Here is a 54,581-nt window from a genome sequence, read left to right as displayed (position 1 = left end):
GTTCGGACGTAAAGCGAAGCAGTCCGAACACCCACCCCGGAGGCCCCGCCACCGGCACCCACCACAAACCGGGGCCCCACCCCATACACACCCCCACCCTCCCGCCGACAGGCGGGAAAAGAATCCACCGGCGGGGACACGGCGCCGCACCCAACAACGTGGGGCGATACCGTCGGGCCCACCGACACACGCTTAAGGGAGACCGACAGTGACAGCGACGTCGTGGGTGCGAGGCGCAGCCGGAGACCCGTTCGGGACGGCCCGACTGCGGCGTGGTGTGCTGGATGCCTGGGCCACCTCGCCGGCCCGGTTCCGGGAGGATGCCAACGCCGAGGAGGACCTCGCGCTCGGCGGCTACCGCGACCGGCTCGCCGTGGAGCTGGCGCAGAACGCGGCGGACGCGGCGGCCCGCGCCGGCGTCCCCGGCCGGCTGCGGCTGACCCTGCACGCGGCCAACGGTGACGCGCCCGCCGTACTCGTCGCGTCCAACACCGGCGCTCCGCTGGACGCCACCGGCGTCGAGTCGCTGTCGACGCTGCGGGCCTCCGCGAAGCGGGAGCCCAGTGTGGCGGCCGGCGCGGTCGGCCGCTTCGGCGTCGGCTTCGCCGCGGTGCTGTCGGTGAGTGACGAGCCGGCGCTGGTGGGCCGTACCGGCGGGGTCCGCTGGTCGCTGGCCGAGGCGCGGGCGATGGCGGAAGAGGTGGCGGCGCACAGCCCCGGTCTGGGCGGTGAGTTGCGCCGCCGGGACGGGCATGTCCCGCTGCTGCGGCTGCCGCTGCCCGCGGAGGGCGGAGCGCCCGAGGGGTATGACACGGCCGTCGTGCTGCCGCTGCGGGACGTCGCGGCGCAGGATCTCGCCGAGCGGCTGCTGAACGGGATCGATGCGGCGCTGCTGCTGACGCTGCCGGGGCTGGCCGAGGTCGTGGTCGAGACCCCGGAGGGCGTACGGGAGTTGCGGCGCAGCCAGGACGGCCCGTACGTCCTGATCGAGGACAGTGAGCGGGGCGCCACCCGGTGGCGGGTGGCGAGCGACGGCGGTCCGCTGGACCCGGCGCTGCTGGCGGACCGGCCGGTCGAGGAGCGGCTGCGGCCGGCCTGGTCGGTGACCTGGGCGGTGCCCGTGGACGGCGAGGGCGCACCGGTGCGGCCGGGGACGGCGGCGGTGGTGCATGCCCCGACGCCGACGGACGAGCCGCTGGGGCTGCCCGCGCTGCTGATCGCGTCGTTCCCGCTGGAGCCGACCCGTCGGCATGTCGCGCCGGGTCCGCTGACGGACTTCCTGGTGGGGCGGGCGGCCGCGGCGTATGCGGCGCTGCTGGGCGACTGGCAGCCGGTGTCCGTCGGCACCCTCGATCTGGTGCCGGGCCCGCTGGGCAAGGGCGGTCTGGACGGTGAGCTGCGCCGGCAGGTGCTGGAACTGCTGCCGCGGGTGCGGTTCCTGCCGAGCGCGGGCGCGCCGGCCGGCGGGCGTACGGCCGAGCCCGAGGCAGCGCCGGCGGACGAGTGGGACGAGGGCGACGGCGGTGTGGACCGGTACGTCCTGCGTCCGGTGGACGCCGAGTTGGTGGAGGGTGCGGGCGCGGCGGCCGTGGGCGTGCTGGCCGAGCTGTTCCCCAGTCTGCTGCCGGCCGGGCTCGAACGCCGTCCGGAGCTGCGGGCGTTGGGCGTGGCCCGGGTGCCGCTCGGCGAGATGATCGACCGGCTGGCGGGCGTGGAACGGTCGCCCGGCTGGTGGTGGCGGCTCTATGACGCGCTGGCCGGTACCGACCCGGACCGGCTCAGCGGGCTGCCGGTGCCGCTGGCGGGCACGGCCGGCCAGGGGCCCGGCGGCGCGACGGGCAGCGTACGGACCACGATCGGGCCGCGTCAGGTGCTGCTGCCGCTGCCCGGCGGCGGCCCTGACGAGGACGCCGCGGCGCGGCACCGTACGCTCGCCCGGCTCGGCCTGAAGGTCGCCCACCCCGACGCGGTCCACCCGCTGCTGGAGAAGCTGGGCGCCACCCCGGCCGCCCCGCGCGCCGTGCTGACCACGCCCCAGGTGCAGGCGGCGGTGGCGAACTCACTGGAGGCCGACGAGGACGCCTACGACGTCTTCGCCGACGAGCTGGGCGGCGGGCCGGGGGCCCCGCTGGGCGCGGAGGAGCTGGCGGAGACGGTGCTCGCGCTGGTCCGGGACGCCAATCTCGCGCCGGGCGACGAACCCTGGCTCGGGGCGCTCGCGCTGCCCGACGAGGACGGGGAGCTGGCGCCGGCGGGCGAGCTGGTGTACCCGGGCAGCGACTTCGAGCGTGTCATCCGTGAGGGCGAAATCGCGGCCTGTGACGCGGAGTTGGCCGAGCGGTGGGGCGAGCAGCCGCTGACGGCCGTGGGCGTGATGGCTGCCTTCGCACTGGTGCGGGCCACCGATGTGGTGCTCGACCCGGACGAAATGGATCCCCGTGAGGGCGACTTCGCCGAGCCGGACGACGTCGGACTGCTGGACGCGGTGGATGTGTGGTGCGAGGACATCCTCGACGCGCTGCCGGATACCCCCGTCCCGCCGGTGGTGACCGAACTCGTCGCGGTCCGCGACCTCGACCTGGTCGACGACGACGCCTGGCCGCAGGTGCTGGCGATGCTGTCCCAGCCGCCGCTGCGCGACGCCCTGACCGCGCCCGTACGCGTCCTGCTCCCCGACGGCACCACCGAGTCCGTCCGCCCGTACACCGCCTGGTGGCTGCGCGGACACCCGGTGCTGGACGGCCGCCGGCCCGCCGGTCTGCGCTCGGCGGGCGGCGACCCGCTGCTGGCCGGACTGTACGAGTCCGCGGACGCGGGCGACGTCGACGCCCAGGTGCTCCGTGCCCTCGGCGTCCGCACCTCGGTCGCCGCCCTCCTCGACGAGCCGGGCGGCGCGGCGGAACTGCTGTCCCGGCTCGCCGACCCTGACCTGACCGTCGGCGCCGCACAACTGCACGCGGTCTACGGCCTGCTGGCGGACCTGGACCCCGACCAGGTGACCCTGCCGGACGAGCTGCGGACCGTGCGCGACCAGGAGGTCCGGGTGGTCGACGCGGCCGACGCCGTGGTCGCCGACGCCCCGGACCTGGTGCCGCTGGCGGCCGGTCTCGCCCTGCTGCCGGTACGGCCGGCCCGCGCCGCCGAGCTGGCCGAGCTGCTGCAGGTACGGCGGCTGAGCGAGGCGGTCAGCGCCGAGGTGCGCTCCGAGGGCGTACGGCACGAGGTCCCCGAGGCCGTACGGGTCCTGCTCGGCGCCGCCACCCCCGAGGCGTACCAGGAGCACGAGGAACTCCTCGTCGGCGACGGCCCGGACGACACCGCCGAACTGGACTGGCGCTACACGCCCGACGGCACCCTGCACGCCGCCACCCTGGAGGGCGTGGCGGCGGGCCTCGCCTGGGCCGCGGGCCAGTGGCCCCGCCGCTTCGAGGTCGCCGCCCTGTTGGAGGACCCGGAGCGGGGGGATGAGTTGGCGCGGGCGCGGTGGTTCGACTGACGGCGAGGCCGTAGCGGGGAGATGATGCCGCCCATGCCTCTCGCGATCACTCCGGCCCTCCCCGCCGGAGCCCTCTCGGCCACCTCCCAGCCTTCTCTCCGTTCACCCGGCGGCGAGTTACTGTTGCGGCCCTGGGAGACAGCCGACGCCCCCGCCCTGCAAGCCGCCTACCAGGACCAGGGGATCCGGCGCTGGCACATGCACCACGTCACGTCCCCGGCAGAGGCGCGGGAGTGGATCGCGGCCTCCCACCGCTCCTGGCAGCAGGAGCGGGACGCCCAGTGGGCCGTCACCCGGGCCGACGGCGGCGAGATCCTCGGACGGGCGGGCCTGCGCCGGATGGATCTGGAGCAGGGCGAAGCAGAGTGCGCGTACTGGGTCCTGCCGCACGCCCGCGGCACCGGCGTCGCCTCGCGCGCCCTCGCCACGCTGGCCGCCTGGGCCCTGGACGAGGCCGGCTTCCACCGCCTCGAACTCGCCCACTCGACCGCCAACGAGCCCTCCTGCCGGGTGGCCACCAAGTCCGGCTTCACCCTGGAGGGCACCCGTCGCAGCGCCCATCTGCAACAGGACGGCTGGCACGATATGCACCTTCACGCCCGTGTCCAGGGCGATGTGTGAGGGGAAGCGGGCGGCCCCCGTCGCGATGGGTGTGACGGGGGCCGGTCGCGCGTGGTGGGTGGCGCGGTGGCTCAGTTGCCGAACTTGCCGCTCTTGACGGCGGTGAGGAACGACGACCAGCCGGCAGTCGGGAAGACCAGCGCGGGGCCGTGCGGATTCTTGGAGTCACGGACGGGTACGGCACCGTGGAGCCCGTCGGCGACCTCGATGCACTCGGCTCCCTGGCCGTTGCTGTAGCTGGACTTGCGCCACCTGCTCAGTGCGGACGCGTCAGGAATCGTCTTCATCCTCGTACTCTCTCAGGTAGGCGCTGAGCAGGTCGAGAGTTTCTCTCTCCGGCAGCGCCTTGGAGCGAGCGATGTCAAACATGTGCGTGAGCTCAAGAATCTTTCCCGGTGACTCCACCTGTTCCCCGGAAAAGAAGCTCTCGACGTATGCGATCGTAGCTCCGCTGCCAAGGGTGAGAAGGCTCAAACTGCCTCCCAGCATGGGGTGTTCCCCCTGGCTGAAAGGTAGTGCCTGAAGCGCGACTTGGGGGGACTCAACCGCCTTGAGTACATGCCGAATTTGCCCGCACATGCACGCTGATCCCCCGATGGGGCGCTTCAGTGCCGCTTCATCCATGATTGCCCAGTACAGCGGAGAATCCGCCTTTTCGAATACGCGCTTACGGCGCATTCGCGTGGCGACATGCTCCTCTATCCGTTCCACGGACTCGCCGGCCAGCGATGTGCGGAACAGGGCGCGTGCGTAATCCTTGGTCTGCAAAAGTCCCGGGATCAGGCTGCTGCCGAAGACCTGAATGCGAGCTGCCTTTCCCTCGCTTTCGAGGATGGCCCGTCCGTAGTCCGGAATCGACGCATCCTGCGCCATGGACAGCAGCTCGACGAAGAGTCCGTCCGTGGCGAAGTGTGCGTCCAGGGCCTCGGCCAGCGCTTCGGACGGCAGCTGCTCCCCGCGCTCCACCCGGCTGAGGTACGTGTGCGGGTAACCGACCTTGTCGGCGAGGGCCCGCTGCGAAAGGCCCGCGGCCTCCCGCAGGCGGCGTAAGCGCCGCCCCAGCACCGTGCGCGGGGTGGCCCTGTCATCGTCCTCGTTGTTCAGCTCCATTGCTCGAACACACCTTCAACTCGCTGTCCACTGGCGGACTTTGGTGACACGTACAGCGTGCACTCAGCGTATTCCGTCAGCAATGCTGAGTGATGACGAAAAGGCCCCCGCGACCGCTGCAACGGTCCGGGGGTGTGGTCATCAGCCCTTTGGAGGTCGACGACATGAATGACGCTATCGCGAAACTTTTCGGGCCGTTGCTGTGCCGGTTCTTCCCGCCCTCGGGCCGTCGCAGGGCCGCCGCTCGTGCCGACGTGGCGAGGGAGCGCCCGGAAGCCGTTCCCGCCGTGCGCCGTCCGCGCGTCGCGCGCGTAACTGTGGTCCGCGGCGAGGCGACCCGCCTCGTGCGCCCGTACCTCGTCGCGTACGAGCGCGCCCACGGGCTGGAGGCCGTGGCGTGACGGAGGAACACCCCGCCCCCGTACGGCTCCTGCCCTGGTCAAGTGCTGATGGCAACCCTTGTTATCTCCTGGGGGACGGCACGGGCTACGTCTCCCGCGTTGCCGACGACATCGAGCACCTGCAACTCGGCATGGCGGACGACCTCATCGGCCACGCGGAGGACCTGCTCGCCTGTCAGCGGGCGAGCGCCCAGGAGCTGCGCTTCCTGGCCCGTGGGCTGACCGACTCCCTGGGGGATGTGCGGCGTATCGCGGAGAGCAGGGGCGCGCGTCTGCGCTCCGCCGACCGCTCCCTGGACGGCCTCGACGGGCGCGAGGCAGAGGGCCGGTCTTCCGGCGCCGGCCCGGCCGGCAGCGGCCGTCTCAGTCCGAGCTGAACTTCCTCACCAGCGCCCAGATCACCGCGACCGCGCCGACGACCAGGATCAGCCACTCCCACCAGTCGAGGACGCCATCGCCGCCGGAGTGGTAGTGGTGGGAGCGGTGGGTGCGCGCCAGCACCTCGTAGGTGAGGTCCCCCGGGTGGAAGGTCATGGGGCGGAGAGTAGGCGGGGGCGGGGGGCGTGGCCATCCCGGGACCGGTTCTGTGACCGGGACGATACGGCGTCGGGGTGGTGGTCACCCGTTCAGGCCGGGAACCGCCGCCCCACCCACCGCCAGGTGATCTCCAGCAGGACGGCTGCCACCACCGCGAGGGCGACGGCCGCCCACGGCATCGTCGTGCCGACCAGGCGCAGGGCGAAGAAGGTCTGGAGCCCGGGTGTGACCAGGACGATGACGAAGGCCAGGCCCATCGCCAGGACCAGGCCGATCCGCCACCAGGTGTAGGGGCGGGCGATGATCGCCAGGACCCAGATCGCGGTGAGGAAGAGGGTCAGGGTCGCCGCGCTGGTCTCGGCGGGCAGGGCGTCCGGGCCGGTGTAGTAGCTCCGGGCGAGCAGGTAGGTGGCGAAGGCGGCGGCGCCGGTGATGAGGCCGGACGGGATCGCGTAGCGCATCACCCGGCGGACGAAGTGCGGGCGGGCGCGTTCCTTGTTGGGGGCCAGGGCGAGGAAGAACGCGGGGATGCCGATGGTGAGGGTGGAGAGCAGGGTCAGGTGCCGCGGCAGGTATGGGTAGGGGATCTGCCAGCAGGCCACCAGGATCGCCAGCAGGACGGAGTAGACCGTCTTGGTGAGGAAGAGGGTGGCGACGCGGGTGATGTTGCCGATGACCCGGCGGCCCTCGGCGACGACCGAAGGCAGCGTCGCGAAACTGTTGTTGAGCAGGACGATCTGGGCGACGGCGCGGGTCGCCTCGGAGCCGGAGCCCATCGCGACGCCGATGTCGGCGTCCTTGAGGGCCAGCACGTCGTTGACGCCGTCGCCGGTCATCGCGACGTTGTGGCTGCGCTTCTGCAGTGCGGCGACCATGTCCCGCTTCTGCTGCGGGGTGACCCGGCCGAACACCGCGCCTGCTTCGATCTCGGCCGCCATCGCGTCCCGTTCGCTGGGCAGTTCGCGCGCGTCCACCGGGGCGTCCGCGCCCGGCAGCCGCAGCTTGCCGGCCACCGCGCCCACCGACACCGCGTTGTCGCCGGAGAGCACCTTGGCCCGGACGCCCTGCTCCTCGAAGTAGCGCAGGGTGTCGGGGGCGTCCGGACGCAGCCGCTGTTCCAGGATGACCAGCGCGGCGGGCCGGACGCCGCGGGTGATGTCGGGGTCGTCCAGTTCCCGGTCGGCGCGGGCCAGCAGCAGGACGCGGAGGCCCTGCGCGTTGAGCGCGTCGGTCTCGGTGAGCCGCTGGTCGCCGGCCGGCAGCAGCACGTCCGGGGCGCCGAGCAGCCAGGTGCTGCTCTCGCCGTCCGGGCCGTTGAAGGACGCGCCGCTGTATTTCCGGGCGGAGGAGAACGGCAGCGACTGGATGCAGCGCCAGCCGCCGTCCGCCGGATACGCCTCGATGATCGCTTGCAGGGAGGCATTGGGCCGCGGGTCGGACTCGCCGAGGGCGCCCAGCACCTGCCGGAGGTACGCCTCGTCGCCGTCGAGCGTCCGCAGCCCGTGGACGTCCATACCGCCCTCGGTGAGCGTGCCGGTCTTGTCCAGGCAGACCACATCGACCCGGGCCAGGCCCTCGATCGCGGGCAGCTCCTGGACCAGGCACTGCTTGCGGCCGAGCCGGATGACGCCGATCGCGAAGGCGACGGAGGTGAGCAGCACCAGGCCCTCGGGGATCATCGGCACGATGCCGGCCACCATCCGGCGGATGGCCTCGTCGCCGGGCAGGCCGAGCGTGAGCAGATGGCTGAGGATCAGGCCGATCGCGGTCGGGATCATCATCCAGGTCACGTACTTGAGGATCTGGCTGATGCCGGTCCGCAGTTCGGAGTGGACCAGGGTGAACCGGCTGGCCTCCTCGGCGAGCTGGGCCGCGTACGCCTGCCGGCCGACCTTGGTCGCGGTGAAGGCGCCGCCGCCCGCGACCACGAAGCTGCCGGACATCACCTGTTCGCCGGGCTTCTTGAGGACCGGATCGGCCTCGCCGGTCAGCAGCGACTCGTCGATCTCCAGGCTGTCGCTCTCCAGCACCTCGCCGTCGACGATGACCTTGTCGCCGGGCCCGAGTTCGATGATGTCGTCGAGCACCACCGCGGAGGTGGGGATCTCCTCGGTGAGCCCGTCGCGCCGGACGGTCGGTCTGGCCTCACCGATGACCGCCAGGTTGTCCAGGGTCTTCTTGGCGCGCAGCTCCTGGACGATGCCGATGCCGGTGTTGGCGACGATCACGAAACCGAACAGGCCGTCCTGGATCGGCCCGACGATCAGGATGATCACGAAGAGCACGCCGATGATGGCGTTGAAGCGGGTGAAGACATTGGCGCGGACGATCTCGGCGGCCGAGCGGGAGGACCGTACGGGGACGTCATTGACCTCGCCCCGGGTGACCCGCTCCGCGACCTCGGCGGTGGTCAGTCCGCGGTTGACCGGTTCCCGGGCGGCCCGCCGGGCGGGCTCACCACCCGGCCCGGACTGCTCGACGTCGGTCCTCGCCCGCTCCGTCATGCCCCCGACGTTACGGGCGGAATGCGCACTTCACCCGCTGGCCGGGCGAGTGCGTCCCGGGACGGCACCCCCAAGGGGGCGGGCCGCCGGGGGAGGGGCCGCGGTGTTCAGGAGCGGTCGGCCGCCGCGGCGCGCTTGAGCGCGGCATCGCGTCCGCGGACGTACCAGATGCCCACCAGGCCCAGGCCGCCGCCGGCCAGACAGGTCCACACCCACCAGGTGTGGCCGTTGTCGGCGAACCATCCGTAGAAGGGGAGCTGGCCGAGGAAGAGCACGAACCAGATGATGGTGCCGCCGGTGATGGTGCCGACGACAGGGCCTTCGAGCGGCGCCGGGGCCTCGCGCAGTTCGGACTTCTTCCACATGGTGCTCAGCTTACGGGGAGCGGGTGAGGGCTCCGCGGGCGGCGGTGGGCACGGGTGGGTGGCCGGGAACAGGGTCTGGGGAGCGCGTGGGGCGCCTGCCACGAGACCCGTCCGCCACCAGGGTCTACGCGCGGAGATAGCGATCAGTGCATTGTTTATTCATACTGAACCTTTCTGGATACGGCTGGTTTGGCTCGTCTATTCGTCCAACCAGAACCGGTTTGTTTCTCCTTCTGTACATGTTCCGGGCCCTCGGGCCCCCGCGCCTGCCCAGGCCCGTCCGACTGAGGTCCCGCATGTCCCCCTCGGCCACCACGCCGGTCGACACCCTCAAAGACCCAGGTCCGAAGCCCCCCAAGAACGGCTTCGACCGCTTCTTCAAGATCTCCGAGCGGGGGTCGACGGTCGGCCGCGAACTGCGCGGTGGTCTGGCGACGTTCTTCGCGATGGCCTACATCATCGTGCTGAACCCGATCATTCTCGGTGCCGGAGTCGATAAGTTCGGCCATCAGCTCGACAACGCCCAGCTGGTCACCGCCACCGCGCTGATGGCCGGACTGAGCACGGTCCTGATGGGCCTCATCGGCAACGTCCCGATCGCCATCGCCGCCGGCCTCGGTATCAACGCCGTGGTGTCGCTGCAGCTCGCCCCCAAGATGAGCTGGCCGGACGCGATGGGCATGGTCGTGCTCGCCGGTCTGGTGCTGATGATCCTGGTCGCCTCGGGTCTGCGGCAGCGGGTGATGGACGCGATCCCCAACGGGCTGCGGCGGGCCATCGCCATCGGCATCGGCCTGTTCATCTCGCTGATCGGCCTGGTCGACGCGGGCTTTGTGACCCGTAACCCGGACGCCGCGCACACCACCGTCCCGATGGGCCTGGGGCAGGGCGGACAGCTCAAGGGCTGGCCGGTGCTGGTCTTCGTCATCGGCCTGGCGCTGATGTTCGTGCTGATCGTGCGCAAGATCAGGGGGGCGATCCTGATCGGCATGGTCTCGATGGCGGTCCTCGCGATCGTCATCAATGCCCTCGTCGACATCCCGGACGCGTCCTGGGGCCTGGCGGTCCCCAATGTCCCGGAGAAGATCATCGACACCCCGGACTTCGGTCTGATCGGTCAGATCAGCCTCTTCGGCGGCTTCCAGGAAGTCGGCGTACTGACCGGCTGCCTGTTCGTCTTCACCGTGCTGCTCTCCGGCTTCTTCGACGCGATGGGCACCATCATCGGCGTCGGCGAGGAGGCCGGGCTGCTGAACAACGAGACCGGCCAGCTGCCGAACATGGGCCGCATCCTGATGGTCGACGGCATCGCGGTCGCGGGCGGCGGCTTCGGCTCCGCCTCCGCCAACACCTGCTTCGTGGAGTCCACCGCCGGTGTCGGCGAGGGCGCCCGTACGGGCCTCGCGAACCTGATGACCGGCGGTCTCTTCCTGCTCGCGCTGATCTTCACGCCGCTGGCGACGGTCGTCCCCTCGCAGGCCGCGACGCCCGCGCTGGTGGTCGTCGGCTTCCTGATCATGGCCTCGAACGTGCAGGCCATCGACTGGGGCGACTTCACCCTCGGCATCCCGGCGTTCCTGACGATCATCTCGATGCCGTTCACCTACAGCATCACCAACGGCATCGGCATCGGCGTCCTGGCCTTCATCCTGCTGCGCGCGGCGACCGGCCGGGTCAAGGAGATCCCCTGGCTGCTGAACGCGGTCGGCTTCTGCTTCCTGGTCTACTTCCTGCTCGACCCGATCGAGCAGGCGCTGGGGGTCAAGTAGCCGGCCAGCGGACCCCCAGCTTCTCCGTCTCGTCGACGGAGGACTTGAACCGCTCGTCGAAATCCTCGCGAATGAGCGTCCGGACGACATAGTCCTGGACGCTCATTCCGCGTTTTGCGGCGTGCTGCCGAATGCGCTCCAGCAGCTCCCCGTCCACCCGCAGGCTGAGCACTCGCGATCCCATCCGGACACGGTCCCGTCCGTACGCGGTCAGGTGCGTCACTTTCGGCCGCGCCCTCACTCATATGGGTGACCTGCGGGATACGGCACCCCCGGCTTTCCTTAGAAAGGGTAATGAGTTACGCTAAAGACCATGCCGGAACTGTCCTCCCTTCAGCCCGACGGGCCGGAGGTGCCCCCCGACGACGCGGCCGCGGTGAACGCTCTGCGGTCCGCCGTGATGCGCCTGTCGCGCCGACTCAAGCACCAGCGGGTCGACGAATCGCTGAGCCCCACCGAGATGTCGGTGCTCGGCACCCTCGCCCGGTGCGGCCATGCCACCCCCGGCGAGCTGGCCCGCAAGGAGCATGTGCAGCCGCCGTCGATGACCCGCATCGTGGCCATGCTGGAGGCCAAGGGACTGGTCCGGCTCGAACCGCACCCCGACGACCGCCGCCAGAAGGTCGTCACGCAGACCGAGCAGGCCGAGGCGATGCTCGAAGAGAGCCGCCGTAAGCGCAACGCCTGGCTCGCCGAGCTGGCCTCCGGGCTGGACGAGGACGAGTGGGCGAAGGTGCGGGCCGCCGCGCCCGTACTGGAGAAGCTCGCACAGCTGTAGAACCCGAGGCCGAGGAGGCGAACCCACTTTGAGTACGGGATCCGGAGCACACTCCGCCCCCGCACCGAACTCCCACGAAGACACGGTTTCCGACGACGCGACCGCGACCACTCAGGGCACCGCCCCGGGTATCGCCGCTGGCCCCGCCGCCACACCGCGCAAGGGCACGTTCAGTTCTCTGCGAATACGCAACTACCGCCTCTTTGCCACCGGCCAGATGGTGTCCAACACGGGCACCTGGATGCAGCGCATCGCCCAGGACTGGCTGGTGCTGAGCCTCACCGGATCGTCCACCGCGGTCGGCATCACCACCGCGCTGCAGTTCCTGCCGATGCTGCTCTTCGGGCTCTACGGCGGCGTCATCGCCGACCGTTTCGCCAAGCGCAAGCTGCTGCTGTTCACCCAGTCCGCCATGGGCCTCACCGGCCTGGCCCTCGCCGTGCTCACGCTGAGCGGGCATGTGCAGGTCTGGCACGTCTACCTGGTCGCCTTCGTCCTCGGCCTGGTCACCGTCCTCGACAACCCCTCCCGGCAGGCCTTCGTCTCCGAGATGGTCGGCCAGGACGAGCTGCGCAACGCCGTCAGCCTGAACTCCGCCAACTTCCAGTCCGCGCGGCTGATCGGGCCCGCCGTCGCCGGTGTCCTGATCACCGCCTTCGGCAGCGGCTGGGCCTTCCTGCTCAACGGCCTCTCGTTCATCGCCCCGCTCACGGGCCTGCTGATGATGCGCACCGCCGAACTCCACAAGGTCGAGCGCGTCCCGCGCAGCAAGGGCCAGCTGCGGGAGGGCCTGCGGTACGTGTCGGGCCGCCCCGACCTGATCTGGCCCATCGTCCTGGTCGGCTTCATCGGCACCTTCGGCTTCAACTTCCCGATCTGGCTGACCGCGTTCGTCCACCATGTCTTCCACCAGGGCGCGGGGACGTACTCCCTGTTCAACGCGCTGATGGCGGCCGGTTCACTGATCGGCGCGCTGCTCGCGGCCCGCCGTGCGACCTCCCGGCTGCGGCTGCTGGTGGGGGCGGCGATGGTCTTCGGCGTGCTGGAGATCGCGGCCGCGCTCGCCCCGTCGTTCTGGGTCTTCGCGGCGTTGCTGGTCCTGATCGGCACGGTCGGCCTGACGATCAATGTCACGGCCAATTCGAGCGTCCAGATGGCCACCGATCCGCTGATGCGCGGCCGGGTGATGAGCCTGTTCATGATGGTCTTCGTCGGCGGCACCCCGCTCGGCGCACCACTGGTCGGCTGGATCACCGACAGCTTCGGCCCGCGGATCGGCTTCATGGCGGGCGGTGCGGTCTCCCTGGCGGCCGCCGTCCTCATCGGCCTGATCCTCGCCAGGGTGGGCGGTCTGCGCCTCAAGATCGACCTGCGCCGCGGCCGTCAGCACCTCGCATTCGTACCCCGGGGCCCCGCGCCCGCTCCGTCCGCGGAGCAGGAGAAGGAGCAGGAGAAGGAGCTGGCACCGGCGGCATAGCGGACCGCACCCCCGGCCCGGCCCCGCGGGGCCGGGCCGGCGTACGTCGTGCCGGCCGGACGGCCGGTGCGCTGCGCCACACTGGCCGCATGAGACTCTTCGCCGCCGTCCTGCCCCCCGCTCCCGCGATCGAGGAACTGGCTGCCGAGGTGGCGCAGTTGAAGAAGCTCCCGGCCGCCGACCGGCTGCGGTGGACCGGGCGGGACAGCTGGCACTTCACCCTCGCCTTCTACGGTGAGGTGCCCGAGGAGACCGTCCCCGAGCTGTCCGAGCGGCTGGCCCGCGCCGCCCATCGCCGCGACCCCTACGAGCTGCGGATCGCCGGCGGCGGCCGCTTCTCCGACCGGGTGGTGTGGGCCGGGGCCGACGGCGACCGCCCCGCCATGCGCAGGCTGGCCGACGCGGCCTCCGCGGCGGCCCGCCGGGCCGGCCTCGCCATGGACGACGAGCACCGCCCGTACACCCCCCACCTCACCCTCGCCCGGAACCGCACCCCCGACCTGGACCTCCGGCCGTACGCGACCGCCCTCAAGGACTTCGCCGGCACCTCCTGGACGGTCGGTGCCCTCGCCCTGGTGCGCAGCCATCCCCCCGTGCCCGGCGTGGCGGGCAAGCAGCCCCGGTACGAAACGGTGGGTTCCTGGCCGCTGGGCCACTGAGGCCCGGCGGCCGCGCCTTCCCGGCCCGCTGAAACGTTCGGACCCGCCCCGGTTACGCTCAGAGGGTGGATCCCAAAACCCGTAACCGGATCATGTCCGGTCTGCTCGCCTTGCTGCTCGTCGTCGTGATCGTGGCGGCGGCGCTGCGCTGACGGCTGCCGCGCCCCCCGCCCAGTCGCCCGGCGGCCGGAACCGTCCGCCGGGCGACTGGGCGGGTCTTTCGGATCAGCAGGTCCTTCGGATCAGCAGCTCCAGGTCCTTCGGATCAGCGGGCCTTTCGGTTCAGGGGGAGCCTCCGGATCAGCGGGCCTTTCGCGGATCAGTCGGGCCGACCCAGAAGACCCGTCCCGGACCCGCTCACCAGGCGAAGGCCTCCGGGCTCGGCCCGGGGCCGGGGAAGATCTCGTCGAGTGCGGTGAGCAGCTCGTCGGAGAGGGTCAGTTCGACGGCCCGCAGCGCGGAGGTGAGCTGGTCCGCGGTGCGCGGCCCCACGATCGGGCCGGTGACACCGGGCCGGGTGAGCAGCCACGCCAGAGCCACCTCACCGGGCTCCAGACCGTGCTTGTCGAGCAGATCCTCGTACGACTGGATCTGGGTGCGGATCGTGGAGTTGGCGAGGGCGTCGGCGGAGCGGCCGGAGACCGAGCGGGCCGCGCCGCCCTCGCGCTCCTTGCGGAGGGCGCCGCCCAGCAGCCCGCCGTGCAGCGGGGACCAGGGGATGACGCCCAGGCCGTAGCCCTCGGCGGCCGGGATGACCTCCATCTCGGCGCGGCGCTCGGCGAGGTTGTAGAGGCACTGCTCGCTGACCAGGCCGTACGAGCCGCGGCGGGCGGCGGTCTCGTTGGCGCGGGCGAGGTGCCAGCCGGCGTGGTTGGACGAGCCGACGTAAAGGATCTTGCCCTGCTGGACGAGCACGTCCATGGCCTGCCAGATCTCGTCCCAGGGCGTGTCCCGGTCGACGTGGTGGAACTGGTAGAGGTCGATGTAGTCGGTGCCGAGCCGCTTGAGGCTGGCGTCCACCGACCGCCGGATGTTGAGCGCGGAGAGCTTGTCGTGGTTGGGCCAGACCTTGCCGTCGTCCGGCGCCATGTTGGCGTAGAGCTTGGTGGCCAGCACGGTCCTGTCGCGCCGGCCGCCGCCCTTGGCGAACCACGAGCCGACGATCTCCTCCGTACGGCCCTTGTTGGCGCCCCAGCCGTAGACATTGGCGGTGTCGAAGAAGTTGATGCCCGCGTGGAGCGCCGCATCCATGATGGTGTGGCTGTCGGCCTCGTCCGTCTGAGGCCCGAAGTTCATCGTCCCGAGGACGAGTCGGCTGACCTTGAGTCCGGTGCGTCCGAGCTGTGTGTACTTCATGGTCGCCCAGCCAACGCCTTGAAGTGCGCTCGAAGCAAGGACCGTTCGGGGTGGCGGTCAGCGTTCTTCCGGCGGTTGTAGGGAGGAGGCGAGGGCGCCCTGGCGCGGCGGGGCGGGTCGGGTCCGCCGGCGTCCGGCCGCGGCGAAGAGCAGCAGCGCGACCGGTGTGCAGCAGGCCGCCGCCACCGGCAGGGCGCCGGGCCCGTACGAGGCGAGCAGCCGGCCGCCGAGGGCGCCGCCCAGTGAGGCGCCGGCATAGACCGCGCTACTGGTGAGCGCGAGCGCCTGCGGCCCGTGTGCGGAACCGGCCAGCGTCAGTACGCGGGTCTGTACGGCGGGCGGCATCGCCCACGCCGCGGCCGCCCATACGGCCAGCAGCGGGACGACGAGGGTGAGCGCCGCGGGCCGCCGCACCCCGCACAGGGCGAGCCCGGCCGTGGCCGCGGTGAACACCAGCGCCGCCGTCGCGAAGGCGGCCCCGGCGCCCCGGCGGTCCACCAGCGTGCCGCCCGCCCGTGCGCCCGCGATGCCGACGACGCCGGTGAGCGCCAGCAGCAGACCGAGCGTGCCGGGGGTGACGCCCGACAGGTCGTGGAGGAACGGCGCGAGATAGGTCTGCAGCAGCAGATTGCCCAGCACCGCGACGGCCGCGGCGAGCAGGGCGTACAGGACGGCGGGCCGGCCCATCGGGCGGAGGCGGGCGGCGAGCGGGGCGGCGGGGGCGGGCGGCAGCTCGGGGAGGGTGCCGCGGACGAGGAGCAGGGCCGCAAGCCCGAGCGTCCCGCCCAGGACGAAGGTGGCCCGCCAGCCCAGCGCCGCCCCCGCCCAGGTGCCGGCCGGTACACCGAGCACCATGGCGCCGGTCAGCCCGGCCATGACGGTGGCGAGGCTGCGGCCCTGGCGTTCCGGGGGCGCGAGCCGGGCGGTCGCGGCGAGAGCGGTGGGCAGTGCGACGGCGGCGGCGAGCGCGGCCAGTACCCGTAACGCCATCAGCATGACGTAGGAACTCGCCAGGAGAACGGCGAAGTTGGCGAGGCAGAAGAGGGTCAGCGCGGCGGTGAGGAGGGCCCGGCGGGGGAGCCGGGCGGTGCTGACGGCGGCGACCGGGGCGGCCACCGCGCAGACGACGGAGAAGACGGTGACGAGCTGTCCGGCGGCGGCCTCACCGACGGTCAGCCCGCGGGCGAGTGCGGGCAGTACGCCGGCGATCACGAAGTCGTCGGTCTGGAGGGCGAAGGCGCAGAGGGTGAGGGCACAGAGCCAGGGGGCAGGGAGGCGCGCTCGTAACGGGGGAGTCGCGGGGGGAGTCGTGAACATACCCATTAACGTAACATTCGTTTCCCTAATTAGGGTGGGTGCTGTCCCACCGGAGGGCCGGAGGGTCCGAGGGTCCGAGGGCTCGGAGCGTTCCGCACGCCCCAGAGATCGCCGCACGCCCCAGAGAGCCCCCCACGCCCCCAGAGATCGCCGCACCACCCAGAATCCCCGCACCACGAGGAGTCCGACCGATGGCCAGGCCCCGCGACCCCCACCGCCGTACCGAGATCCTCGACGCGGCCATCGGCCACCTCGCGGAGACCGGGATCGCCACCCTCTCCCTGCGCCCGCTGGCCCAGGCGCTCGGGCACAGCACACGGGTGCTCACCCACCACTTCGCGGACAAGGACGCTCTGCTGACGGCCGTTCTGGAGCGGCTGGACGAGATCCAGCACGGGCAGCTGCGGGCCACCGAGGGCTGGGACGACACCTCGCGGGGCATCGGCGCGATCGTGCGGGATTCCTGGCGGCGCCATCTGGAGCCCGGGAACATCGGCGCGACCCGGCTCATCCACGAGATCGAGGGGCTGGCGGCGGCCGGCCGGCTCGGCGGCCGGGTCCCCAAGTTCCTCGCGGACCGTGCCGACTTCGTCGCCGGTGCCTTGCAGGCCCGCGGCCTCGCCCCCGAGGCGGCGCGGGTCCACGCCACCTTCCTCAACAGCGCCTACGCGGGACTGCAGACCGACTTCCTGGTCACCGGTGACCGCGCGCGCACCGAGGCGGCGCTGGCACAGCTGTGTGCGCTGGCCGACTCCTGGACGGCGGCGGCCGTCTCCTGACCGGCGGCGGCCGTCTCCTGACCGGTTCCGGCCGGGGCCTCACACGGATGGTACGGCTCCGACCGGCGGGCCGGCGGTGTACCGGCCGCCGACGCCCCACGCCTGGTGCATCGCATCGGCGAACGCCCCTGCCAGCAGATGCTCGCCCCACTCCGACGGATGGGTTCCGTCGTAGGTGGCGCGACCGGTCTCCCACCCGGCCGGTTCGGAGGCCAGCAGCAACGGTGAGGCGGGGGTGGAGAGATCGGCGACGGCCTTGGCCAGCAGCTCGTTGAAGCGTGCGCACTCCGCACCGAACGCGGCGTCCGCCGCCGCCCGCACATTGGGGATCACCGGCATCAGCACCGCCCGGATGTGCGGCGCCGCCGCTCGCGCCTGCGCCACGAACCGCCCGACGTTCTCCGCGGTCTGCTCGGCGTTCGTATAGAACCCGAGGTCTATCAGGCCGAGCGAGACCAGCAGGGTGTCGGCCTCGTACCGGCGCACCGCGTCGCCGATCAGCGGGGCCATGTGCAGCCAGCCCTCGCCCCACCCGGCGAGATGGCGGCGGGACTCCTCGGGGAAGCCGGGGTCGGCATAGGCGGATGAGGTGTCGGAGCCCGCAGTGGGTTCATGGAGCGTGTGACGCGGCCCGACGATGCGGTACGGCCCGCCGAAGGCCGCGTTCAGGTGCTGCCACATGCGGTAACGCCAGGTGAAATCGCCGGTGCTACCGATCGTCATGGAGTCACCGACGAACATGATCCTCATCCGGACATGATGGCCGAGAACCCTTACCGGCCGGTACGTGACGCTGGACACGCCGCGCTCGAACGGCACGGAGCGCCGGGGCCATAGCGGCCACCGCGCCCCCGCGCCGCGGCCCGGGATGGCAGTCTGTGCCCATGCGTTCGCTTCTGTGCGTGGCCGGTGCCGCGGGAATCCTGTGGTCGGCGGCCGTCGTTCCCGCCGCCGCCGACGAGCCCGACGGCTTCACCCTCAGCGATTCCCGGATCGCCGAGTCCAGCGGGCTGGCCGCCAGCCGCGCGCACCCCGGGATCTACTGGACCCACAACGACAGTGACGACGGCCCGTACGTCTACGCCGTGGACGGCAAGTCCGGCCGTACGGTCGCCCGCATCACGCTGCGCGGTATCGGCGCGCCCCGCGATGTCGAGGCGATCTCGGTCGGCCCGGACGGTGACCTCTACCTCGGCGACATCGGCGACAACCTCGGCGGCAGCTGGAACCACGTCTGGATCTACCGCTTCCCCGAACCGAAGCGGCTGCGCGACACCACCGTCACCGCCACCCAGTTCGATGTGAAATACGCCGACGGGCCGCGGGACGCCGAGGCGATGATGGTGCACCCCAAAACCGGCCGGGTTTATCTCGCCAGCAAGAAGCAGGGCGGCGGGGGCGCCCTCTACGAGGGCCCGCAGCGGCTCACCGCCTCCGGCACCAACACCTTCCGCAAGGTCTCCCCGGTCGATCTGTGGGTGACCGACGGCGCGTTCTCCCCCGACGGCACCCGGCTGGTGCTGCGCAGCTACTTCGGTGCCCGGATCTACCGCTGGCAGGACGGCCGCCCGAAGGACCTCGGCAGCGTGGGCGTACCGGTCCAGCAGCAGGGCGAATCGGTCACCTTCACCGCGGACGGCCGCACCCTGATGTACGGCTCCGAGGGCGCGGACAGCGCGGTCGAGCCGGTCGGGCTGAGCGACGAGCAGCTGCCGGACGCGGCCAAGGACGACCCGGCGAACGGTGACGGCGCCAACGGCCAGGGCGGGAAGGGGAGTTCGGACACGGACCTGGACCCCAGCTTCATCAAGGGGGCCATGGTCCTCGCCGTGGCCACCGCCCTGGTCGTCGCGCTGCGGAGGCTGGTGCGGCGACGTTAGCCGCGCTCGGGCCGGCGGCCGGGCGCGGCGAGGTCCCTATCGAGGTCGTCGACAGTGCGGCGCAGTTGGGCGAGCGCGGGATCGGCCGGCGGACCGTCCGGCGGCCGGGGTGGGGCGGTGCGGAGGTCACGGATGGCTTGGCGGACCACCGCGCGCACGGCGGCCGGGGCGAGGGGCTGGAGGCCGCTGCGGGCGAGTGCGGTGAGGCGGCGGGTGATCAGCTCCGCGGCTTCTTTCAGGTGAGGTGGTAAGGGGCGAGGCCCGGAGCCACAGGGGTGGAATTCCGGCCCTCGCGGAGACCACCGTTCGTCTCCTGGGGTGCTGGTGACTAACCAGCGGACGATTAGCGGAGGAAGCTGATCACCAGCTGGATGAGGTGGTTGCCCGGAATGGTGAGGACGATGCGGACCGGGTTGGTCGGGGACAGCGTCTCAAGCCACTTCTAGAAGGCGGCGATGCCCTTCTCCGCGGCGGCCTTGGCCTTGGCGTATGCCTTGCCCATCTTCTTCTTGATGTAGCTGACGATGGACTTGGCGATCTTCTCCGCCTCGGGGTCCACCTTCTTCAGGGAGGTGGTGTGGGCGCCCGTGGTGGTCTTGTTGAGTGCGACGGTGATGGTGTTCACGTCAGCGGCCTTGCTGACCGCGCCGACCTGCACCGAGGAGACGGCGGGGGTGCGGCTGGCTTCGACGGCGGATGCCATCGGGGCGGCGACGCCCAGGGCGACGGCGGCGGCGACGGTGGTGGCGGCTATGCGCAGCTTGCTGTTCATGGAGACTCCTCATCTCAGCTTGGAAGCGCGGCCGGTCCACGGAGAGGAAGAGCGCGTGGCGGCCGCGCCTGGACCGGATGATCCGATCGGCCGAACAAGAGTCTTTCGGGAACGCGGAGCTGCCGGTATTGGTTCTTCGGGCATTGCCCTATCGGCCAATGAGGCTTCGCGTGTCTGCGGGTTACCGCAGCGGGAAGCCGTCCCAGTGGAAGGCGATCATGACCGCGCCAACAAGCAGCATCGGCAGGGATGCCATGCGTGTGTGGTGGAAGGCTCGCTGGTTGCGGCTGGCCTTGTAGTGGATGAGACCGGCGATGAGGGGGATCCAGGCCGTTAAATAGAGGATCCACCCTGTGCGTTCTGCGGCGTCGGTGCGGATGATGAAAGTGATGAGCTGGGAGGCGACACCGAGGACGCCGGCGGTGAGCCACCACGCATCCGACACACGGAGCTTTTCCTTGTGTTGGACGGTTTCTGCAGATTCCATTGTGCTTCCTCTCAATAGCGAACTGGCCCCCAACGCCGGGGCGTTGGGGGCCAGTTAAGCATCTTGTGGTTTAGAGGTCGTTTTCATCTTGGGTACGGTTGTCTGGGGTGGATTGTTCTGCCTGTCGATGCACTGTTGGTGAGGTGACGGCCTTATGTCCCGAGCCCCGCATCCGGCGCCGCCCGGTCCGTGCCCGCCGGTCCGTCTCCCTCGGTCAGCCGCAGCTCGTAATGGAGCGTCCGCTGCTTGCGCAGCCGGTGCACCCACGGCACCAGCAGCCCGTGGATCAGCGGGTACTTCCGGGTCAGGGAGCGCTCGGCCCGCCGGTATTCGCGGGTCTGCGGATCCAGCAGCCGTACCCGCGCCTTGACGCCGGGCCCGGTGGGCCGGCCCCGCCAGGTGGCGGGGCAGATCTCCACCTCCGGGAAGTTCCGCATGCGCTTGGCCTTCCAGGCGCTGCTGTACGTACGGAGATAGGCGTGGTCGCCGTCGACGGCGATGTTCATCGGTGTGCCGACACCGGTGCCGTCCCGCTTGTACGAGGTCAGCACGATCGCCCCTTGCCGCTCGAAGGGGGTGAGTCCGGGGCTCGGGGGCTTCGTCATGGGTCCCATACAGGCACATCCGGCCTGTTTCGTCACCTCATGGTGCGTCCGTTCGGGCGGTGCGGGTGGCGATGAGCGCCTCGAATCCGTCCAGGAGCGCGGTCAGGCCCAGCTCGAAGGCGGAGGTGTCGTCACCGGCGAAGGTGTCCTCGTCCAGGGCGGCGAGGGCGGGGTAACGGCCGCTCAGCATCACCTTGGACAGCACCGGCTCCTGTGACTGCCAGAAGTCCGCGTTGCTGATGCCGGTCCGCTTCTCGGCGAGGGCGGAGTGGAGCTCGGTGCGGGCGATGCCGCTGAGGAAGCCGCCGAAGGTCACCAGTACGTGGATCTTCTCGCGGTCGGTCAGACCGGTGCCGGCCAGGGCGCGCACCGAGTACTCCAGCGAGTCCAGGGCGTTGGGGCCGAGCAGCGGGCGGGCCTGGTCGACCTGGAGCAGCCAGGGATGCCGTCGGTATTGCCGCAGGCTGCCGCGGGCGAGGGCGGCCATCGCGGGGCGCCAGCCGGCGGCCGGGTCGGGGTGGGCGTCGGCGTCGAACTCCACGACCTTGTCGAGCATCAGGTCGAGGAGTTCGGCCTTGCCCGGGACATAGCGGTAGAGGGACATGGTGCCGACGCCGAGGTCGGTGGCGACCCGGCGCATGGACAGCGCGCCGAGCCCGTCGGCATCGGCGACCGCCACCGCCGTGGTGACGATGCGTTCGAGGGTGAGGCCCGGCTTGGGGCCGCGGCTGGGCCGCTCGCCGAGGCCCCAGAGCAGCTCCAGGCTGCGTGAGACATCGCCGCTGCCGCTGTGTTCTGTCGTCGTCATCGTGCGGTCATCCTATGCCGCCGGACAAAAACTGGGTACGGCGTACGCGTAATCGGGTACGGTGTACCCAGTTTTCGATCCGGAGGGGAGCGGCGATGACCGGCAGTACGAGCGGGAATGCGTGCGGGGCGAGGGGTGGGGTGGCGACGGCGGGCGCCGGGCAGGCGCCGCTGCCGCTGCCACCGCCGGATGCGGCGGTGCGTGCGGAGGGTCTGGAGAAGCGGTACGGCGACAAGCGGGCCCTGGACGGCCTCGACCTCACCGTCCACCGCGGCACGGTGCACGGCCTGCTCGGGCCGAACGGCGCGGGCAAGACCACGGTCGTCCGCATCCTGGCCACCCTGCTGCGACCGGACGGCGGGCGGGCGGCGGTCGCCGGGCACGAGGTGACGCGGGCGCCCCAGCGGGTGCGCGCCAGGATCGGACTGGCGGGTCAATATGCCGCCGTGGACGGCATCCTGACCGGCCGTCAGAATCTGGAGATGTTCGGCAGGCTCTTCCATCTGGGCGCCCGCCGGGCGCGGGTGCGGGCGACGGAGCTGCTGGACCAGTTCGGGCTGGGCGACGCGGGCGGGAAATCGGCCCGGACCTACAGCGGCGGGATGCGCCGCCGGCTCGACCTCGCCGCGAGCCTGATCCTCGCACCCGAGGTGCTCTTCCTGGACGAGCCGACCACGGGCCTCGACCCGCGCGGCCGCAACGAGGTCTGGGAGTCGGTCCGCAGGCTCGCCGCGACCGGCACCACCGTCTTGCTGACCACCCAATACCTCGACGAGGCGGACCAGTTGGCCGACCGGGTCTCCGTCATCGAGCACGGGCGGACGATCGCCGACGGTACGCCCGCCGAGCTGAAGCGGCAGGTCGGCGGCGAGCGCCTCCAGGTGGTGCTGCGCGACCCGGCCGACCTCCCGTACGCGGTACGGACCGTGGCACGGGTCGCCGCGAACGGCGTACCGCCCACGACGGACGAGGCGGAGCGGCGGGTCGGTGCCCCGGTGACGGAAGGCGTCGCGGCACTGACCGAGGTCGCGCGCACCCTCCAGGACGAGGGCATCGGCGTCGAGGACATCGGGCTGCGCCGCCCGACGCTCGACGAGGTCTTTCTGCGCCTCACCGGACGCGGTACGGCCGGGACCGGGCAGGAGGCGGCCGCATGAGCGCCGGCACCGTGCTGCACATCCCGCACGACGACGGCCCCGCCCCGTGGGGGCCGGCCGGTGCGGACGACGGCCCCGCGCGCCGTCTCTACTGGGCCTTCGCCGACTGTCTGACCATCGTCCGCCGGGATCTGACCCATCTCGTCCGGCAGCCCGTGATCATCGCCTGGCAGCTGGGCTTCCCGATCGTCTCCGTGCTGCTCTTCGTCTATGTCTTCGGCAGCGCGATGAACGTCGGCGGCGGGGTGGACTACCCGACGTTCGCGATGCCCGGCATCTTCGCGATGACGATCTCCTTCGGTTTCATGAACACCGCGGTGGCCGTGGTCGTCGACCGGGACCACGGGGTCACCGATCGGTTCCGCTCCCTGCCGATGTCGACGTCCGCCGTGGTCAGCGGGCGCGGGGTCGCCGATGTGATCGGCGCGAGCGTCGACCTCGTGGTGCTGGCCGCGATCGCCGTGGTCGTCGGCTGGCGCTCCCACGGCGGCCCGGCCGCCACCCTCGCCGCCTTCGGTCTGCTGCTGCTTCTGCGCTTCGCCCTCACCTGGATCGGTGTCTATCTCGGCCTCCTGGCACCCAACCAGGAATCGGCCGGCGGCCTCTACGCCGTCGCCTTCCCCTTCGGCATGATCTCCAGCGTCTTCACCCCGCCGTCGATGATGCCGGACTGGCTGGGCACGATCGCCATGTGGAACCCGGTCTCCTCGACGGCCGGCGCCATCCGTGAGCTCTTCGGCAACCCGGCCACCACGGGCGGCAGTTGGGTCGAACAGCATGCGGTGCTGATGGCGGTGCTCTGGCCGGCGGTCATCACCGCGGTCTTCCTGCCGCTGGCGGTACGGCGCTTCCGGCGGCTGAGCCGTTGAGCCGTTGAGCCGCTGAGCCGTTGAGCGCGGACCGGACCCGCGCAGCGCACAGGCCCCGGCGGTCGCCCGCCGGGGCCTGTGGTGCGATCGGGGAGGCTGTTACAGCTTGCCGATGACGTGGTCGATGCAGGCCGTCAGGGCCTCGACGTCCGCCGGGTCGATCGCCGGGAACATCGCGATCCGCAGCTGGTTGCGGCCGAGCTTGCGGTAGGGCTCGGTGTCGACGATGCCGTTGGCGCGCAGGGCCTTGGCGACGGCGGCGGCGTCGATCACGTCGTCGAAGTCGATCGTGCCGATGACCTGCGAGCGCTTGGCCGGGTCGGTGACGAACGGGGTGGCGTACTTGGCGTCCTCGGCCCAGCCGTAGAGGGTGCGCGAGGAGGTGGCGGTGCGGCGGACCGCCCAGTCCAGGCCGCCCTGGCCGTTGATCCACTCCAGCTGCTCATTGAGCAGGAAGAGGGTGGACAGCGCCGGGGTGTTGTACGTCTGGTTCTTCAGGGAGTTGTCGATCGCCGTGGGCAGCGAGAAGAACTCCGGGATGTGGCGGCCGGACGCGTGGATGGCGCGGGCGCGCTCCAGCGCGGCGGGGGAGAAGGCCGCCAGCCACAGACCGCCGTCGGAGGCGAAGGACTTCTGCGGGGCGAAGTAGTAGACATCGGTCTCGGTGATGTCGACGGGCAGACCGCCGGCACCGGAGGTGGCGTCGACCAGGACCAGTGCGCCCTCGTCCGCGCCCGCGACGCGCTTGAGGGGCGCGGCGACACCGGTCGAGGTCTCGTTGTGGGTGAAGCCGTAGACGTCCACGCCCTGCTCGGCCCGCGGCTCCGGGTGGTCGCCCGGCTCGGCGGAGAGGACGGTGGGCTCCGCCAGCCACGGCGCCAGCTTGGCGGCCTTGGCGAACTTCGAGGAGAACTCACCGAAGCTGAGGTGCTGGGACTTGCGCTCGATCAGGCCGTGCGTCGCGATGTCCCAGAACGCGGTGGAGCCGCCGTTGCCGAGCACGACCTCGTAGCCCTCGGGGAGCTGGAAGAGATCGCGTACGCCGTCGCGCACCTTGCCCACCAGGTTCTTGACCGGGGCCTGGCGGTGGGACGTGCCGAGAAGGGAGCTACCGGTGGCGGCGAGGGCGCCGAGCGCCTCCGTACGCACCTTGGAGGGGCCCGCGCCGAAGCGTCCGTCGGCGGGCTTGATGTCAGCGGGGATCTGGATATCAGCCACGGGGGAAGCCTAATCCGTCGTGCTGCGGGCTCCGGCGGCGCGTCCAGCGGGTGAGATGCCGGCCGCCCATACGGTGGACGGCCGGGCCGGCCTAAGCGGACGGGGCGTCCGCGGCGTAGACGGCGGTGAGGGCGGCCGCGGCCTCGGCCATCACCCGGCGGGCCTCGGGCGGGGCGAGCACTTCGAGGGAGTCGCCGAACTGGAGCAGCTGACGGACCGCGGGGAGGACGGGGTAGGCCAGATCGAGGGTGGCCCAGTCCCCGGCCTCGCCGCCGTCACCCGTACGGGGCGGCCCGGTCAGCGCGCCGCCGAGGATCCGCACCGCCAGATCCAGCCGCTCGCGGCGGATCCGGGCGGTCACCCGGACGTCCGCGGGCCGGTCCTCCACCTGGCGCCGCAGCCGCTGCCAGACCTCGGCGAGCTCCACGCCTGCGCGGCGCCGGACGGGGACGTCGGTGAGGATCGCGGACGCCACCCGGTCGGCCCGGAAGAGCTGCGGCCCGCCACGCCGGTCCGCGACGAGGTACCAGGTGCCGGCCTTGGCCACCAGCCCGTACGGGTCGACCGTGTAGGTCCGCAGCCGGGTCTCGCCGCTGTGGCGGTAGCGGATCCGGAGCCGGAGGTCGGTGAAGACGGCCGTGTGCAGCACATCCAGTTCCACCACGGGGTGGGCGGCGGCGGACGGCGCGTCAGCGGCGGCGGACGACGGGCGGGTCGTCCACTTGTCCGGGTCGACCAGGATGCGGCGGCCGGCCAGCTCCGCGGCCGGCCGGTGCGGGGCGGGCAGCGCCGCCATCACCTTGCGCAGCGCCGAGCGGAGCGCGTCGTCCAGGCCGAGCGCGCTGTGGGCGCCCTGCGCGGCCAGGATGAACAGGGCACGCGCCTCGTCGGTGGTCATCCCCGTGACATCCGTACGGAAGCCGGGCAGCAGCGCGATACCGCCGTACCGGCCGCGTTCGGCGTAGACCGGTACCCCGGCCGCCGACAGCGCCTCGATGTCGCGGTAGACGGTCCGGGCGGAGACCTCCAGCCGCTCGGCGAGCTCCGCGGCCGGCACCCGGCCGCGGGTCTGGAGGAGCAGGACGATCGAGAGCAGACGGGCCGACTTCACAGCCGCATTTATATATGACGGCAGGTGTCAAGTTATTGCGCCAGAGTGCGGGGCATGGAGATCAACGACCTCACCCCGCCGTCCGCCGCCCCCGCACTCGACACCGCCGCCCTCGCCGCCCTCGTGGCACACGTCCGGGGCCCGGTCCTGATCCCGGGGGACGACGGCTACGACGCCGAGCGGTCCGGCTTCCAGCTGGCCCGCCCGCACCGGCCCGCCGTGATCGTCGGTGCGCGGTGCGCCGAGGACGTCGTCGCCGCGGTGCGCTTCGCCCGCGAACAGGGGCTGCCGGTCGCGGTCCAGGCCACCGGGCACGGGCTGTCCGCGGCCACCGACGGCGGGTTGCTGATCAGTACGCGGCGGATGGCCGGGGTGCGGGTGGACGCGGCGGCCGGCACCGCGCGGGTCGAGGCGGGCGTCGTCTGGGGACAGGTCATCGAGGCGGCGGCCCCGCACGGACTCGCCCCGCTCAACGGCTCCTCCCCGGGCGTCGGCGTCATCTCGTACACCCTCGGGGGCGGCATCGGGGTGCTGGCCCGGACGTACGGCTTCGCCGCCGACCAGGTGCGGTCCGTCGACCTCGTCACCGCCGACGCCCGGCTGCGGCACCTCACCGCGGACACCGATCCCGAGCTGTTCCGGGCGCTGCTCGGCGGCGGGCACGGCCTGGGGGTGGTGACCGCGATGGAGTTCGGGCTGGTGCCGGTGGCCCGGTTGTACGGCGGGCAGCTGGTGTTCGGCGGTGAGCAGATCGACGAGGCGCTGGCGGCGTATCTGCGCTGGACCGAAACCGTGCCGGACGAGCTGACCTCGTCGCTCGCCCTGATCGCCTACCCGGACCTCCCGCAACTGCCCGAGTCGCTGCGCGGCCGCTACCTGGCGCAGATCCGGATCGCCTATACGGGGAGCACCGCGGAGGGCGAGCGGCTGGTGGCACCGCTGCGCGCGGTGGGGCCGAGGGTGAGCGACGACCTGCGCGAGATGCCGTACGCCGAGTCCCACACCATTCACCAGGACCCGAGCGATCCGCATGCCTACAACGGCGACAACGCGCTGCTCAGCGGGCTGGATGTGGCCGCGCTGCGCCGGGTGGTGGCGCTGACCGGACCGGCCGCGCCGGTGATGACCGTGGTCCAGCTCAACCATCTCGGCGGGGCGCTGTCCGCCGGGACCGGCACCGTCGGCCACCGGGACGCCCGGTATGCGCTGCGGCTGCTGTCGCCGCTCGTGGCTGCCCCAGCGGGCGACGGGCCCGGCGGCGACGGGTCCGACGACGGGCTGACGACCGTACGGGCGCTGCACGCCGAGGCGCTCGCGGCCGTCGCGCCCTGGCGGCTCGGCCGGAGCGTGAACTTCCTCCTCGGCGGGCACGAGGACCGGCCGGACGCCGCAGAGGTGGCGCGCAGTGTGCACGACGCCGACGAGCACCGCCGGCTGGCCGGACTCAAGGCCCGCCACGACCCGGAGAACGTCTTCCGCTTCCACCCCGCCGGCACCGCGACGTCGGACCGCACACCGGCCGCCGCCACCTCCGCCGGCTGACGGCCACAACTAGGGGGTGTCTCCCCGAGGGGGAGTTCCCCCCGACGATCCGGCCCGCCGACCGCCCATGAACCCGTCCCAGTGGGCAGGCTGGAGACATGGCTGATCGTACGGAGACGGAGAAGCGGGATCTGGCGGAGGAGTTGGCGGCCGCGGTACGGGGGGAGGTCTCGTTCGCCGCGGCCGACCGGGCACTGATGACGATGGACGCGTCCAATTACCGGCGGGTGCCCAGAGCGGTGGTCGCGCCCCTGGACGCCGAGGATGTCGCGGCGGCGCTGCGGGTGTGCCGGGAGCACGGGGTGCCGGTGGTGCCGCGCGGCGGCGGGACCAGTATCGCGGGGCAGGCGACCGGCGTCGGGGTGGTGCTGGACTTCACCCGGCACATGCGGCGGATCGTGTCCCTGGACCCCGCGACCCGTACGGCCGTGGTGCAGCCCGGCGTGGTGCTGGACGATCTGCGGGCGGCGGCCGCCCCGCACGGACTGACCTTCGGCCCCGACCCCTCCACCCACAGCCGCTGCACCCTCGGCGGCATGATCGGCAACAACTCCTGCGGCTCGCACTCGGTGGCCTGGGGCACCACCGCCGACAGCGTCCGCGAGCTGGAGCTGCTGACGTACGGGGGCGAGCGGGTACGGGCCGGCCGCGGCACGGACCGCACCGGCGCCCCCACCGGACTGCCCCCGCGGCTCCGGGACGGCGTCAAAGGCCTGGTGGACGGGGAGTTGGCGCTGCTGCGCACCGGCTACCCCGACCTTCCCCGCCGGATCTCCGGATACGCCCTGGACGCGCTGCTCCCGGAGCAGGGCACCGACCTGGCCCGCGCCCTCACCGGCAGCGAGGGCACCCTCGGGGTACTGACCGAGGCGACCGTACGCCTCGTGGAGACCCCCGCGGCCCGGGTGCTCGCCGTCCTCGCCTACCCCGACGAGAGCGCCGCTGCCGAGGCCGCGCACACCCTCCTCCCGCACCGGCCGATGACCGTCGAGGGGATGGCCGCCGATCTGGTGGGCGACGCCGCCGGGCTGCCCAAGGGCGGCGCCTGGCTGTTCGTGGAGATGGGCGGTGCGAGCCCGGGGGAGGCGGCCGCCCGTGCCGAGGCGCTCTGCCGGGCGGCCGCCGCGGACGGCAGCACCGACCACACCGTCGTCACCGACCCGGCCGGCCAGCGCGCCCTGTGGCGGATCCGCGAGGACGCCTCCGGCACCGCCACCCGGCTCTCCGACGGCAGTGAGGCCTGGCCCGGCTGGGAGGACTGCGCCGTCCCACCGGAGCGGCTCGGCCCCTATCTGCGGGACTTCCGCGCCCTGCTCACCCAGCACGGCCTGCGCGGTACCCCCTACGGCCACTTCGGCGACGGCTGCATCCACATCCGCGTCGACTTCGATCTGCTGACCCCGCCCGGCATCCGCCGCTTCCGGGAGTTCTCCTACGACCTGGGCGAGCTGGTCGTCGCACACGGCGGTTCGCTCTCCGGCGAGCACGGCGACGGCCAGGCCCGCGCCGAGCTGCTGCCGAAGATGTACGGCCCCGAACTCGTCCGCGTCTTCGAGCAGTTCAAGTCGCTCTGGGACCCGTCCGCCGGCCTCAACCCCGGCATGCTCGTACGCCCCGCCCGCCTCGACGAGAACCTCCGCTTCGACGTACTGCCCAAGCGCCCGGTCCCGGTCGAGTTCGGCTACCCGCACGACAACGGCGACTTCTCCGCGGCCGTACGGCGCTGCGTCGGCGTCGCCAAATGCCGCAACGCCACCACCGCTCCGGGCTCGACGGACGTCATGTGCCCGTCCTTCCGCGCCACCGGCGAGGAGCAGCACTCCACCCGCGGCCGGGCCCGCCTGCTGCACGAGATGCTGGCCGGCGAGGTGATCACGGACGGCTGGCAGTCGCCCGAGGTGCGCGACGCCCTCGACCTCTGCCTCTCCTGCAAGGGCTGCCGCAGCGACTGCCCGGTCGGTGTCGACATGGCCACCTACAAGGCGGAATTCCTGCACCACCACTACGAGGGCCGGGTGCGCCCCGCCGCGCACTACTCGATGGGCCGCCTCCCCCAGTGGCTGCACACCGCCGCCCCGTTGGCCCCCGCCCTCAACGCCCTCGCCCGTACGCCGCTGGCCACCGTCGCCAAACGCCTCGGCGGGATCGCCCCCGAGCGCCCGATCCCCCCACTCGCCACCGAGACCTTCACCCGCTGGTGGTGGCGCCGGCGGAAGACGGCGGCGCGCGCGGGACGGCGCACCGAGGACCACCGTCCCGCACCCTCCCCGTCCGGCGGCCGCACGGTCATCCTCTGGGCCGACACCTTCACCAACCACCTCTCCCCGGAGGTCGGCCGCGCCGCCGTCCGCGTCCTGGAAGCGGCCGGTCTGCGCCCCCTCCTGCCGCCGACCGCCCCACTCCGCCAGCCCGGTGGCGCCCTCCCGCAGCCCAGCCTGCCCCGCCTCCACCGCCCGCCCCTGTGCTGCGGCCTCACCTATGTCTCCACCGGGCAACTCGACCGGGCCCGCACCGTCATGCGCCGCACCGTCGAGGTCCTCGCCCCGCTGCTCCAGGACGGCCACCCTCTGGTCGTCCTCGAACCGAGCTGCGCCGCCGCCCTCCGCACGGACCTGCCGGAACTGCTCGCGGACGACCCACGGGCGGCCCGACTGGCCCAGTCCGTCCGGACCTTCGCGCAAGCCCTGGAAGAGCTGGCACCCGACTGGCAGCCACCACGCATCGACCGCCCCGTCGCCGGCCAGACGCACTGCCACCAGCATGCGGTCCTCGGCGACGCGGCCGAGCGCCGGCTGCGCGAACGCGCGGGCCTCACCGGCCGGCTGAGCGGCGGCTGCTGCGGCCTGGCCGGCAACTTCGGCTTCGAACGCGGCCACTACGACGTCTCGGTGGCCTGCGCCGAGGACCAACTCCTGCCCGCGGTAAGGGAATCCACCGAGGAGACGGAGATCCTCGCGGACGGCTTCTCCTGCCGCACCCAGCTCGACCAGCTGGGCGACCGGCCGGGACGCCATCTGGCGGAGGTGCTGGCGGAGGCGCTGGGGGAGGCGGGGGAGTAGAGGGGCCCCAAGGAGCCGGAGGAGCTGGAGGAGACGGAAGAGCCGGAAGAGCCGGAGAAGCCGGAGGAGCCGGAAGAGCTGGAGGAGCAGAACCGATATCAGGGCCTCCAGGAACTCGGTCGGGATCGCAACCGAGTTCCTGGAGGCCCTTCCTTTATGCCCCGCAGACTTCATGGTCGGTACGAAAACTGGCCTGATAGCAGATGTACGTCAGTTGACCGATGAACTGCGAATATCTCCGGCCTACCGTGTGCCTTGCCAGAAGGGCTCAGCCGCTACAGATGCGCCAGTGGACTGCACTGAAAAGCACGGAAAGCGTGAACTGGTAGGTCGCGAGCGAGGCGAGCGAGCCGATTTCGAGAACCTCAGGAAAACGGTTCAAGGCCGTGCGGGAAGCCTCCCGTGTCGGAAACTGCGCAGGAATGACGGGCAGCCGGAAAGGGGGACCGCGACCGTGTGGCTGACCCGCTTCAGGGAACTGTCGCTCGCTCTGCGGGTGTTGTTTCTCGCCTCCTTCGTCAACCGGGCCGGGATGTTCGTCTTCCCCTTGCTCGCCGTCTACCTGGTACGGGCGAAGGGCCTCAGCCTCGCCGAGGTAGGACTGCTGATTTCTCTCGGCAGCACCGGGTTGCTGGTGGGCAGTCTCCTCAGCGGACCGTTCTGCGATCTGTGCGGCCGCCGCCAGGCGCTGCTCCTCGCGCTGCTTCTCAACGCAGCCGGCTATCTGGGCCTGGCCACTCTGGACGTGCCACCGTGGGCGTTCGTGGCCCTGCTCTTCGTCGCTCTGGTCGGGATGGGCATGTTCGGCCCCGCTTCCAACACCCTGATCGCCGATCTGACCACCACCGGGCAGCGGCCCTTTGCGTACACCGTCAGCTACATCGGCAATAACCTGGGGACGGGCATCGGCCCACTGCTCGGTGGTGTGGCGGCCGCGTACTCGTACCACGTCATGTTCGTGGGAAACATCGTGGCCGGACTGTTGTGCGCGGCCTTGATCGCGGTGTGGATCCCGGCCGACAGCCGACGCGGCGCGGGCCGCAAGGGCCGCAAGGGCAGCAAGAAGCCCAGGGAGAAGGTGCGGTACGGCACGCTCGGCCACGGCCATGTGGTGGCGCTCGTGCTGGTCTCCTTCTTCTACATCGTCCCGCTGAACGGCCTTGAGTACGCGCTCCCGCTTGCCGTCACGACCGTGCTCGGTGAGCCGACGGGCCTGATCGGTGTCATCTACGCGATCAACAGTGTCGCTGTGGTGAGCTTTGGCCTGCTGATCGAGAAGCGCCTCCCGGCGTACCGCACAAAGGTGCTGCTGATCGTGGCCGGTCTGCTCTGGGCCCTCGGTCTGTCGGTGCTCACCTTCGCCCTCTCCTTGCCGGTCATGCTTCTCTCCATCCTCGTGTGGACGCTCGGCGAGGTCATCGTGTCCGTCGTCGTGCCGACCTATATCGCCGACCATGTCGACGAGCGCCGGGTCGGGAGCTTCATGGCGCTCAACGGCTTCGTACTGGCCCTGTCCCGGCTGGTAGTGCCGGCCGGACTCGGCTTCATCTGGCAGTCCCACGGCGTCGGCCGGGTCTTCTTCACCCTGCTGGTCACTTCGATGGTGGGCCTGGCCGTCTTCGCACTGCTGCGCATCAGGACCGCGGGCCACGCCGCTTCCGGCCGGCCGACCGCGTCCTCCGCGCACACCCGGGCCTCACCGGTCAGTTGACCGGCTGCTGCTGCTGCTGCTGCTGCGGCTGCGGCGGCGGCTGCGGCCTGTCCGGCAACCTCGATACCGGCGCAGGACCACCCAGGCCACGAGGATCACGGCCACCAGCCCTCCGACCACGGCCCAGCCGACCGCACCGAAGCCGGCTGTCAGCCTCTCGGCCGAGGCGCCCGCCGCCGCCCCACCGAAGACGTACAGCGCCGACCAGGTCGCGGCTCCCGCCAGGGAAGCGGGAAGAAAACGGGAATAACGCACTTTGGCCACCCCGGCCGCTGCCGGGGTCAGCGTCCGGATCACGGGCAGCAGACGGGTGAGAAAGACCGCCCATGCCCCGTACCGGTGCAGCGCGGCCACGGCCCGGTCCCACTGCCGGTCCTCGATTCGACGCAGCAGCGCGACGGAACGCAGCCCGTCACCGTAGCGGCGGCCCAGCACATAACCCACATGATCACCGCAGCTGGCAGCCAGGGCGACCACCACGAACAACCCGGCCAGCAGCGCCTTGCCGTCCACCGCCGCCCCCGCTATCAGCACTGCGGTCTCCCCCGGCACGGCGACGCCGATGCCCAGGCCGGATTCGGCCGCACTGAACGCCGCCGCTGCTCCCAGCACCGCCGCCGGTGGAAGATCCTTCAAGGCTTCCATTGTCTGCGTGAACCATGACACGTGCTGTGACCTCCCGGCCTCTTGCTCCACTGCCCACTGAGGCATCACCAGTTCATCCCGCGAGGGGAGCGAAACGGTCATGCCAGGGGAGGAAGAGAGCCCAGGACTCAGGTCGTACGAGCCGCTGCTGTCTCATTCCGCCAGCTACATCCACCCCCAGAGCAATAGCGCGGCCACGAACATCCAGAAGGCCACCCGAGTCCGTGCGAAGGCCACCCGAACCCGTGAGAAGGCCACCCGAATCCGTGCGAATCCGTGCCCTCCATCACGGGTGTGTGAGCGGACAGCCTGGCGAGCCGGACCAGACTGCCCGGGTGCCCTGGTGGCCGCTCAGCAGGGACGCTCGCCGGTGTGTACGGGGACGGTGCGCGCCGGGAGGTGAGCACCGGCGCGTACCGGCCTGGGTGGACAGGGGGCGTGCCTCCGCCGGCCGCCTCCGTGGCGGCCTCTGCGGGGTGAGGGCAGGCGCGGCGGGAACACTGAAGAGCAGGTGAGAAGTCAACGGGCGGGCCGGTGCGCGCGGCGCGGGAGGACAGCGCGTCCGAACGCCGCGGCGGAGCCGGCGCCGCTGTGAGGTTCTGGGGGGCAATGGTGCGGAGTTTTGACCTCAAGGCAGAAGCGGAAATGCGACTGGATTCCGACCGCCGGGCCGCGGAACTGGCCCGCAAACGCCGCGAGAAGCCCACACCGGCCACGGACGGCACCCAAGGCCCCACTCAGGCTGACGGGCCGCCCGCGGCTGGGGTGGCGGATGCCGGCGACGATGAGAGTTAGGGCAGGAAGCCAGACCATCCGCGTACACGAAGCGAATCACGAACCGCGCGCACCAGAAGCCGGGCGTGATGAGGACCGGTGCCGCCCGCCCCGCCCGTCACGCCGCCCCCTGAACACACGGAGTTTCAGGGGAGGCCGCGGCACGGGCCTGGGCATCCGGGCGGGCAACAAGTGCGTAGGTGCACCCCTCCGCATCAACTGCCCGCAGAACAAAAGGGATTCCGGCCGCAAGACCATCCACGGCCCAATGGAATTCGACCGCATCGTCCAGCCACGCACGTACCGCCCCGTCGTACGGGGCGCCTAACTGCTGCGCCACGTGCTCCGCCCGCGTCCGGACCCAGCCCAGGGCGCGGCCCGGCGAGTACGACGTCCAGACACCGAGGCCGATCGAGGAACCGTCCGGATGGCGGGCCGTGGCCTCCGCCCGGTAGACCACGGGCCTCGGGGCCGTCAGGGGCTGCGCAGAACCGGTGCCCGACACGGTGCCGAGGCGTCGCATACGGCCAACTCGGCCCACACGGTCTTTCCGGTGCCGTCCCGGTCGACGCCCCAGCCACTTGCTAAGGCGTCCACCAGCACCAAACCACGCCCACATTCCTCGTCCTCCTTGGCATCGCTCATCACGGGCAGTTCGTCGCTCGCGTCCCGCACCTCCAGCCGGAGGCAGCCGTCCGACAGCGCGAACCGGACGCCGACCTCCGAGGCGGCGGACGCTTGTGCCTGCACGGCGTTGGCGACCAGTTCAGACAGCAACAGCTCGGCGGAGTAGGCCGGTTCGCCACTGATGTGCCACAGCTGGAGGTGATGGCGGAGCACTGCGCGGGCACGGGCGGCGCTTCGGTCATCTCCGGGTAACAGGTGGTCCGCGGCAGTCGGCAGGGCGGGTGTGAGTCGTGTTGCTGCTGGTCGGGCGCGTGTGGACATAGCTATCCCCTTGGTGCGCATGACGGAGCGTCAAGATCACTTGTGCGTAACGCACGTTGTACGCTCGGTGATGTTACGCATGGGATGCGTTCGCGCACAATGAGAACGCAATGATTGCGAACTTCTTCTGTGTCTTCGAACTGGGTTGAGTTGAGCCTTGGTGGTCGCCCAGACTCGCGGGTACCACCGAGTCATCGAAGGGACCGCACGTGGCCGACAAGCGACAACATCCCCCAACCGTGAGGCTCAGACGGTTGGCCGCGGAGCTGCGCCGGCTTCGTGCGGCTGCGGGGATGACCCGTGAGGAGGTCACGGAGAAGAAGGGGATCAACGCGGCGACGCTCTACCGCATCGAAAAGGCGCGCGCCCGACCGCAGAAGCGGACGCTGGTCGCCCTGCTTGATTTGTACGACGCGACCGATGCCCAGAGGGCTGACCTCCTGGCCATCCAGAGCGGTTCCAACGATCAGGGCTGGCTGCGTCCGTACCACTCGGAGTTGCCCGAGGAATACACGGCCTACATCGGCTTTGAAGCCGAAGCCCGCACGGTGCGCAACTACGAGTCACTGTTTCTCCCTGGTCTCGCGCAGACTGAGAGCTATGCCCGCGCAGTCATCAAAGGCGTGTGGGCAGCTGCCAGCCACAAAGAGGTGGAGCAGCGAGTCCAGGCGCGCATGGAGCGACAGGCCTTGCTCAGCAAAGAGCACCCGCTACAGCTCTGGGCGATTGTCGATGAGGCGGCCCTGCGACGCGCGGTGGGCGGGAGCAAGGTGATGCAGGAACAGGCGCAGCACCTGCTCCAGCTCATGGAGGAGCCGAACGTCACGTTCCAGGTGATCCCCTTCGACAAGGGGGCGCATGCAGGTATGCCTGGAAGCTTCGTGCACATGGACTTCCCGGACCCTGCGGACCCAGAGTTGGTCTACGTAGATACCCCGGCGGGCGATCTCTTCCTGGAGTCGGAGGCAGAGATGCGCCGCTACAAGTCGATGTTCGAGCACCTGCAAGCTGTGGCCATGGGGCCGAACGACAGTGCTGCCCTGGTGGCTACGGTTGCCGCAGCGAGAGACTAGACGAGGTGTTTGGAATGCACAGCGACTTCTCCGGCATAGTGTGGCGGAAGAGCAGTTACAGCAGCGCGAACGGTCAGTGCGTAGAAATCGGTGATGGTCTGCCGGGCGTCCTGCCCGTACGGGACAGCAAGAACCCGGCCGGCCCGCGTCTGGTTTTCGGCGCAGCTGCTTGGACCTCTTTCATGGCGGAGCTGAAGGAAAACCCGTACATGGTTTTCTGAGGCCGCGAGGATCAAGGCCGGTGGCAGATAGCGGAGTGCCCCAGGGCCAAACATTGGTCCTGGGGCACTGCCCTCGTTCGCAGCCTCAGCGCAAGTCCTCAAGCGCCTTCAGGATGAGCGCCCGCGCCTCCGCGTCGTATACGGCCATGCTGCGCAGCTGCTCGAACGCCTTGAGATACTGGGCGACTTCGGAGGGCTGGGCGATGTCCACCTTTGCGGACACCAGCTCGACCGATACAAGGCGGTCGTCGTACATGTGCAACGTCTCACGCGGCCACTGCACCCGCTCGCGCGTCGCCATCGGGATGATCCCGAGCGACACGGACGGCAGGGTGTCGGTTGTCAGCAGGTAATCCAGCTGAGCAGTCATCACCGCCGTGTCTCCGAGCTGGTGGTACAGCACTGGTTCTTCGATGAGCAGAACGAACCTGCGCTCGGGCTCATGGATGATGCGGGAGCGCTCGACCCGCGCTCGCGCGGCCTCCGCGCTGTCGTCGAGGGGGAGTTCCTGAAAGTCGGCGACTGTGCGTAGCACTGCAGCCGCATAGCCCTCGGTCTGCAACAGCCCAGGCATGAGGGTGGAGGAGTAGATACGGAACAGCCGGGTCTCTTGGAATAATTGGACCAAGCGGTTCTGGAGTGGCTTCAGCCCGTCGCGTACCTTGTGGCGCCACTCGGTGTACGTCGACTCGGGATTCGGTGACTGCGGCATTGCGTGCGTCCTTGTGCATCCAGTAGGGGTGTCATGGGGGACAGACCAGTCTTCGGGCTCTGTTGAACACGTTCTGCGTCTCGGTGCTGTAAACGGCACACTCCCGGAGCGTGTTCCACTCGTCCGGTGCGTTCTCACCGGGTCGGGTCATCCCCGGGTTGCGGCCACCAGCGTTGCGAATTTCTCGAAGGGGGAGGAGTGATGAAGCGCGGCGTCGCGTACCTGGGCGTACCGGATCACTTCCGCGGGCTCCGTGATCAATTCGACGTGGAGGAGAGTGTCTGCATCGTCGAAATGCAATAGTGCGATGAACCGTGAGTCGAAGATCCAGAAATCTTCGGCGGGTAGTTGGAGCCGCTCGGCGTCGGCGCGCCACAGGTTGCGCATGTCTTCTCCTGTGGCTGAATTGCGCTTTGCGTTGTCGAGTAGGTACAGCTGGCCGGTAGTTGGAGGGTCGTCGACGATGCGTACCCGGCCGACGCGCTTGCCCGCCGCCGTCTGTGCCTGCATGTTCCTGCACCATTCGTTATCGAGATCCCACGACACGGTGCCCGTCTCGACGAACTCGCGGTAGGTCTCGTTCTCACGGTCGGAGGCATAGCCACGGCGGGTCTCCAGTCGCCATGCAGAGTGCTCGAAAGTCTTGAATAGCTCCCTGAACTCGTTCAGGTCGATGAGAGCGGACACGTGGTGGCCTCCTTTGGCTTCATTCAGCCGTGAGCGAGTTCTCTGAATTGCATGGAATCAGCGTGTGTTGAGGGCTCGGCGGGCCCTGTGTATGACGTTCTGCGCCTCGGTGCCGTAGACGGCAGACTCCCGGAGCGTGTTCCAGACCTTCAAGTAGGTGGCGATGTTGTGAGCGTCGTCCAGCCACAGCTCCGCGTGCCAGTCCTCAGTGATCGCCAGCCGGTCGTCCAGGACGCAGAATCCGTTGGCCGGGGCGAGCTTCAGGGGTGCCCCGAGGGGGACGATGCCCAGCGAGATGCTGTCCATGCCGATGACTCCGACGAGTCGGTCGAGCTGGGCAGCGAGTACGGAGGGTGGGCAGATGAGGGTGTGGAGGGCCGCTTCCCACATCAGGACGTGGAGCTTCTTTCCCGATTGGTAAAGCCATTCCTGTCGCTTCATCCTTGCTTTCACTGCTTCGTCTGCATCCGGCTTCGATTGCTGGAATTCCGCGTAACGGATGAAGACGTGGCGCGCGTAATCGGCGGTCTGCAACATGCCTGCGATGATGGCCTCTTCCCATATGCGAAGGACCTTGGACCGTGCTACTTCCGCGTTCCAGGTCTGTTGCACCGGAAGGTGACCGGACGCCAATTGCCGACGCCACGAACGGATGTGGGATTCGAACCCCGCCAGGTGGGCGAGTAGTTCGGCCGTAGCCTCCGGATGGCCTGTCGCCTCGGCCCACGCTCGCACGTCTTCGCCGGTGGCCGTCTGATTTCCGTTCTCCAGCTTGTAAATCTTGGAGTGGACGCAGCCGAGGCGGGCGGCCAGCTGCGGACCGGTGAGCTTGCCCGTCGGGCAGGATTCCCGTAGTTCTCGGAGCCTGGCCCCAAGGGCGATCCTGGCTTGCTGGTAGTCGGTGCTCACCGGTCCACACTCACTACTCTGCGGCAGACACCTCCGCCGCGAACGTCTCGTACGGGATGGCGTGCTGCCATGCGGCGTCACGCACCTGGCAGTACCGGACGACCTCAGCCGGTTCGGTGATCAGCTCGACGCTCAAGAGGGCGTCGGCGTCGTCGAAGTTCAGCAGGGCGACCAACCGGGAGTCAAAGATCCAGAAATCTTCGGCGGGAAGGTGCAGGCGTTCGGCGTCGGCGCGCCGCAGATTGCGTACGTCCTCGCCCGTGGCGGCATTGCACTGCGAGTAGCCGAGCAGGTAAAGCTGACCGCTCATCGGAGGGCTGTCGACGATGCGCACCCGGCCGATGTGCTTGCCGGTCGCCGTCTGCGCGCGGATGTTCGTGCACCATGCGTCATCCAGGTCCCACGTCACGGTGCCTGTATCGAGGAAATTCCGGTGATCCTCGTCCTCCTGTCCGAGGCGTAACCACGGCGGGATTCGAGGTGCCATGCCGAATGCTCGAAGGCTTCGTAGAGCTTGCGGAATTCCTCCTGACCGATGATTTCAGGCACGCGATCGATCTCCTTCGGGCCCCAGTCCACGAGCAGTTCGCGAGGCACGACGACCGCCGAATCCCCCGGACTGAAGTGTTGGAGCTGTTCAAGGTCTAAGGCGTCGCTGAGCGGCGCTCCCTGGACGATGATCTCGCCCGTTTCCAGGTCCTCGTGCAGAGCGGGGCAGCCGCCTTGCTTGCTGTCCGTGCCCCTGAAGCGCAGTCGTCGCGTCATGGCCGTCTCCCTCGTGGTGAAGGTCCGAGCCTCCAGCATCACCGCGCCTCGGGGCCCCGCACCACAGCTTGCACTCGCACGTGTGAGAACAGACGAGAACATTCGGCCATTCTCCGAGAACATTGGAGAACATTGCGTGGCGGCGATTTCTCCCGCTTCCTAACCTCCTGCTCATGACCGCACCAACACACGGAGCCGTGGCGGAACCCGTCGAGGCGACCGAATGAGCACTCCCACGAGCGCGTCCATGACGCGTAGGTGCCCCCAGTGCGAAGACCTGGAGCGCAGCCGGAAGCAGGCCGAAGCGGATCGGGATCTCAGCAAGGTGACCGACGTCAACGTCCTGATTGTCCGGCACCGGATGACGCACCCGGCGGAGCCGTAGACGGGAGCGGGCAGCCCTGAGAACTCCCGCCCCGGCCGCCATTCCCTGGCAGGACACGGCCGGAGCGGGCGGGCCCGCAAGGGGCCCTCGCAAGTGCACGACGACGCGCGGACCGACCGCGCGGCGACTCAGCACCCGAGGAGATGACCATGCGATACCGCCTCGATCCGGTCAAGTGCGGCGGCGACGAGGACGACAGCCAGGGGGGCAACCCCAACGGAGGCTGCGGCGACGGGCAAGGCTGCGGTCGCCAGTAGTCCGCGGATCAGGCGGCCCCCGTCCCTCGACCGGGGCGTGGGTCGCCCATTCGGAGCAGTTCATGTGCAGCGTTCGCAAATGAGCGTCCCCAGGGAGAGCGATGACCGGACCCCATCACCACGCCTACGTCTGGCTCGGCAGCGGTGACGTTCTCGTCAAGCCGGGGGACGCTCATCGGCGGCCGGGTCACAAGGAGTTTGCGTCCGCGCAGGTGATGCCGCTGGAGTGTGCGGACTGGCTGCTGAAGCCGGCCGCCCGGATCGAGGCGACGTTCGAGGAACCGAAGGAGGCGGCCGACTGGTACGACGCCCAACTCGCCCACTACGGCAGCCTCTTCGTCGGCTCGTACCCGCCGAAGCCGTTGTACGAGGAGACCGTGCGGGCGCTGGCCGCCGGTGAGGACCGGGTCGGGGGCTGGTGGGTGAGCGGGGGACGGTTCCTCTCGGTGAACCTGATTGCGTGCAGTCCGCACCGGGTGCGTCCTGATCTCGCCTGCCCGCTGGCGTAGCCCGCTGCGGAGCTGATCCGTCCTGCCGTCGAGGGCGCACTGTCGTCGAGGCCGCCCTGCTGTCGAGGCCGTCCTGCCGTCGAGGCCGCCCTGCCGTCGAGGCCGGGCGGCCGTCCGCCGCGTGAGCCAATGCGCAGCCGGTGGCTCAGTCACGTGATCGGCCGGACAAGTCCTAGTCAGCCCTGGTGAACGCGTGGAAGGCGTCCTCGCCCGTGGTCCACCAGACACCGAGCCGTTGGCGGGTCAGGCGCCAGCCGCTGGTGTCCCTGGTGAACTCCCAGTCGTAGGGGCCGCCCATGGCATAGGGCGAAGCGGTCGCCCCGGGGTCGGCGACGGCCACGAACCACATGTAGCCGATGCCGGTCGCCCGGTCGCCCCGCACCTCGAAGTCCAGGTTGAGGATGTGGTGCTGCATGCGGGTGTACGGCGCCTCGGCCTCGATGACCTTGTCCAGGATCGCCTCCCGGCCGTGGATCCGTTCCCACGGACCGAACTCCAGGACCGCGTCCTCTGCCCAGTACTCGATCCAGGTGCGCCACTCCTTGCGGTCCAGCGCCCGCCAGCCGTGGATCAGCAGCGCACGCAGCGACTCCTTGTCCTCCAGGCGCTGCAGGCGTTGTGCGAGGTTGTCGTCGTTGCCGGGGGAGGCGGACACAGGCGCTCCTTTGAGGGGGACGGACATCTGTGGGGGGACGGACATCTGAGGGGGACGGATATCTGTGGGGGGACGGACAACGGCGGCGGCCGGCGACGGGAATCGTTTGTGTCGGCCGGGTGCGCCGGGTGCAGCAACTCTGTGCCGTCGGCGGCCACTCATCCAGGGCGGGGCGAGGCCGGGTACCGCACACCCGGGCACCGCACACCGGCGTCCGGCTACCGTCCCTTGGCGGACAGCTCACCGGCCGGGCGGAAGGCCGGCGCCGGCCCGCCCTTCCCCTTCCCCTCCCCTTCCCCCTCCCCCTTCCGCAACCTCGTGAACAGCACGCCACACACGCCCTGTTCGGCCTTCAGGTACCGAAGGCCGGGGCCGGGGCGCCGGGGCAGGACGGCCGAGACAGGGGGGCCGGGGCAGGGCGGTCGGGGCAGTGCCGCCGGGGCCCCGCCTCAGCTCCGGTCCGGTGGCGCTCCGCCCGTCGTCCGGCCCATGACCTCATGGGCCAGCCTGATCAGGTCCGGGATCCGCGGGTGCCCCGGGCCGTCGCGCCAGGCGATGACGACGGGGACGGGTGGGGCGTCGGTGAGGGGGACGTAGGCCATGGCCGGGTGGGGGTGCATATCGGCGGTGGCGGAGGTGGTGACGCCCACGGCGCGGCCGCCGGTGATGGCGGCCAGCCAGTCGTCGGTGTTGCCGATGGTGATCGTGGACGCGGGGCGGGCCGCGGGCGGCCACAGGTCGAGGGTGGTGATCCCGGAGACGGTGTTGACGGCGATGGTGCGGTCGGCCAGGTCGGCGAGGGAGAGGGTGGTGCGGCGGGCGAGCGGGTCATCGGCGGGCAGCCCGGCCACTCGGGGCTCGGTGGTGAGCCGCTCGGTGATCAGGCCCGGGGCGCGGACCTCGCCGCGCAGCAGGGCCGCGTCCACCTCGCCACGGGCAAGACCGGCCGTGCGGTCGTCGATCCGGAGGAGTTCGAGCGGGGTCGCCGGGTGCTCCTCGTGCCAGCGGCGGAGCAGCGCGGTGGTGTCCGTACCGGCGCCTGCCCAGGCATGGCCCAGGCGCAGCGGCCAAACGGTGTGCCGGGCGTAGCCGAGCGCCAGGTCGAAGGCGGTCACCGCGACCGCGGCCCGGTCGCGGAAGGACAGCCCGTCCGGGGTGAGCGCGAGGTGATGGGTGGAACGGTCGACGAGGCGGACGCCCAGGGCCTGCTCCAGCTGGCGCAGGGTGCGGGAGACGGCGGGCTGGGTCAGATGCAGCCGCTCGGCGGCGCGGGTGATGCTCAGGGTGTCGGCGATGGCGAGAAAGCAGCGGAAATGCCGGAGCTCGATGCTCATGCGTGCGGAGCATAACAACAGGGGAAAAGGCATTTCACGGACCGGAAGGGCGGGCCGTAGCGTGGTGGCGTGAATGCTTCGCCCGAGAGCCCCGATGGCGGGACCCCCGCCAGCCCCACCCCTCCCGTCCACACCGTGCCCGCCGATCACGGCGGGCTGCCGCATCCCATACCGTCCTCGCCCGAGGTGCTGACGGCGGAGGCACAGGCCGGGACCGCCGGTGCGGCGGGTGCGCGTGGGCGGATCGGGTCGGTGGCGCTGGTCATCGGCGGGATCGTCTCGCTGCAGTTCGGCGCGTCGGTGGCGGTGCTGCTCTTCCCGCGGGCCGGGGCGCTGGGCGTGGTCACGCTACGGCTGGTCGTCGCCTCGCTGGTGCTGCTGATCGTCTGCCGTCCCAAGGTGCGTGGGCATTCGCGGGGCGACTGGGCCACGGTGGTGGCCTTCGGCGTCGCACTGGCCAGCATGAACTCGCTCTTCTACGAGGCGATCGACCGCATTCCGCTGGGCGCCGCGGTCACCCTGGAGTTCCTCGGCCCGCTGATCCTGTCGGTGGCGACCTCCCGCAGGCTGCTGAGCCTGCTGTGGGCGGTGCTGGCCCTGGGGGGCGTGGTGTTGCTGGGGCGTGAGGGGTTCGACGGGCTCAATCTCGTCGGAGCGGCGCTCGCGCTGGCGGCCGGCGGGCTGTGGGCCGCCTACATCCTGCTCTCCGCCCGTACGGGGCAGCGCTTCCCGCAGGCGGACGGACTGGCACTGGCGATGACCGTCGCGGCGCTGCTCAGCCTGCCGGTCGGCATCGTCAGTGCGGGCTCCGCACTGCTGAACCCGGTCACGCTGGGGCTGGGCGCCGCGGTCGCCCTGATGTCGTCCGTCCTGCCCTACACCCTGGAACTGCTCGCCCTGCGCAAGCTCCCGGCCTCCGGTTTCGCGGTGATGATGAGCCTGGAGCCGGCCGCCGCGGCCACCGCCGGATTCCTCGTCCTGCACCAGGCACTGGGCTGGGCCGAGGTGCTGGCGATCGGGCTGGTCGTGATCGCGAGTGTGGGGGCGGTACGGAGCGCGGGGGCGGGTCCGCACTGAGCCGGGCGCGCCCGTACGGCTGAGGCGACCTCGGCGGGGTCGGACCGCCGTCCCGCCGAGCCCCGCCGCAATCCCGCCCCGCCCGCTGCCGTCCCGCCGCGCCCGCTGCCGTCCCGACGGGCCCCGCCGCAATCCCGCCGGGCCCGCTGCCGTCCGCCAGGCCCCGCCGCCGCCCCTCCGGCCCCGCCGCCGTCCCGCCAGGCCCCGCTGCCATCCCGCCGGGGCAGGCCGGGCGAACGGAGGCCACACCGACGGCGTCATGCGCCGCCTCGGGCGGTGACATCAGGCCGGTTGGACGGAAGATCAAGATGCCGGGTCCGGGGGCGGACCGGCCCCCCGGCATGCTCAACGGCAAGACGAATCCCCGACGTCACAGGCCCCTTGCCGGCTGCGGCACCGGCTGCCGACCGCCAGGAGGCGAGCCGGCGGGAATCTCTCAACGGCATTCCCTGACCAGAAAATCATGCAGGCGTGCTTGATTGTTTCCGGCCGCGCTGCCACGCTCGGAGCGCACCCGCACCACACCGCACCCGTACGGCCGCAGCGCTCCGCCGCGGCCGTCGCCGTTTGTCAACGCACCCCGCTGTCATGGCAGTTGGGTGGATGAGGGGAGTGTCGCGTGTCCGATCCCGGCGCCGTACTGGCGGATCTCAGGGCGGAGAGCGAGGAGCTGGACGCGCTGGTCGCCGGGCTGCCGGCCGAGCGCTGGGCGGACCCGACGCCCGCCGAGGGCTGGACCATCAATCACCAGATCGCCCATCTGGCCTGGACGGACCAGCAGGCGCTGCTCTCGGCCACCGACCCGGAGGGGTTCGCGCGGGCCGCACAGGAGGCGCTCGCCGCACCGCTCACCTTCGTCGACGAGGCCGCCGAGACCGGTGCGCGGACGCCGCCCGCCGAGCTGCTCGCGCAGTGGCGGGCGGGGCGGGAGGCGCTGCACCGCGCGCTGGCGGAGCGGCCCACGGGCGGGAAACTGCCCTGGTACGGCCCGCCGATGAGTGTGGCCTCGATGGCCACCGCGCGGCTGATGGAGACCTGGGCGCACGGGCAGGACATCGCCGACGCACTGGGTGTCGTCCGGCTTCCCACCACCCGGCTGCGGCATATCGCCCGGATCGGGGTCCGGACCCGCGACTTCGCCTATGCGACACATCAACTCACCCCGCCCGAGGAGGAGTTCCGGGTCGAGCTGCGGGCGCCTGACGGCACGGTGTGGGAGTACGGGCCGCCGGATGCCGCACAGCGGGTGACCGGTACGGCGCTGGAGTTCTGTCTGCTGGTGACCCAGCGGGCGCACCGGGCCGATCTGCCGTCCGTACGGGCCGAAGGGGTGGACGCGGAGCGGTGGCTGGAGATCGCGCAGGCCTTCGCGGGCCCGCCGGGGAAGGGCCGGGAGCCGTCCGGGAGGGCCGCCACCTCATGAGCGACGGCCACACCGCAGACCTCGCAGACGACACCGGCCCCATACACGCCATACACCCCATACACCCCCTGCGCCCCATAGGCGCCGACCCCGCCGTCCTCCGCATCGGCAATGCCTCCGGCTTCTACGGCGACCGCTTCGACGCACTGCGCGAGATGCTCACCGGCGGCCCGCTGGACGTACTGACCGGCGACTATCTCGCCGAGCTGACCATGCTGATCCTCGGCCGGGACCGGCTGAAGGACCCCACCCGCGGATACGCCCGGACCTTTCTGCGGCAGCTGGAGGACGGTCTCGGGCTGGCCGCCGACCGCGGGGTGCGGATCGTCGCCAACGCGGGCGGGCTGAACCCGGCCGGACTCGCCGACGCCGTACGGGAGTTGGCGGACAGGGTCGGCGTGCCCGTGCGTGTGGCGCATGTGGAAGGCGATGATCTGCTGGCACGCGGAGGGTGGGGCGAGGGGGTGCTGACCGCCAATGCCTACCTGGGCGGCGGGGGCATCGCCGCGTGTCTGCGGGCCGGTGCCGATGTGGTGGTGACCGGGCGGGTCACCGATGCCGCGCTGGTCAGCGGTGCGGCCCAGGCCCACTTCGGCTGGCGGCCCGAGGACCTGGACCAGCTGGCCGGGGCGGTGGTCGCCGGGCATGTCCTCGAATGCGGCACCCAGGCCACCGGCGGCAACTACTCCTTCTTCGGTGACCACGATCTGCTGCGGCCCGGCTTCCCGCTCGCCGAGATCGCCGCCGACGGCAGCTCGGTGATCACCAAACACCCGGGGACCGGTGGCGCGGTCACCACCGGCACGGTCACCGCCCAGCTGCTGTACGAGACGGCCGGGGCCCGCTACGCCGGGCCGGATGTGACGGCGCGGCTGGACACCGTGCGGCTGACGGAGGAGGCGCCGGACCGGGTCCGGATCGACGGGGTGCGGGGCGAGGCGCCGCCGCCGACCCTCAAGACCGGGCTGACCCGCCTCGGCGGCTGGCGCAACGAGGTCACCTTCGTCCTGACCGGGCTGGATGTGACGGCCAAGGCCGTGCTGGTGCGACGGCAGATGGAGGCGGCCCTCGACGCGGCGGAGCACCGCCCGGCCGAGGTGCGCTGGACGCTGGCCCGCACCGACCGGGACGACGCGGAGGTCCAGGAGGAGGCGAGCGCACTGCTGCGGCTGGTGGTGCGGGACGCCGACCAGGACGCGGTGGGCCGGGTGGTCAGCGGCGCCGCGGTCGAGCTGGCGCTGGCCAGCTACCCGGGCTTCCATGTCACCGCACCGCCCGGCAAGGGCACCCCGTACGGGGTTTTCGAGGCGGTGGCGGTGGACGCGGCCGGGGTGCCGCACCTCGCCGTGCTGGCGGATGGCACCCGTATCAGCAGTCAACCCGCCGCCAAAACAAGGGAGTTGGTGAGGCTGGCCGACCCGCCGCTCCCCAGGCCGCTGCCCGCCGGGGCCACCCGGCCAGGGCCCCTCGGCCGGGTCGCCGGAGCCCGCAGCGGCGACAAGGGCGGCTCGGCGAACGTCGGGGTGTGGGCCCGCAGCGACCAGGCCTGGCGCTGGCTGGCACATGAGCTGACCGTCGAGCGGTTCCGGGAACTGCTGCCCGAGACCGCCGAGCTGCCGGTCGACCGGCACGTACTGCCGAATCTGCGGGCGCTCAACTTCGTCGTCGACGGGCTGCTCGGCGAGGGCGTCGCCGCGCAGGCCCGGTTCGACCCCCAGGCGAAGGCCGTGGGGGAGTGGCTGCGCTCGCGGCACATGGACATACCGGAGGTGTTGTGGTGACCGTGCTCGGAACCGGGCTCGACCCGTCGGGCGCCGAGTACGCGGAGCGTCGTACGGCGATGCTCGCGAAGCTGGCGGAGATCGAGGCCGAACACACCAAGGCGACCGCGGGCGGCGGGGAGAAGTACGTCGCCCGGCACCGGGGGCGCGGCAAACTGCTCGCCCGGGAGCGGATCGAGCTGCTCGTCGACCCCGATACGCCGTTCCTGGAGCTGTCGCCGCTCGCGGCCTGGGGCAGCGACTATCAGGTCGGCGCCTCGCTGGTCACCGGCATCGGCACCGTCGCGGGCGTGGAGTGCCTGATCACCGCCAACGATCCGACGGTGCGCGGCGGCGCCAGCAACCCCTGGACGCTGAAGAAGGCGCTGCGGGCCAACGAGATCGCCTTCGCCAACCGGCTGCCGGTGATCTCGCTCGTCGAGTCCGGCGGCGCCGATCTGCCCAGCCAGAAGGAGATCTTCATCCCGGGCGGGGCGCTGTTCAAGGACCTCACCCGGCTGTCCGCGGCCGGTATCCCGACCGTCGCCGTGGTCTTCGGCAACTCGACCGCGGGCGGCGCGTATGTCCCGGGGATGTCCGACCACGTGATCATGGTCAAGGAGCGCGCGAAGGTGTTCCTGGGCGGGCCGCCGCTGGTGAAGATGGCGACCGGCGAGGAGAGCGACGACGAGTCGCTGGGCGGCGCCGAGATGCATGCCCGCACCTCCGGGCTCGCGGACCATTTCGCGGTCGATGAGCCGGATGCGCTGCGCCAGGCCCGGCGGGTGGTCGCCCGCCTCAACTGGCGCAAGGCGCACCCCGATCCGGGCCCGGCCGCCCCGCCGAAGTACGACGAGGACGAACTGCTCGGCATCGTCCCCGGCGACCTCAAGGCGCCGTTCGACCCGCGCGAGGTCATCGCCCGGATCGTGGACGGCTCGGACTTCGACGAGTTCAAACCGCTCTACGGGCCGAGCCTGACGACCGGCTGGGCCGAGCTGCACGGCTATCCGGTCGGCATCCTCGCCAACGCCCAGGGCGTGCTCTTCAGCGCGGAGTCCCAGAAGGCCGCACAGTTCATCCAGCTGGCCAACCAGCGTGACATCCCGCTGCTCTTCCTCCACAACACCACCGGCTACATGGTCGGCAAGGAGTACGAGCAGGGCGGCATCATCAAACATGGCGCGATGATGATCAACGCGGTGTCGAACTCGAAGGTCCCGCACCTGTCCGTCCTCATGGGCGCCTCGTACGGCGCCGGCCACTACGGCATGTGCGGCCGCGCCTTCGACCCCCGTTTCCTGTTCGCCTGGCCGAGCGCCAAGTCCGCCGTGATGGGACCGCAGCAGCTGGCCGGGGTGCTCTCGATCGTCGCCCGCGCGTCGGCGGCGGCCAAGGGGCAGCCGTACGACGACGAGGCCGACGCCGGGCTGCGCGCGATGGTCGAGCAGCAGATCGAGTCGGAGTCGCTGCCGATGTTCCTGTCCGGGCGGCTCTACGACGACGGCGTCATCGACCCGCGCGACACCCGAACCGTCCTCGGCCTGTGTCTGTCCGCCCTCCACAACGCCCCCGTCGAGGGCGCGCGGGGCGGCTTCGGCATCTTCCGGATGTGAGGCAGAAGTGATCCGATCCGTACTCGTCGCCAACCGCGGCGAAATAGCCCGGCGGGTCTTCCGCACCTGCCGTGAACTGGGCATCTCCACCGTCGCCGTGCACTCGGACGCGGATGCCGGCGCCCCGCACGTACGGGAGGCCGACGCCGCCGTACGGCTCCCGGGCGACGCCCCGGCCGACACCTATCTGCGCGGCGACCTGCTGGTGCGGGCCGCGCAGACCGCCGGAGCCGACGCGATCCACCCCGGCTACGGCTTCCTCTCCGAGAACGCCGCCTTCGCCGCGGCGGTGGCCGACGCGGGCCTGGCCTGGATCGGGCCGCCACCCGCCGCCATCGAGGCCATGGCCTCCAAGACGCGGGCCAAGGAGCTGATGGCCGAGGCCGGGGTGCCGCTGCTGGCCCCCGTCGACCCCGGGCGGGCCACCGAGGCCGATCTGCCGCTGCTGGTGAAGGCGGCGGCGGGCGGCGGCGGCCGCGGCATGCGGATGGTCGGTGAACTGGCCGCACTCGAAGGGGAGTTGAAGGCGGCGGCGGCCGAGGCGGCGTCCGCGTTCGGCGACGGCGAGGTGTTCGTCGAGCCGTATGTCGTCGGCGGGCGCCATGTCGAGGTGCAGATCCTCGCCGACGGGCACGGGGCGGTCTGGGCCCTCGGTACCCGCGACTGCTCCCTCCAGCGCCGCCACCAGAAGGTCATCGAGGAGGCCCCGGCCCCCGGGCTGTCCGGGGAACTGCGGGCCACCCTGCACCGGGCCGCGGAACAGGCCGCCCGCGCCATCGGCTACCGCGGCGCGGGCACCGTGGAGTTCCTGGTCGACCGCACCGGACGGGCGTACTTCCTGGAGATGAACACCCGCCTCCAGGTCGAACACCCGGTCACCGAGGCCGTTTACCGCCTCGACCTGGTCGCCCTCCAGCTGAGCATCGCCGAGGGCCGCCCCCTGGACACCGAACCGCCGCGGCCCCACGGGCACGCCGTGGAGGCGCGGCTCTACGCGGAGGACCCGGCGGCCGGCTGGCAGCCGCAGACCGGCACCCTGCACCGGCTGGCGCTGCCCGACGGCGTCCGGCTGGACTCCGGCGTGACCGACGGCGACACCATCGGCGTCCACTACGACCCGATGCTGGCCAAGGTCATCGCCTGGGCGCCGAGCCGGGACGAGGCCGTGCGGAAGCTGGCGGGCGCCCTGGAGCGGGCCCGCGTCCACGGCCCCGTCACCAACCGCGAACTGCTCGTACGGTCCCTGCGCCACCCGGAGTTCACCGACCCCGGCGCGCTGGACACCGGCTTCTACGACCGCCACCTCGGCGAACTGACCAGCGCCGGCGCCGACGGGGCGGCGGTCTTCGCGCTCGCCGCGGCCCTCGCCGACGCCCACGGCCGCTCCCGCTTCGGGGGCTTCCGCAACGTCCCCTCCGGGCCGCAGACCAAGACCTACACCTGCGCGGGCAGCACGTACCCGATCCGCTACCGGCTCGGCCGGGACGGGCTGTCGGCCGAGGACTTCCCGGACGTACGGCTGCTCGCCCTCGGACCGGACGAGGTGGTGCTCGAAGTCGACGGTCTGCGACGGCAGTTCGCGGTCGCCCGCTACGGCGACCGGGTCCATGTCGACGCGCCCCCCGCGCCTGGCGGGGGCGCCCCCGCGCCCGCCTCCTACGCGTTCACCGCGCTGCCCCGCTTCCCCGACCCCACCGCCCGTACGGAGCCCGGCTCCCTGCTGGCGCCGATGCCCGGCACGGTCGTACGGATCGCGGCGGGCCTCACCGAGGGCGACCCGGTCGAGGCCGGCCAACCGCTGCTGTGGCTGGAGGCGATGAAGATGGAACACAAGATCACCGCTCCGGCCGCCGGGACCCTCACCGCACTGCCGGTCCGCCCCGGACAGCAGGTCGAGGTGGGGGCGCTGCTGGCCGTCGTCGCCGAGACGGGCGCGGCCGGGGAGACCGTGGCGGACGCGGGCTGATCCCGGCCGCCCGGCTTCCCTCCGTACGCGCATCACCCGCACCTCACCCGCACCTCACCCACCGCACACAAGGAGCCGTCATGAGCAGTGCCATGAGCAACCCTGTGATCGAGACCGAGGAACACCGCGCCCTGCGCGAAGCCGTCGCCGCACTCGGCAAGCGCTACGGCCGCGCCTACTTCACCCGTGTCGTGGCCGAGGGCGGACACACCGATGAACTCTGGGCGGAGGCCGCCGGGCTCGGCTACCTCGGCGTGAACCTCCCCGAGGAGTACGGCGGCGGAGGCGGCGGCATCGTCGAACTCTCCCTCGTCCTGGAGGAGCTGGGCGCCGCCGGCTGCCCACTGCTGATGCTGGTCGTCTCGCCCGCCATCTGCGGCACGGTCCTCGCCCGGTTCGGCACCGAGGAACAGAAGCGGACCTGGCTCCCGGGCCTGGCCGACGGCTCCCGCAAGATGGCCTTCGGCATCACCGAACCGGACGCCGGATCCAACTCGCACCGCATCACGACCACCGCCTGCAGGGACGGGACGGACTGGGTCCTCAACGGCCGCAAGGTGTTCATCTCGGGCGTCGACATCGCCGACGCGACCCTGATCGTCGGCCGCACCGAGGACGCGAGGACCGGCCGCCTCAAGCCCTGCCTGTTCATCGTCCCGCGCGACACCCCCGGCTTCGGCCACACCCCGATCGCGATGGAACTCTCCGCCCCGGAGAAGCAGTTCGAACTGACCCTGGATGACGTACGGCTGCCCGCCGAGGCGCTGGTCGGTGACGAGGACGCCGGGCTGCTGCAGCTGTTCGCCGGGCTCAACCCGGAGCGGATCATGACCGCCGCCTTCGCCCTCGGGATGGGCCGCCACGCTCTCGACCGGGCCGTCGACTACGCCCGTACCCGCCAGGTGTGGAAGGAGCCCATCGGCACCCACCAGGCCCTCGCCCACCCGCTTGCCCAGGCCCATATCGAGCTGGAACTCGCCCGGTTGATGATGCAGAAGGCGGCGCATCTCTACGACGCGGGCGACGATATGGGTGCGGGCGAGGCCGCCAACATGGCCAAGTACGCGGCGGCCGAGGCCGCGGTCCACGCCGTCGACCAGGCCGTTCACACCCTCGGCGGCAACGGCCTCACCCAGGAGTACGGCCTCGCCTCGATGATCACCGCCGCCCGGGTGGCGAGGATCGCGCCGGTCAGCCGCGAAATGATCCTCAACTTTGTCTCGCACCAGTCCCTCGGGCTGCCCAAGTCGTACTGAGCACGCCATGCTGCCCGTACCGGCCGGCGGCCGCCGCCTCCGGCGGACCGGGCGGGCCCGCCCCCGCACCGCCCCGCCGCACCCACCATCGAAGGGAAAGGCCCAGGCATGGTGTTCCACGTCTTCCACAGCGAGTACGCCGACGTCACGCCCGTAGAGCTGCCGATCCACGAGGCCGTCCTCGGGCGGGCGGCGGAGTACGGCGAACGGCCCGCCCTGATCGACGGCCTCGACGGCACCGCCCTCAGCTACACCGAGCTGGACCGCTTCAGCCGCCGGCTCGCGGCCGCCCTCGCGGCGGCCGGGGTCCGCAAGGGCGACGTACTGGCCCTGCACAGCCCGAACAGCGTGCTGTTTCCCGTCGTCTTCTATGCCGCCTCGCGCTGCGGGGCGGCGGTCACCACCGTCCATCCGCTCGCCACCGAGGGCGAGTTCACCACACAGCTCCAGGACTCAGGGGCCCGCTGGATCGTGACCGTGTCGGCGCTGCTGGACACCGCCCGCGCCGCCGCACAGCAGACCGGCGGTATCGCCGAGATCCTCGTCTGCGACCGGGCCGCGGGCCACCGCTCCGTCCAGGACCTCCTCACCTGCACCGACCCCGAACCGTCCGTCACCCTCGACCCCGCCGACGACCTGGCCGCACTGCCCTACTCCTCCGGCACCACCGGAACCCCCAAGGGCGTGATGCTCACCCACCGCAGCATCGCCACCAACCTGGCCCAGCTCACCCCGCTGGTCACCAACGGCCCCGACGACCGGGTACTGGCCGTGCTCCCCTTCTTCCACATCTACGGGCTGACCGCCCTGATGAACGCCCCGCTGCGCAACGGCGCCACCGTCGTCGTACTGCCCCGCTTCGACCTGCGGCAATTCCTCGCCGCCATCGAGGAACACCGCATCACGGCCGTCTATGTCGCACCCCCGATCGTGCTCGCCCTCGCCAAACACCCCCTGGTCGCCGACTACGACCTCTCCTCCCTGCGCTATCTCGTCTCCGCGGCGGCACCCCTGGACGCCGAGCTGGCGGCGGCCTGCTCCCGGCGGCTCGGCCTGCCGCCGGTACTGCAGGCCTACGGGATGACCGAACTCTCGCCCGGCACCCACGTCGTGCCCCTCGACGCGCCCAGCCCGCCACCCGGCGCCGTCGGCAAGCTGATCCCCAACACCGAGATGCGCCTGGTGTCCCTGGAGACCGGCGAGGATGTGCCGCCGGGGGAGAGCGGCGAGATCCTGATCCGCGGCCCCCAGGTCATGAAGGGCTATCTGGGACGGCCCGCCGAAACGGACGCGATGATCGACCCCGAGGGCTGGCTGCACACCGGCGACATCGGACGGGCGGACGTCGACGGCTGGCTGTATGTCGTCGACCGCGTCAAGGAGTTGATCAAGTACAAGGGCTACCAGGTCGCCCCCGCCGATCTCGAAGCGCTGCTCCTCGGCCACGACGCCATCGCCGACGCGGCGGTCATCGGCGTCGTGGACGCGAACGGCAACGAGGTGCCCAAGGCATTCGTGGTCCGGCAGCGGGGGGCCCGGCTGAGCGAGGACGAGGTCATCGCGTACGTTGCCGATCAGGTCGCCCCCTACAAGAAAGTGCGCCGCGTGGAATTCCTGGACAGCGTGCCGCGCGCCACCACCGGAAAGATCCTGCGGCGCGAACTGCGCGCCAGGGAAAGGAGTTCGACGCCCCGATGACCGACGCATCCGCCACGACCCTGGTCCCGCGCTCCCACGACCGCGGCATCACCACCCTCACCCTGGACTCCCCGCACAACCGCAACGCCCTCTCCACCCGCCTGGTCGCCGAACTGCACCAGGCACTCGCGGACGCCGCGGCCGACGACGACACCCGCGCTGTCGTCCTCACCCACACCGGCGGCACCTTCTGCGCCGGCGCGGACCTCGCCGAGGCCACCTCGGGCACCGCGAAGGACGGCCCGCTGGGCCTGGCCCGGCTGCTGCGCGCCCTCGTGGCGCTGCCCAAACCCGTCGTCGCCCGGGTCACCGGACACGTCCGGGCCGGCGGCCTGGGCCTGCTCGGCGCCTGCGACATCTCCGCGGCCGGACCCGACGCCACCTTCGCCTTCACCGAGGCCCGGCTGGGCCTCGCCCCCGCCGTCATCTCGCTGCCGCTGCTGCCCCGGCTCGACCCGCGCGCCGCCGGCCGCTACTACCTGACCGGCGAGAAATTCAGCGCGGCGGAGGCGGCCAGGATCGGCCTGGTCACCCTCGCGGCCGACGACGTCGACACCGGCCTCGCACCCCTGCTGGACGGGCTGCGCAAGGGCTCCCCCCAGGGTCTGGCGGAGTCGAAGAAGCTGGTCACGGCCGAGGTGCTGGCCGCCTTCGACCGCGACACCGAGGCGCTCGCCGAACAGTCCGCGCGGCTCTTCGGCTCCGCCGAGGCCCGCGAGGGCATGACCGCCTTCCTGGAACGACGGGCCCCGGCATGGGCGCGCTGACCCCCGCCCGCGGCCCCAAACAGCCCCAGCAGGAACGCAGCCGCGCCACCCGCCTCAAACTGCTGGAGGCCGCGGTCTCCTGCCTGGCCGAACGCGGCTGGAGCGGCAGCACGGTCGCGGTGGTCGCCGAGCGGGCCGGCGTCTCCCGCGGCGCCGCCCAGCACCACTTCCGCACCCGCGAAGACCTCTTCACGGCTGCCGTCGAACACGTCGCGGAAAAACGCCAGAGCGCCGTCAAGGCAGTCGCCCACAACCTGCCGCCGGCCGGCTCCGTCGCCCGCACCTGGATCATCGTCGAGGAGCTCGTCGGCCTCTATACGGGCCCGCTGTTCCGCGCCGCGTTGCACCTGTGGGTGGCCGCCTCCGACGAGGAGCAGCTGCGCGAACGTGTCACGGCCCTGGAGGCCCGCGTCGGCCGCGAGGCCCACCGCACGGCCGTTGCACTCCTGGACGCCGACGAATCGGCCCCCGGCGTACGGGAAACCGTCCAGGGCCTCCTCGACATGGCCCGGGGCCTCGGCCTCGCCAACCTCCTGACGGACGACTCGGCCCGCCGGGCCAAGGTCGTCGAAGAATGGTCCAAGATCATCGACGACCTCTTGAGACGGTAGGGGGCCTTCCCACGTTTTCGGCCGTCCCGCCGTCTGGGACCTCGCCGTTGCGCCTGCGGCGGGCGGGGTCCGCTGCGCGGGGCTGTGGGTGCGGTGACGGGCCTCCGGGGCCTGGTGTGTGGACTGCTTCGCTTTACGTCCACAC

General features: G+C 71.3%; 51 protein-coding genes and 1 pseudogene. 29 read left to right on the top strand and 23 right to left on the bottom strand.

The features are described from left to right. Positions 1–208 precede the first annotated feature (208 nt). Together AB0C46_RS36955 and AB0C46_RS36950 are read left to right on the top strand one after the other, a co-directional pair. Entirely contained in the window at positions 209–3,496 is a 3,288-nt protein-coding gene (locus AB0C46_RS36955) for a molecular chaperone Hsp90 (protein ID WP_362833467.1), read from the top strand. Positions 3,497–3,529: 33 nt separating this feature from the next. Next, entirely contained in the window at positions 3,530–4,117 is a 588-nt protein-coding gene (locus AB0C46_RS36950) for a GNAT family N-acetyltransferase (protein ID WP_362833465.1), read from the top strand. Positions 4,118–4,188: 71 nt separating this feature from the next. On the opposite strand, the gene AB0C46_RS36945 is transcribed toward AB0C46_RS36950, so the two are convergent. Then, entirely contained in the window at positions 4,189–4,404 is a 216-nt protein-coding gene (locus AB0C46_RS36945) for a DUF397 domain-containing protein (protein ID WP_362833464.1), read from the bottom strand. After that, positions 4,388–5,227, bottom strand: a complete 840-nt coding sequence (locus AB0C46_RS36940) for a helix-turn-helix transcriptional regulator (protein ID WP_362833462.1) — start codon at positions 5,225–5,227, stop codon at positions 4,388–4,390. Before AB0C46_RS36940 ends, AB0C46_RS36945 begins: the two co-directional genes overlap by 17 nt. 164 nt (positions 5,228–5,391) lie before the next feature. On the opposite strand from AB0C46_RS36940, the gene AB0C46_RS36935 reads away from it, so the two are divergent. Together AB0C46_RS36935 and AB0C46_RS36930 are read left to right on the top strand one after the other, a co-directional pair. Next, positions 5,392–5,628: a hypothetical protein gene (locus tag AB0C46_RS36935; protein ID WP_362833461.1), complete on the top strand. Its 237-nt coding sequence runs from the start codon at positions 5,392–5,394 to the stop codon at positions 5,626–5,628. Further along, positions 5,625–6,005: a hypothetical protein gene (locus tag AB0C46_RS36930; protein WP_362833459.1), complete on the top strand. Its 381-nt coding sequence runs from the start codon at positions 5,625–5,627 to the stop codon at positions 6,003–6,005. The genes AB0C46_RS36935 and AB0C46_RS36930 overlap by 4 nt, the downstream gene beginning before the upstream one ends. On the opposite strand, the gene AB0C46_RS36925 is transcribed toward AB0C46_RS36930, so the two are convergent. The 3 genes from AB0C46_RS36925 to AB0C46_RS36915 all read right to left on the bottom strand — a co-directional run bounded on the left by AB0C46_RS36925 (position 5,992) and on the right by AB0C46_RS36915 (position 9,034). Further along, positions 5,992–6,162 carry a hypothetical protein gene (locus AB0C46_RS36925; RefSeq protein WP_362833457.1) on the bottom strand — a complete coding sequence of 57 codons (171 nt, stop codon included), beginning with the start codon at positions 6,160–6,162 and terminating at the stop codon, positions 5,992–5,994. The genes AB0C46_RS36930 and AB0C46_RS36925 overlap by 14 nt on opposite strands. A 92-nt stretch (positions 6,163–6,254) precedes the next feature. Then, positions 6,255–8,669 carry an HAD-IC family P-type ATPase gene (locus AB0C46_RS36920; protein WP_362833456.1) on the bottom strand — a complete coding sequence of 805 codons (2,415 nt, stop codon included), beginning with the start codon at positions 8,667–8,669 and terminating at the stop codon, positions 6,255–6,257. 107 nt (positions 8,670–8,776) lie between these two features. Continuing rightward, positions 8,777–9,034: a DUF2530 domain-containing protein gene (locus AB0C46_RS36915; protein WP_362833455.1), complete on the bottom strand. Its 258-nt coding sequence runs from the start codon at positions 9,032–9,034 to the stop codon at positions 8,777–8,779. A 296-nt stretch (positions 9,035–9,330) separates the two neighbouring features. On the opposite strand from AB0C46_RS36915, the gene AB0C46_RS36910 reads away from it, so the two are divergent. Beyond that, on the top strand, positions 9,331–10,803 hold the full coding sequence (locus AB0C46_RS36910; RefSeq protein ID WP_362833453.1) for an NCS2 family permease: 1,473 nt from the start codon (positions 9,331–9,333) through the stop codon (positions 10,801–10,803). On the opposite strand, the gene AB0C46_RS36905 is transcribed toward AB0C46_RS36910, so the two are convergent. Continuing rightward, complete coding sequence (locus AB0C46_RS36905) at positions 10,796–10,987, bottom strand: hypothetical protein (protein WP_362833452.1); 192 nt, start codon at positions 10,985–10,987, stop codon at positions 10,796–10,798. The two genes, AB0C46_RS36910 and AB0C46_RS36905, sit on opposite strands and share 8 nt — an antisense overlap. A gap of 129 nt (positions 10,988–11,116) precedes the next feature. On the opposite strand from AB0C46_RS36905, the gene AB0C46_RS36900 reads away from it, so the two are divergent. The 3 genes from AB0C46_RS36900 (at position 11,117) to thpR (ending at position 13,717) form a co-directional block, all read left to right on the top strand. Beyond that, positions 11,117–11,581 carry a MarR family transcriptional regulator gene (locus tag AB0C46_RS36900; RefSeq protein WP_018089673.1) on the top strand — a complete coding sequence of 155 codons (465 nt, stop codon included), beginning with the start codon at positions 11,117–11,119 and terminating at the stop codon, positions 11,579–11,581. 28 nt (positions 11,582–11,609) lie between these two features. After that, on the top strand, positions 11,610–13,058 hold the full coding sequence (locus tag AB0C46_RS36895; RefSeq protein WP_362833451.1) for an MFS transporter: 1,449 nt from the start codon (positions 11,610–11,612) through the stop codon (positions 13,056–13,058). 89 nt (positions 13,059–13,147) lie between these two features. Further along, the gene (gene thpR / locus AB0C46_RS36890) at positions 13,148–13,717 is read left to right on the top strand and encodes an RNA 2',3'-cyclic phosphodiesterase (protein ID WP_362833450.1); all 570 of its coding nucleotides are present in this window, start codon (positions 13,148–13,150) and stop codon (positions 13,715–13,717) included. Between the two features lie 357 nt (positions 13,718–14,074). Here the strand turns inward: thpR and AB0C46_RS36885 are convergent, their stop codons facing one another. Together AB0C46_RS36885 and AB0C46_RS36880 are read right to left on the bottom strand one after the other, a co-directional pair. After that, the gene (locus tag AB0C46_RS36885; protein ID WP_362833448.1) at positions 14,075–15,073 is read right to left on the bottom strand and encodes an aldo/keto reductase; all 999 of its coding nucleotides are present in this window, start codon (positions 15,071–15,073) and stop codon (positions 14,075–14,077) included. Between the two features lie 57 nt (positions 15,074–15,130). After that, the gene (locus tag AB0C46_RS36880; RefSeq protein ID WP_362833447.1) at positions 15,131–16,390 is read right to left on the bottom strand and encodes an MFS transporter; all 1,260 of its coding nucleotides are present in this window, start codon (positions 16,388–16,390) and stop codon (positions 15,131–15,133) included. 191 nt (positions 16,391–16,581) lie between these two features. Between AB0C46_RS36880 and AB0C46_RS36875 the strand changes: the two genes are divergently transcribed. Then, positions 16,582–17,169: a TetR/AcrR family transcriptional regulator gene (locus tag AB0C46_RS36875; RefSeq protein ID WP_362833446.1), complete on the top strand. Its 588-nt coding sequence runs from the start codon at positions 16,582–16,584 to the stop codon at positions 17,167–17,169. A gap of 39 nt (positions 17,170–17,208) precedes the next feature. Here AB0C46_RS36875 and AB0C46_RS36870 read toward each other — a convergent pair whose 3' ends face one another. Further along, positions 17,209–17,919, bottom strand: a complete 711-nt coding sequence (locus AB0C46_RS36870; protein WP_362833444.1) for a GDSL-type esterase/lipase family protein — start codon at positions 17,917–17,919, stop codon at positions 17,209–17,211. A gap of 134 nt (positions 17,920–18,053) precedes the next feature. On the opposite strand from AB0C46_RS36870, the gene AB0C46_RS36865 reads away from it, so the two are divergent. Next, complete coding sequence (locus AB0C46_RS36865; protein ID WP_362833443.1) at positions 18,054–19,049, top strand: hypothetical protein; 996 nt, start codon at positions 18,054–18,056, stop codon at positions 19,047–19,049. Between the two features lie 442 nt (positions 19,050–19,491). On the opposite strand, the gene AB0C46_RS36860 is transcribed toward AB0C46_RS36865, so the two are convergent. The 4 genes from AB0C46_RS36860 to AB0C46_RS36845 form a co-directional block, all read right to left on the bottom strand. Beyond that, on the bottom strand, positions 19,492–19,821 hold the full coding sequence (locus AB0C46_RS36860; RefSeq protein ID WP_362833441.1) for a hypothetical protein: 330 nt from the start codon (positions 19,819–19,821) through the stop codon (positions 19,492–19,494). Positions 19,822–20,002: 181 nt separating this feature from the next. Then, complete coding sequence (locus AB0C46_RS36855) at positions 20,003–20,308, bottom strand: hypothetical protein (RefSeq protein ID WP_362833439.1); 306 nt, start codon at positions 20,306–20,308, stop codon at positions 20,003–20,005. Between the two features lie 152 nt (positions 20,309–20,460). Continuing rightward, positions 20,461–20,913: a PPOX class F420-dependent oxidoreductase gene (locus AB0C46_RS36850; protein WP_362833437.1), complete on the bottom strand. Its 453-nt coding sequence runs from the start codon at positions 20,911–20,913 to the stop codon at positions 20,461–20,463. Positions 20,914–20,950: 37 nt separating this feature from the next. Further along, the gene (locus tag AB0C46_RS36845) at positions 20,951–21,721 is read right to left on the bottom strand and encodes a TetR/AcrR family transcriptional regulator (RefSeq protein WP_362833435.1); all 771 of its coding nucleotides are present in this window, start codon (positions 21,719–21,721) and stop codon (positions 20,951–20,953) included. 95 nt (positions 21,722–21,816) lie between these two features. Between AB0C46_RS36845 and AB0C46_RS36840 the strand changes: the two genes are divergently transcribed. Beyond that, positions 21,817–22,878 (top strand): ATP-binding cassette domain-containing protein, encoded by a 1,062-nt coding sequence (locus AB0C46_RS36840; protein ID WP_362833433.1) that lies wholly within the window; start codon positions 21,817–21,819, stop codon positions 22,876–22,878. Further along, positions 22,875–23,747, top strand: coding sequence for an ABC transporter permease (locus AB0C46_RS36835; protein ID WP_362833431.1), 873 nt, complete (start codon positions 22,875–22,877; stop codon positions 23,745–23,747). The genes AB0C46_RS36840 and AB0C46_RS36835 overlap by 4 nt, the downstream gene beginning before the upstream one ends. A gap of 99 nt (positions 23,748–23,846) precedes the next feature. Here AB0C46_RS36835 and serC read toward each other — a convergent pair whose 3' ends face one another. After that, positions 23,847–24,965 carry a phosphoserine transaminase gene (gene serC / locus AB0C46_RS36830; protein ID WP_362833429.1) on the bottom strand — a complete coding sequence of 373 codons (1,119 nt, stop codon included), beginning with the start codon at positions 24,963–24,965 and terminating at the stop codon, positions 23,847–23,849. Between the two features lie 91 nt (positions 24,966–25,056). Next, on the bottom strand, positions 25,057–26,076 hold the full coding sequence (locus AB0C46_RS36825) for a YafY family protein (protein WP_362833428.1): 1,020 nt from the start codon (positions 26,074–26,076) through the stop codon (positions 25,057–25,059). A gap of 54 nt (positions 26,077–26,130) precedes the next feature. Between AB0C46_RS36825 and AB0C46_RS36820 the strand changes: the two genes are divergently transcribed. The 3 genes from AB0C46_RS36820 to AB0C46_RS36810 all read left to right on the top strand — a co-directional run bounded on the left by AB0C46_RS36820 (position 26,131) and on the right by AB0C46_RS36810 (position 32,388). After that, positions 26,131–27,618: an FAD-binding protein gene (locus AB0C46_RS36820; RefSeq protein WP_362833427.1), complete on the top strand. Its 1,488-nt coding sequence runs from the start codon at positions 26,131–26,133 to the stop codon at positions 27,616–27,618. Between the two features lie 98 nt (positions 27,619–27,716). Then, positions 27,717–30,677 carry an FAD-binding and (Fe-S)-binding domain-containing protein gene (locus AB0C46_RS36815; RefSeq protein WP_362833425.1) on the top strand — a complete coding sequence of 987 codons (2,961 nt, stop codon included), beginning with the start codon at positions 27,717–27,719 and terminating at the stop codon, positions 30,675–30,677. Between the two features lie 454 nt (positions 30,678–31,131). Beyond that, positions 31,132–32,388: an MFS transporter gene (locus AB0C46_RS36810; protein ID WP_362833424.1), complete on the top strand. Its 1,257-nt coding sequence runs from the start codon at positions 31,132–31,134 to the stop codon at positions 32,386–32,388. On the opposite strand, the gene AB0C46_RS36805 is transcribed toward AB0C46_RS36810, so the two are convergent. Then, a complete protein-coding gene (locus AB0C46_RS36805; RefSeq protein WP_362833423.1) occupies positions 32,374–33,024 on the bottom strand; it encodes a DedA family protein in 651 nt (216 codons plus the stop codon). The genes AB0C46_RS36810 and AB0C46_RS36805 overlap by 15 nt on opposite strands. Before the next feature lie 654 nt (positions 33,025–33,678). Between AB0C46_RS36805 and AB0C46_RS36800 the strand changes: the two genes are divergently transcribed. Beyond that, entirely contained in the window at positions 33,679–33,828 is a 150-nt protein-coding gene (locus AB0C46_RS36800; RefSeq protein ID WP_362833421.1) for a hypothetical protein, read from the top strand. A gap of 453 nt (positions 33,829–34,281) precedes the next feature. Here AB0C46_RS36800 and AB0C46_RS36795 read toward each other — a convergent pair whose 3' ends face one another. Next, positions 34,282–34,755 carry an ATP-binding protein gene (locus AB0C46_RS36795; protein WP_362833420.1) on the bottom strand — a complete coding sequence of 158 codons (474 nt, stop codon included), beginning with the start codon at positions 34,753–34,755 and terminating at the stop codon, positions 34,282–34,284. Positions 34,756–35,009: 254 nt separating this feature from the next. On the opposite strand from AB0C46_RS36795, the gene AB0C46_RS36790 reads away from it, so the two are divergent. Beyond that, on the top strand, positions 35,010–35,828 hold the full coding sequence (locus tag AB0C46_RS36790; protein WP_362833418.1) for a helix-turn-helix transcriptional regulator: 819 nt from the start codon (positions 35,010–35,012) through the stop codon (positions 35,826–35,828). A gap of 14 nt (positions 35,829–35,842) precedes the next feature. Further along, positions 35,843–36,049, top strand: coding sequence for a DUF397 domain-containing protein (locus AB0C46_RS36785; RefSeq protein WP_362833417.1), 207 nt, complete (start codon positions 35,843–35,845; stop codon positions 36,047–36,049). Positions 36,050–36,134: 85 nt separating this feature from the next. Here AB0C46_RS36785 and AB0C46_RS36780 read toward each other — a convergent pair whose 3' ends face one another. The 4 genes and pseudogenes from AB0C46_RS36780 to AB0C46_RS36765 all read right to left on the bottom strand — a co-directional run bounded on the left by AB0C46_RS36780 (position 36,135) and on the right by AB0C46_RS36765 (position 39,122). Beyond that, the gene (locus AB0C46_RS36780; protein WP_362833416.1) at positions 36,135–36,761 is read right to left on the bottom strand and encodes a DUF5753 domain-containing protein; all 627 of its coding nucleotides are present in this window, start codon (positions 36,759–36,761) and stop codon (positions 36,135–36,137) included. 147 nt (positions 36,762–36,908) lie between these two features. Continuing rightward, positions 36,909–37,448 carry a DUF6879 family protein gene (locus AB0C46_RS36775; RefSeq protein ID WP_362833415.1) on the bottom strand — a complete coding sequence of 180 codons (540 nt, stop codon included), beginning with the start codon at positions 37,446–37,448 and terminating at the stop codon, positions 36,909–36,911. Between the two features lie 57 nt (positions 37,449–37,505). Continuing rightward, positions 37,506–38,357: a helix-turn-helix transcriptional regulator gene (locus AB0C46_RS36770; RefSeq protein WP_362833414.1), complete on the bottom strand. Its 852-nt coding sequence runs from the start codon at positions 38,355–38,357 to the stop codon at positions 37,506–37,508. A 13-nt stretch (positions 38,358–38,370) separates the two neighbouring features. Continuing rightward, positions 38,371–39,122: pseudogene (locus AB0C46_RS36765) on the bottom strand (DUF6879 family protein). Between the two features lie 247 nt (positions 39,123–39,369). On the opposite strand from AB0C46_RS36765, the gene AB0C46_RS36760 reads away from it, so the two are divergent. Both AB0C46_RS36760 and AB0C46_RS36755 read left to right on the top strand, forming a co-directional pair. Continuing rightward, positions 39,370–39,507, top strand: coding sequence for a hypothetical protein (locus AB0C46_RS36760; RefSeq protein WP_362833413.1), 138 nt, complete (start codon positions 39,370–39,372; stop codon positions 39,505–39,507). 358 nt (positions 39,508–39,865) lie between these two features. Beyond that, positions 39,866–40,273 carry a hypothetical protein gene (locus AB0C46_RS36755; RefSeq protein ID WP_362833412.1) on the top strand — a complete coding sequence of 136 codons (408 nt, stop codon included), beginning with the start codon at positions 39,866–39,868 and terminating at the stop codon, positions 40,271–40,273. Positions 40,274–40,445: 172 nt separating this feature from the next. On the opposite strand, the gene AB0C46_RS36750 is transcribed toward AB0C46_RS36755, so the two are convergent. Continuing rightward, entirely contained in the window at positions 40,446–40,928 is a 483-nt protein-coding gene (locus tag AB0C46_RS36750; protein ID WP_362833411.1) for a nuclear transport factor 2 family protein, read from the bottom strand. A gap of 449 nt (positions 40,929–41,377) precedes the next feature. Continuing rightward, positions 41,378–42,262, bottom strand: coding sequence for a LysR family transcriptional regulator (locus tag AB0C46_RS36745; protein WP_362833410.1), 885 nt, complete (start codon positions 42,260–42,262; stop codon positions 41,378–41,380). Positions 42,263–42,451: 189 nt separating this feature from the next. On the opposite strand from AB0C46_RS36745, the gene AB0C46_RS36740 reads away from it, so the two are divergent. The 9 genes from AB0C46_RS36740 to AB0C46_RS36700 all read left to right on the top strand — a co-directional run bounded on the left by AB0C46_RS36740 (position 42,452) and on the right by AB0C46_RS36700 (position 54,436). Then, positions 42,452–43,339, top strand: a complete 888-nt coding sequence (locus AB0C46_RS36740) for an EamA family transporter (protein WP_362833470.1) — start codon at positions 42,452–42,454, stop codon at positions 43,337–43,339. A 619-nt stretch (positions 43,340–43,958) separates the two neighbouring features. After that, the gene (locus AB0C46_RS36735; RefSeq protein ID WP_362833408.1) at positions 43,959–44,762 is read left to right on the top strand and encodes a TIGR03084 family metal-binding protein; all 804 of its coding nucleotides are present in this window, start codon (positions 43,959–43,961) and stop codon (positions 44,760–44,762) included. Positions 44,763–44,839: 77 nt separating this feature from the next. After that, positions 44,840–46,543, top strand: coding sequence for an acyclic terpene utilization AtuA family protein (locus AB0C46_RS36730; protein WP_362833469.1), 1,704 nt, complete (start codon positions 44,840–44,842; stop codon positions 46,541–46,543). Continuing rightward, positions 46,540–48,138, top strand: coding sequence for a carboxyl transferase domain-containing protein (locus AB0C46_RS36725; RefSeq protein WP_362833407.1), 1,599 nt, complete (start codon positions 46,540–46,542; stop codon positions 48,136–48,138). Before AB0C46_RS36730 ends, AB0C46_RS36725 begins: the two co-directional genes overlap by 4 nt. A gap of 7 nt (positions 48,139–48,145) precedes the next feature. Next, positions 48,146–50,104 carry a biotin carboxylase N-terminal domain-containing protein gene (locus tag AB0C46_RS36720; protein ID WP_362833405.1) on the top strand — a complete coding sequence of 653 codons (1,959 nt, stop codon included), beginning with the start codon at positions 48,146–48,148 and terminating at the stop codon, positions 50,102–50,104. Between the two features lie 80 nt (positions 50,105–50,184). After that, a complete protein-coding gene (locus AB0C46_RS36715; protein WP_362833403.1) occupies positions 50,185–51,360 on the top strand; it encodes an acyl-CoA dehydrogenase family protein in 1,176 nt (391 codons plus the stop codon). Between the two features lie 108 nt (positions 51,361–51,468). Next, positions 51,469–53,058, top strand: a complete 1,590-nt coding sequence (locus tag AB0C46_RS36710; protein WP_362833401.1) for a 4-coumarate--CoA ligase family protein — start codon at positions 51,469–51,471, stop codon at positions 53,056–53,058. Continuing rightward, the gene (locus tag AB0C46_RS36705) at positions 53,055–53,825 is read left to right on the top strand and encodes an enoyl-CoA hydratase family protein (RefSeq protein ID WP_362833400.1); all 771 of its coding nucleotides are present in this window, start codon (positions 53,055–53,057) and stop codon (positions 53,823–53,825) included. The genes AB0C46_RS36710 and AB0C46_RS36705 overlap by 4 nt, the downstream gene beginning before the upstream one ends. Next, positions 53,813–54,436 carry a TetR/AcrR family transcriptional regulator gene (locus AB0C46_RS36700; RefSeq protein WP_362833399.1) on the top strand — a complete coding sequence of 208 codons (624 nt, stop codon included), beginning with the start codon at positions 53,813–53,815 and terminating at the stop codon, positions 54,434–54,436. The genes AB0C46_RS36705 and AB0C46_RS36700 overlap by 13 nt, the downstream gene beginning before the upstream one ends. The last annotated feature ends 145 nt before the right edge of the window (positions 54,437–54,581 follow it).

The sequence above is a fragment of the Streptomyces sp. NPDC048637 genome, assembly GCF_040650675.1.
In the GTDB taxonomy this organism is placed as follows: domain Bacteria; phylum Actinomycetota; class Actinomycetes; order Streptomycetales; family Streptomycetaceae; genus Streptomyces.
The sequence above is the reverse complement of the archived record's forward strand: the minus strand, read 5'-3'. Positions and strand labels throughout refer to the sequence as shown.

Bases quoted from the DNA above. Each gene is read 5' to 3' on its own strand.
- AB0C46_RS36950 (WP_362833465.1), top strand. From the start codon at position 3,530: ATGCCTCTCGCGATCACTCCGGCCCTCCCCGCCGGAGCCCTCTCGGCC.
- AB0C46_RS36945 (WP_362833464.1), bottom strand. From the start codon at position 4,404: ATGAAGACGATTCCTGACGCGTCCGCACTGAGCAGGTGGCGCAAGTCC.
- AB0C46_RS36940 (WP_362833462.1), bottom strand. From the start codon at position 5,227: ATGGAGCTGAACAACGAGGACGATGACAGGGCCACCCCGCGCACGGTG.
- AB0C46_RS36935 (WP_362833461.1), top strand. From the start codon at position 5,392: ATGAATGACGCTATCGCGAAACTTTTCGGGCCGTTGCTGTGCCGGTTC.
- AB0C46_RS36925 (WP_362833457.1), bottom strand. From the start codon at position 6,162: ATGACCTTCCACCCGGGGGACCTCACCTACGAGGTGCTGGCGCGCACC.
- AB0C46_RS36920 (WP_362833456.1), bottom strand. From the start codon at position 8,669: ATGACGGAGCGGGCGAGGACCGACGTCGAGCAGTCCGGGCCGGGTGGT.
- AB0C46_RS36915 (WP_362833455.1), bottom strand. From the start codon at position 9,034: ATGTGGAAGAAGTCCGAACTGCGCGAGGCCCCGGCGCCGCTCGAAGGC.
- AB0C46_RS36910 (WP_362833453.1), top strand. From the start codon at position 9,331: ATGTCCCCCTCGGCCACCACGCCGGTCGACACCCTCAAAGACCCAGGT.
- AB0C46_RS36905 (WP_362833452.1), bottom strand. From the start codon at position 10,987: ATGGGATCGCGAGTGCTCAGCCTGCGGGTGGACGGGGAGCTGCTGGAG.
- AB0C46_RS36900 (WP_018089673.1), top strand. From the start codon at position 11,117: ATGCCGGAACTGTCCTCCCTTCAGCCCGACGGGCCGGAGGTGCCCCCC.
- thpR (WP_362833450.1), top strand. From the start codon at position 13,148: ATGAGACTCTTCGCCGCCGTCCTGCCCCCCGCTCCCGCGATCGAGGAA.
- AB0C46_RS36885 (WP_362833448.1), bottom strand. From the start codon at position 15,073: ATGAAGTACACACAGCTCGGACGCACCGGACTCAAGGTCAGCCGACTC.
- AB0C46_RS36880 (WP_362833447.1), bottom strand. From the start codon at position 16,390: ATGTTCACGACTCCCCCCGCGACTCCCCCGTTACGAGCGCGCCTCCCT.
- AB0C46_RS36875 (WP_362833446.1), top strand. From the start codon at position 16,582: ATGGCCAGGCCCCGCGACCCCCACCGCCGTACCGAGATCCTCGACGCG.
- AB0C46_RS36870 (WP_362833444.1), bottom strand. From the start codon at position 17,919: ATGAGGATCATGTTCGTCGGTGACTCCATGACGATCGGTAGCACCGGC.
- AB0C46_RS36865 (WP_362833443.1), top strand. From the start codon at position 18,054: ATGCGTTCGCTTCTGTGCGTGGCCGGTGCCGCGGGAATCCTGTGGTCG.
- AB0C46_RS36860 (WP_362833441.1), bottom strand. From the start codon at position 19,821: ATGAACAGCAAGCTGCGCATAGCCGCCACCACCGTCGCCGCCGCCGTC.
- AB0C46_RS36855 (WP_362833439.1), bottom strand. From the start codon at position 20,308: ATGGAATCTGCAGAAACCGTCCAACACAAGGAAAAGCTCCGTGTGTCG.
- AB0C46_RS36850 (WP_362833437.1), bottom strand. From the start codon at position 20,913: ATGACGAAGCCCCCGAGCCCCGGACTCACCCCCTTCGAGCGGCAAGGG.
- AB0C46_RS36845 (WP_362833435.1), bottom strand. From the start codon at position 21,721: ATGACGACGACAGAACACAGCGGCAGCGGCGATGTCTCACGCAGCCTG.
- AB0C46_RS36840 (WP_362833433.1), top strand. From the start codon at position 21,817: ATGACCGGCAGTACGAGCGGGAATGCGTGCGGGGCGAGGGGTGGGGTG.
- AB0C46_RS36835 (WP_362833431.1), top strand. From the start codon at position 22,875: ATGAGCGCCGGCACCGTGCTGCACATCCCGCACGACGACGGCCCCGCC.
- AB0C46_RS36820 (WP_362833427.1), top strand. From the start codon at position 26,131: ATGGAGATCAACGACCTCACCCCGCCGTCCGCCGCCCCCGCACTCGAC.
- AB0C46_RS36815 (WP_362833425.1), top strand. From the start codon at position 27,717: ATGGCTGATCGTACGGAGACGGAGAAGCGGGATCTGGCGGAGGAGTTG.
- AB0C46_RS36800 (WP_362833421.1), top strand. From the start codon at position 33,679: ATGCGACTGGATTCCGACCGCCGGGCCGCGGAACTGGCCCGCAAACGC.
- AB0C46_RS36795 (WP_362833420.1), bottom strand. From the start codon at position 34,755: ATGTCCACACGCGCCCGACCAGCAGCAACACGACTCACACCCGCCCTG.
- AB0C46_RS36785 (WP_362833417.1), top strand. From the start codon at position 35,843: ATGCACAGCGACTTCTCCGGCATAGTGTGGCGGAAGAGCAGTTACAGC.
- AB0C46_RS36780 (WP_362833416.1), bottom strand. From the start codon at position 36,761: ATGCCGCAGTCACCGAATCCCGAGTCGACGTACACCGAGTGGCGCCAC.
- AB0C46_RS36760 (WP_362833413.1), top strand. From the start codon at position 39,370: ATGACGCGTAGGTGCCCCCAGTGCGAAGACCTGGAGCGCAGCCGGAAG.
- AB0C46_RS36755 (WP_362833412.1), top strand. From the start codon at position 39,866: ATGACCGGACCCCATCACCACGCCTACGTCTGGCTCGGCAGCGGTGAC.
- AB0C46_RS36745 (WP_362833410.1), bottom strand. From the start codon at position 42,262: ATGAGCATCGAGCTCCGGCATTTCCGCTGCTTTCTCGCCATCGCCGAC.
- AB0C46_RS36715 (WP_362833403.1), top strand. From the start codon at position 50,185: ATGAGCAGTGCCATGAGCAACCCTGTGATCGAGACCGAGGAACACCGC.
- AB0C46_RS36710 (WP_362833401.1), top strand. From the start codon at position 51,469: ATGGTGTTCCACGTCTTCCACAGCGAGTACGCCGACGTCACGCCCGTA.
- AB0C46_RS36705 (WP_362833400.1), top strand. From the start codon at position 53,055: ATGACCGACGCATCCGCCACGACCCTGGTCCCGCGCTCCCACGACCGC.
- AB0C46_RS36700 (WP_362833399.1), top strand. From the start codon at position 53,813: ATGGGCGCGCTGACCCCCGCCCGCGGCCCCAAACAGCCCCAGCAGGAA.